Below are 55,665 nucleotides of genomic sequence, written 5' to 3'. Positions count from 1 at the left end.
GTGCCCGGCGTGGCCGACGCACTGCAATCCGCGCGCTGGATCGTGCCCGTGCCGCTGTCGCCCGCGCGGCTGCGCGAACGCGGCTTCAACCAGGCGGCGCTGCTGGCGCGGGCGCTCGCGCGCCTGCAACCCGCACCCTGCGCTGTCGGCCTTCTGCTGGAGCGAATCCACCATGCCCCGGCCCAGAGCGGATTGCAGCGCGCCCAGCGGCTGCGCAACCTGCGCGGCGCCTTTGCCGTGCCCGGCGCGCAGGCAGCACGCCTTGCGGGCCAGCGCGTGGTGCTGGTCGACGACATCATGACCACGGGCGCCACGCTCGATGCCGCCGCGCAGGCGCTGCGGCGCGCCGGCGCCGCCCATATTTGTGCCATGGTAGTGGCGCGAACCGGGCGCCTGCCCTGACAATAGGCGCATGTTTCATATCGTCCTCGTCGAACCCGAAATTCCCCCGAACACGGGCAACGTCATCCGGCTTGCAGCCAACACCGGCTGTACGCTGCACCTGATCGAGCCGCTGGGTTTTTCGATGGAGGACCGGCTCATGCGCCGCGCGGGCCTGGACTACCACGAGTACGCACAGGTCAGGAAGCATGCGGGCTGGACCGTGTTCCTGCGCGACGAGCAGCCCGATCCCGACCGCATGTTCGCCATGACCTCGCACGCCAGCAGCCCGCTGCACGATACGCTGTTCGAGCCCGGCGACTGGCTGATCTTCGGCTCGGAAACGCGCGGCCTGCCCGTGGCGCTGCGCGAGAGCTTTCCGCCGGGCCAGCGCCTGCGTCTGCCGATGCTGCCCGGCCAACGCAGCCTCAACCTGTCCAATGCCGTGGCCGTGAGTGTCTTCGAAGGCTGGCGCCAGCTGGGCTTTCTCGGCGCCAGGAACTCCCAGGAATAGTCCGCCTCAGTGCGCGCAGCCGTAGCTGTGGATCAGTGATTCGGCCACGCAGACCGGCCGGTCGCTGCCTTCGCGCTCGATGCTCACGTTCCAGGTCATCTGCAGGCCGTCGGGCTCGATGCGCTCGGCGTGCTGCAGCACCATGCGCGCGCGCAGCCGGCTGCCCACGGGCACGGGCGCGGGAAAACGCACCCGGTTCAAGCCGTAGTTCACTCCCATGCGCGCGCCCGCAAACGCCAACGCGCCATCGAAGAACTGCGGCAGCAGCGACAGCGTCAGAAAGCCATGCGCGATCGGCGTGCCAAAGGGCCCGGCCTTGGCACGCTCCACATCGACGTGGATCCATTGCTGGTCGCCGGTCGCATCGGCAAACTGCTGGATCTGCTGCTGGGTGACCCTGATCCAGTCGGTCACTGCGACTTCCTGGCCCAGGCAGGCCAGCACTTCGGAATAGGAGTTAAAGGTACGCATGCCGACGACTGTAGTGGCCGCCGCGGCGCGACGATGTCTGGCAGGCGACAAGTCCGATGCGTTCAGGCCGCGGGTGCGCTGCGCTGCACGAAAAACAGTCCCATGCCCACCGCCATGAGCAGGCCGCCAAAGATACGGTTCTGGATGCGCAGCGCGCGCGGGCTGCGCATCAGGCGCCGCAGCGCGCTGGCGCCGGCTGCGTAGCCGTGCATCACCGTGGCGTCGATGGCCAGCATGGTCACGGCCAGTATCAGCAGTTGCGGCGCCAGCGGACGGCTTGGCGCCATGAACTGCGGCAGCACGGCCACCATGAAGATGATGCCCTTGGGGTTGGTGGCATTGGTCAGGAAGCCGGTCAGCAGCCGGTGGCGCACGCTCAGCGCGGCCGCGGGCGCGCTGTCCGCGGCCAGCGGGCCGGCGCTCGAGCGCCACTGCGAGAAACCCAGGTAGATCAGATAGAGTGCGCCCACCACCTTGACGATGTTGAACGCCCAGGCCGATGCCGCGAGCAGCGAGCCCACGCCAACCCCGGCGACGACCAGCACCAGCAGCAGGCCCAGCTGCAGCCCCCAGATCGTCGGGCTGGCCTGGCGCAGGCCGTAGCGCAGCCCATGGCTCATGGACAGCACCGCGCCCGAACCCGGCGACACCGCGATGATCCATGCGGCAAAGAAGAAAGCCAACCAGGTCTGCAGGTCCATGAATCGGGTGTACGCAAAGGAAAACCGGCCATTCTAGTGCTTGCGCGCCGGGCGTGCTGACCCGTGCTACGCTGCGCGCCATCATGTTCAACCCTTCCCAAGCCGACGTCCGGCGCTTCTTCTGCGGGGTGCGCGCCAAGATGCTCGCGAATGCGCCGATGGAGGCCATTGAAACCCTGGCCAGCCTCTGGATCGCCGAGCACCCCGAGTACTTTGCCGACCTCGCCGATGCCGAGGCCGCCGTGGCGCGCAACTACGAAGACCCGCCGGGCCAGACCAATCCCTTCCTGCACCTGTCGATGCACCTGTCGATCAGCGAGCAGTGCAGCATCGACCAGCCGCGCGGCATCCGCCAGGCGGTGGAACTGCTCACGCGCCGGCTGGACTCGCTGCATGACGCGCACCACGCGGCCATGGAATGCCTGGGCCAGATGCTCTGGGAAAGCCAGCGCGCGGGGCGCCCGCCCGATGGGGATGGCTATATCGCTTGCGTGCAGCGTAGAGCGACGAAAGACTGATTTTCAGCTGGAGCGCAGGGCGTTCATCCTTCGACGGGGCCGGCGAGGCAGGCTCAGGACGAACGGGATCTCAGCGGAACTTCGCCTGCGGCACCGTCTTCAGGTCGCCGTCGAGGCGCCCGATGTAGCCGGCCAGCTGCTTGAGTTCCTGGTTGCTGAACTGCTGCGCAATGCCCGCCATGACACCGTTGGTGCGGCCGACCTGGGGGTTCTTGTCGATCTTGTACGACTTGAGCGCGACGTAGAGGTAGTCGGCATGCTGGCCCGCGATCTTCGGGTAGCTCGGGTCGATGGGCTGGGCGAAGTTGTCGCCATGGCACGAGATGCAGGCGCCGCGCTTGAGCAGTTCGGCCACCTGCACGCTGGGTTCGCGCACCGGCTTGGCGGCGCTGGCCGGCACCTGCTTTTCATAGAACGCCGAGACATCGGCGATGTCCTGTTCGCTCAGCGAGTCGGCGATGCTGCGCATGGTCGGGTGCTTGCGCTCGCCTTTCTGGTAGGCCAGCAGCGCGGCGGTGATATAGCCCGCGCCCTGGCCCGAGATCATCGGCACCTTGTGCACTTCGGGGAAGCTCGCCTGGTACCCTTCGATGCCATGGCAGCCGATGCACATTGCAACCTTGGTTGCCCCGGCCTTTGCATCGCCCCGTATCTCCTGCGCCTGGACCGCACCGGTCACGCAGGCGACAGCCAGGGCAAATATCGTGGTCAAATTCTGATTCATTTTGCGCGCACAATCCTTTGGAAGTTCCGACAACTGCCTGCCTCGTGGAGCGAAATGATTATAGGCAGCAACCGCCGCACCACCCCATCAATACTTACGCTGATATACCGCCATGAAATTTGAAGGTTCACAGAATTACGTCGCGACCCAGGATCTGATGCTGGCGGTCAACGCAGCGGCGACCCTGCAGCGCCCGCTGCTGGTCAAGGGCGAGCCCGGCACCGGCAAGACCATGCTGGCCGAGGAAGTGGCGCAGGCACTGGGCATGCCCCTGCTGCAGTGGCACATCAAGTCGACCACCAAGGCCCAGCAGGGACTCTATGAATACGACGCCGTGAGCCGCCTGCGCGACAGCCAGCTCGGTGACGAGCGCGTGAAGGACATTCACAACTACATCATTAAGGGCGTGTTGTGGCAGGCATTTACCGCCGATCAACCCGTGGCATTGCTGATTGACGAAATCGATAAAGCGGATATTGAATTTCCCAACGATTTGCTGCGCGAAATCGACCGCATGGAATTCTATTGCTATGAAACCCGCGAAATGATCCGCGCAAAACACCGGCCGCTGGTTTTCATTACTTCGAACAACGAGAAGGAACTGCCCGACGCCTTCCTGCGCCGCTGCTTCTTCCACTACATCAAGTTCCCCGACGCCGACACCATGCGCCAGATCGTCGCGGTGCACTTCCCCACGCTGCAGGGCGAGCTGCTGGGCGCGGCCATGAAGACCTTCTACGACGTGCGCAACCTGCCCGGCCTGAAGAAGAAGCCCTCGACCAGCGAACTGATCGACTGGCTCAAGCTGCTCGTGGCCGAGGACATTCCGCTCGATGCGCTGCAAAGCGCCGACAACAAGGTCAGCGTGCCGCCGCTGGTGGGCGCGCTGCTGAAGAACGAGCAGGATGTGAGCCTGTTCGAGAAGCTGGTGGCCATGAACCAGCGCAACCGTTGAAGCTGGGTACGCCATGAGCAATGTGCGAAAAATGCTGGTCGAGGGCCTGTCCGATGCCGCGGGCTTCGTGGTCGGCGGCCTGCTGGGCTATGGCCTGGGCCGGCTGTTGAACCTGGATCTGTTTGCCTCGGGTTACGGCCCCTCCACGCTGGCGGCCATCGTGCTGATCGGCCTGTGCGCGGGCGCGGGCCTGCAGGCCGCGCGCATCTGGCGCACCGAACGCGACAAGCCTGGACCGAAATGACCAGCGCCTTTGCCCTTCCCACCGTGCTGCAGGCCCAGGGCGTGCGGCTCGAGCCGCTGACCATGGCGCATGTGCCCGGACTGCGCGCGGCCGCCGCGGACGGCGAGCTGTGGAACCTGCGCGTGACCTCGGTGCCCCGGCCCGAGGACACCGAGGCCTATGTGGCGCAGGCGCTGGAGATGCAGGCCCGCGGCGAGCGCCTGCCCTGGGCCGTGGTCGATGCCGCGAGCAGCCAGGTGCTGGGCTGCACCAGCTACCACGACATCGTGCCGGCCGTGCGCCGCGTCGAGATCGGCTACACCTGGTATGCGCGCAGCGTGCAGCGCAGCCATGTGAACACCAGCGCCAAGCTGCTGCTGATGGCGCATGCGTTCGACACCCTGAACTGCAACGTCGTCGGCTGGCGCACCGACATTCTGAACCTGGCGAGCCAGCGCGCCATCGAGCGGCTGGGCGCGCACAAGGATGGCGTGCTGCGCTGCCATGCGCTGCGCCGCGACGGCAGCATCCGCGACACCGTCATGTACAGCCTGCTGAACGCCGAGTGGCCAGCCGTGCGTGCGCGCCTGCAAGCGCGCCTGCAGCAGCCCGCTGCGCCCCAGCCTGCCGGAGACTGAGCCATGCTGATTGATTTCTTCTACACGCTGCGCGCCGCCAAGCTGCCGGTATCGGTCAAGGAATACCTGAGCCTGCTCGAAGCGCTGCAGGCCGGCGTGGTCGGCCCGAAGAGCGAGGACGGCTGGAGCCTCGACGACTTCTACCACCTGAGCCGCACGGTGCTGATCAAGGACGAGAAGCACTACGACAAGTTCGATCGCGCCTTCGCCGCCTATTTCAAGGGCGTCGAGATGGTTGCCGGCCTGACGCGCGAATTGCCGCAGGAATGGCTGCGCAAGCTGCTCGAACGCGAGCTCAGTCCCGAGGAGAAGGCCGCGATCGAGGCGATGGGCTGGGACGAGTTGATGGAGACGCTGAAGAAGCGCCTGGAGGAGCAAAAGGAGCGCCATCAGGGCGGCAGCAAATGGATAGGCACCGGCGGCACCAGCCCGTTCGGCCATGGCGGCTACAACCCGGCCGGCGTGCGCATCGGCGGGCCGGGGCGCAACCGCAGCGCGGTCAAGGTCTGGGAGCAGCGCGCCTACCGCGACTACGACGACCAGCAGGAGCTGGGCACGCGCAACATCAAGGTCGCGCTGCGCCGGCTGCGCAAGTTCGCGCGCCAGGGCAACGAGCTGGAACTCGACCTGCCCGACACCATCCGCAGCACCGCGGCCAATGCGGGCTATCTCGACATCAAGATGATTCCCGAGCGCCACAACAACGTCAAGGTGCTGCTGCTGATGGATGTGGGCGGCACCATGGACGAGCATGTGCAGCGCGTCGAGGAGCTGTTCTCGGCCGTCAAGAGCGAGTTCAAGCACCTGGAGTTCTACTACTTCCACAACTGCGTCTACGACTACATGTGGAAGAACAACCGCCGCCGCTTCGCCGAGAAGTTCGATACCTGGGACATCATCCGCAAGTACAACAAGGACTACAAGCTGATCTTCGTCGGCGACGCGACCATGAGCCCCTACGAGATCCTGCAGCCCGGCGGCAGCGTGGAATACCAGAACGAGGAGGCCGGCGCCGAGTGGCTGCAGCGGCTCACGCATGCGTTTCCGCGCTTTGCCTGGATCAATCCCGAACCGCAGGGCGTATGGCAATATCGCCAGAGCATTAGCATCATCCAGCAGCTGATGAGTGACCGGATGTACCCTTTGTCACTGAAAGGCCTCGAAGACACCATTCGCCTGCTGTCAAAATAGGCGCCATGCCCTTGCCCTCATCCGCACCGGCGCCGACCCTTGGGTCGGCGTTTTTATTGACTGCCGCCGTGCTGCTGTCCGGCTGCAGCCTGTTGTCCAAGGAAAAATCGCAGGATGCGCGCGCTGCCAGCAGCGTCACCGGCGACCCCAGCTTTGCCCTGCAGATCGAGGCGCCCGACGACGTGCGCGAACTGCTGGAAAAGCACATGGAACTGCAGCGCTTTCGCTACCAGTCCGACCTGCAGCGGCGCGAGCTGTCACGCCTGCTGGGCGCGGCCGACAAGAACATCCGCAATCTGATCGGCACGCTTGGTTACTTCAATCCGACCATCCTACTTGAAGTCCAGGACGCGCCCGAGGACAGCAAGGAGCGTTTCACGGTCATCGTGCGCGTCGACCCCGGCCCGCACGCCGAGATCTCCACCGCCCAGGTCGGGTTTTCCGGCCCCACGGCCAACGACCCCGGCGGCGAGGCGCAGCGCGCGCTGATCAAGGAGACCTGGCCGCTCAAGCCCGGCCAGCGCTTCACCCAGTCGGCCTGGGGCAGCGCCAAGAGCCACGGCCTGCGCGGGCTGCAGCAGCGCCGCTACCCCACGGCCGCCATTGCCAGCAGCCAGGCCGTGATCGATGCCGACACCCAGGAGGCGCAGCTCGATGTGAACTATGCGCCCGGCCCGGCCTATACCTTCGGCCCGTTGCGCATCGAAGGCGGCCAGCGCTACGACACCGAAGGCACGGCCCGCATCGCGCGCCTGCCCGCGGGCCGCGAGTATTCGCAGCAGGAAATGCTCGATGCGCAGCAGCGCCTGGCCAGCAGCGGCTATTACGACTCGGTGTTCCTGACGCTCGACACCAGCGCCGCCACGCCCGACAGCACCGCCGTCACGGCACCCGTCATCGCGCAGGTGCGCGAAGCCCAGCTGCAGAAATGGGTGCTGGGCGTGGGCGTGAGCACCGACACCGGCCCGCGCCTGAGCGTGGACCACACCCACAACCGGTTGCCGGGCATTGGCTGGCGCGCGGTCACCAAGGCCAACATCAACACCAAGAACCCGCTGCTGTCGACCAACTGGACCGCCCTGCCCGATGCCACAGGCTGGGCCTGGTTCACCGGCGCCAAGGCAGAGCGCGAGCCCACGGGCGACTTCGAGACCACCAGCCTGCAGCTGCGCACCGGCCGCAACCGCAGCGAAGACCATATCGACCGCACCTACTACCTGCAGTACGACTACGCGCGGCAAAAGGGCGGCGAAGACCTGCCTTCGAGCACCTCGATCACGGCCAACTACGGCTGGACGGGCCGCTACTTCGACAACCCGACCTTTCCCACCTCGGGCTATGGCTTTGCCTGGGAAGCCGGCGCCGGCACCACGCTCACGCCAGCGCGCGAGCCGTTCGGGCGGATATCGGCGCGCTTTCTCACGCTGCACGAGTTCGGCCAGCGCGACGAGGCCACCCACCGCCGCAGCCGGCTGTCGCTGCGCGCCGCGGGCGGCGCGGTGATCGCGCGCGACGACGTGGACATCCCCGTGACCCAGCTGTTCCTCACCGGCGGCGACACCACGGTGCGCGGCTACAGCTACCAGTCCATCGGTGCGCGCACCGACAACGGCCTGGTCACGGGCGGCCGCTACATGGCCTCGGGCAGCGTCGAGTGGCAGCGCCCGATCACCATGCGCGGCAACACCAGCGACTGGGAAAGCACGCTGTTTCTCGATGCCGGCACGGTGACCGACAACCTCGACGCCATCGCCGTGCGCGTCGGCGTGGGCACCGGCATCCGCTGGCGCAGCCCCATCGGGCCGGTTCAGGCCGATCTGGCCTACGGCGTCCAATCCCAACGCCTGCGCCTGCATTTGCGCCTGGGCTTCACGTTCTGATCCATGGTTGAGCCGACTGCATCCCCTTCCCCCGCTCCTGCTACTGCGCCGGCCCCGGCCGCGCGCCCACCCCGCAGCCGCTGGCGCCGCGCCGGGCGCGCGCTCGCCTGGATTTTCGCCACGCTGCTGCTGGTGCTGGCCGCGGCGCTGGGCGGCGCCTGGTGGTGGGCCGGCCAGGCCGACTCGCTGGCCTCGCTGCTCACGCGTGTCGCGCGCTGGCTGCCCGCGGGCCAGTCGCTCGAGGCGCGCGATGTCTCGGGCACGCTGCGCGACGGCGGCCATATCGGCTGGCTGCGCTGGCGCGGCCCGACACTGACCGTCGAGGTCGAGAAAACCGACCTGGGCTGGCAGCTGCAGCCGCTGCTGCAGCGCGAAGTCAAGGTCGGCAAGCTGCATGCGCAGCGCCTCGAGATCACCAGCACGCCGCCGGCAGAAAAGACGCCGACCGAACCCTTGCAGCAGCTGCGCCTGCCGGTGCGCATCGAGCTGCCGTTCGAGATCGAGCAACTGGTCTGGAACGGCCCGCCGCGCGCCGAGATCCAGCAGCTCAAGGGCCACTACCGCTACGACGGCCAGCACCACCGCCTCGACGTCAACCGGCTCGACTGGGCCGATGGCAGCTACCTCGCCAAGCTGCAATTGCAAGCCGATGCGCCGATGCAGCTCGAAGCCACGCTGTCGGGCCATCTCGAAGCGCCGATCCCCGGGCAGGAGCGCCGCCAGGCGGTCGATGCCGAAGTGAAGATCGACGGCACGCTGGCCAGCGAAGCCGCGCGCCTGCAGATCCATGCCGTCGCCCAGGCCCCTGAGGAAGGTGCGGCGCCTGCCCCCAGCGCCAAGGCCACGGCCGTGGTGCGCCCCTGGCTGGCACAGCCGCTGGAGCAGGCCCAGGCCACGTTCGAGCAGTTCGACGTCGCCAGCTTCTGGCCGCAAGGCCCGCGCACGCTGCTGGCCGGCAAGCTGCAAGCCGGCCCCGAGGCCGATGGCAGCTGGGCGCTGCAGACCGAGTTGCGCAATGCCAAGGCCGGTCCCTGGGACCAGCAGCAGTTGCCGCTCGACCGGCTCCAGGCGCAGGTCCGCTATGCCGACGGCGTCTGGGAGGTAAGCGATTCGCGCGCCGAGATCGGCCAGGGCCATGTCGCGCTGCAAGGCCGCTTCACGCCCGCGACCCAGAGCGTCGAAGGCCGCGCCGAAGTGCACCGGCTCAGCCCGGCCGCGCTCTACAGCACGCTCGAGGCCGCGCCGCTGCAAGGCAAGCTCGAAGCCACGACACGCGAGGACCATAGCGTAGCCTTCGTTGCCGCGCTGCAGGCCGACGGCGCGCGCGCGCGCCGCGCGGGCCGGAGCACGGCGCTGGCCATCGAGCGCCTCAACGCCACCGGTGTCTGGCAAGCGCCGCTGCTGAAAATCAGCGAACTCGACCTGCAGGCCTTGCAGGCCCGGGTGCGCAGCAGCCGCGTCGAAGTCGACACCCAGACCCTGCTGGTCACGGCGCGCGCGCAGGCCGAGGTGCCCGGCGGCAAACTCGACATCGACGGCCAGATGGGCCGCGACAGCGGCGCGGGCAAGGCCAATCTGGCTATCGCCTCGGCGCCCAGCCTGGTGCAGTGGCTGCGCAGCCTGCCGGGCGTGGGCGATCCGCTGGCGGGTTCCAGCCTCGAAGGCCAGGCCCAGCTGGCGCTGCAGTGGCAAGGCGGCTGGGGCAAGCTGCAGCAGCGCCTGCAGGCGCCCGCGGGCCAGTTGCCCGCCGCCGCGTCGGGGCTGACGCTGCAGGCCAAGCTGGATGTTCCGAGCCTGCGCTATCAACGCCCCGGTGCCGATGCGCTGGCCGTGCAAAGGCTCACGCTCAACGCCCGCGGCACGCCCGAACAGGCCCAGCTCGACCTGCTGGGCACGGCGCAGATGGGCGAGCGCAGCCTGCAGCTCAACACCGCGCTCGAAGGCGGCCTGCTGAATCTGCGCAACGCGGCCGCGGCCGACTGGCAGGCGCGCATCACGCGGCTGCAGGCCGGTGTCGCGCTGGGCAAGGAGTTTCCCGGCACCTGGGGCGTGCAGCTGCAGTCGCCGCTGGTGCTGCGCCAGACCAGCCCCGGCCAGACGGTGCGCAGCACGCAGATCGACGCCGGAGCAAGCGCGCTGGTCGTGACGCCGCCGGCGCCGCTGCAGGGCCAGTCGCGCATCGAGTGGCAGGACACCGTGGCGCGCTCCCAGGCGCAAGGCGGCTGGGCCGTCAAGACCCAGGGCCGGCTGCTGGGCGTGCCCATGGCCTGGGCCGATGCCTTCGGCGTGCAAGGCGGCGAAGGCCCGCTCACGCGCGCCGGCCTCAGCGGCGACCTGCGCCTCAACGGTGACTGGAACATCGACACCACCGGGCCCCAGCTCCAGGCCAACGCCACGCTTGAGCGCGCCGATGGCGACATCCGCCTGGCGCTCGATGACGAAAGCACTTCGGCCGTGGTGCGCAGCAGCGGCCCGTCGGCCGACGCCAACAGCGAAGGCGGCACCGTGAGCGCGGCCAACCGCCCGCGCGCATTGACCATCCAGAGCACGCGCATGCGCGCGCGCATCCAGCAGGCGCGGCTGAACCTGCAGGCGCGCGGCGACGACGTCGTGGCGCAGCTCGACTGGGCCAGCGAACGCGCGGGCAACGCCAAGGCACAAATCAGCACCCGCCTGGCACGCAGCGCCGACGGCTGGACCTGGCCCGAAGACGCGCCGCTGGCCGGCAAGGTCACGGCGCAGATGCCCGATGTCGGCATCTGGTCGATCTTCGCGCCGCCGGGCTGGCGCGCATCGGGCTCGTTCGGCGCCGATGCCACGCTGTCGGGCTCGCGCCTCGATCCGCGCTGGCAGGGCACGCTGCAGGCCAGCGGCCTGGGCATCACCTCGCTGCTCGATGGCGTGGACCTGCGCAACGGCAGCATCCAGGGCAGCTTTGCCGGCAATCAGCTCAACATCACGCAGTTGCGCTTCGAGGGCGGGCAAGGCAGCAGCGCGCGCATCCTGGGCTACAGCGGCAACCTCACGGCAGCCCCGGTCAGCGGCGGCGAACTGGTCGGCCAGGGCAGCGTGCGCTGGGACAAGCAGGGCGAAACCAACGGTTCGGGCCTGCGCATGCAGCTCAACGCCGAGGCGCGCAAGCTGCAGGTGCTGGTGCGCGCCGACCGCCAGCTCAGCGTTTCGGGCAATCTGTCGGCCCAGCTCGACCAGGGCCTGTGGACGCTGCGCGGCAAGCTCACCGCCGACCGCGCCGCGATCCTGCTGGCCGAAGAATCGGCACCCTCGCTTGACTCCGACGTGATCGTGCGCTCCGCCGCTTCGCGCCAGGCGGAGCAGCAGGCCAAGGCGCGCCAGACCCGCGCCCAGGCCGAAACCGCCAAGCCACCGGACATCGCCGTGAGCGTGGACCTGGGCCGCGACTTCGCGCTGCAGGGTTTCGGCATCACCACGCGCCTGGTCGGCCAGCTTGACGTGGTCGGCCCGACCCAGCCCGGCGGCCCGCCGCGCATCACCGGCGAAGTGCGCACCGAACAGGGCCGCTACCGCGCCTGGGGCCAGTCGCTCGATGTCGAGACCGGCATCGTGCGCTTCAACGGCAGCTACGACAATCCGTCGCTGGACATCCTTGCCATCCGCCCGAACATCGCGGTGCGCGCCGGCGTGCAGGTCACGGGCTCGGCGCGCGACCCGCGCGTGCGCCTGTACTCCGACCCCGACCTGCCCGACGCCGAAAAGCTGTCCTGGGTGGTCATGGGCCGCGATCCCTCCGAGGGTGGCGCCGAGGGTGCGCTGCTGCAGCAGGCGGCGCTGGCGCTGCTCAGCGGCGGCGGCTCGGGCGAGAACTTCGCGGGCCGCGTCGGCCTCGACGAGATCGGCTTCAAGGGCCCGGGCAGCAACGCCGCCGGCGAAGACAGCCCGGCGCTGACGCTGGGCAAGCGCCTGTCGCAGAACCTCTACATCACCTACGAGCAGAGCCTCTCGGGTGCGATGGGCACGCTCTACGTCTTCTACGACCTCTCGCGCCGCCTCACGCTGCGCGGGCAGACCGGCGAGAAGAGCGCCATCGATCTGATCTATACGGTGCGCAAGGATTGAGGCGGCTCACCCTAGTGCCGGCCACCGCCGGCACCGGGGCTGCATACGCTTACAATAGCCGCGCGTCTCCTCATAGTTCAATGGATAGAACGAGTGCCTCCTAAGCGCTAGATGCAGGTTCGATTCCTGCTGAGGGGACCAATGAACACCCCCAGATAGTCTCAAAACCTCTCAAAACCCGCATGCTTCCTAGCATCGCGGGTTTTTTGTTGCCTCAAGTGGTCTCAGTGCATCTCTGGACATACCAACAATTTGTTGGTACTTTCGTTGGTAGTTCGACATACCAACAAACAGAGATACCAACAAAGGCCCGCATGGCACTCACAGACACCTTTGTCCGGACGGTCAAGCCAGACCCAGCGAAGCCCGCGGGAAGCAAGCACTCCGATGCCTATGGCCTTTACCTGCACGTCACCAAGGCGGGCAAGTACTGGCGCATGGCCTACCGCTTCGCCGGCAAGCAAAAGACCTTGGCGCTGGGCGTCTACCCCGATGTGACCCTGGCCCAGGCGCGCAAGCGCCGGGATGACGCCAAGGCGCAGATTGCAGACGGCATCGACCCCAGCACCTCCAAGCGGGCCGAGAAGCTGGCGCAAAAGAGTGCCGCGGGCAACACCTTCCAGAAAGTGGCGGACGACTGGCTCAAGGCCACCGCAGCCGACCGCAAGGCCATCACCCAGCAGAAGGTCAGCAACTGGCTGGAGAAGGACATTTTCCCGAGCCTGGGCCGGCTGCCCATCACCACCATCGGCCCGCGCGAGGTCCTGGCGATGGCTCGCAAGATGGAGGAACGCGGCGCCTACGACAGCGCAAAACGGCTGGTGCAGATATGCGGCCAGGTCTTCCGCTATGCCGTAGCCGAAGGCAGCGCCGAGCGCGATGTGACCGCCGACCTCAAGGGCGCAATGCAGAAGGCAGAGAAGCGCCACTATGCGGCCATCACCGACCCTGCCCTGCTGGCCCCCCTGCTGCGCGCCATGGAGGGCCACAACGGCCATATCTACTGCCGCGCAGCCCTGCGCCTTACCCCGCTGGTTTTCGTGCGTCCTGGCGAGCTGCGCACGGCGGAATGGGCCGAGATGGATCTGGACAAAGCCGAATGGCGCATTCCCGGCAGCAAGATGAAGATGGCCAACGACCATATCGTGCCCCTGTCGAGCCAGGCCCTGGCCATCCTGCAGGAGCTGCAGCCGATAACTGGCCATGGGCAATACGTGTTCCCCAGCATTCGAACGGGCGAGCGACCCATGAGCGAGAACACCGTGAGCGCCGCCTTGCGCGCCCTGGGCTACGACAGCACCATGCAGACGGCCCACGGCTTCCGCGCCACTGCCCGCACCATCATGGATGAGGTGCTGGGCGAGCGCGTGGACCTCATCGAGCACCAGCTGGCCCATGCAGTCAAGGACGCCAATGGACGGGCCTACAACCGCACAGCGCACCTGCCAGCACGCCGGGAAATGATGCAGCGCTGGAGCGACTACCTCGACAAGCTCAAGCGCGGCGCCGAGGTCATCCAGCTACCCACCAAGGCGGCATAGGTGGGAGTGCGCCCGGCCGAAAACTGTTGCACGCGACTTGTATTTGTAGAGGTTTCAGAGGTTTCAGGGGTGCAGCCCAATGAACATGCGGGTTTGCGCTGAAACCCCTTGTTTTTTGATGAGGTTTCAGAGGTTTCAGCAGTGGTGTCTGGGCAAAGCAGACTTGCTATAGCGCCACACAATTTTTGCCAGCCCTACCGCGACGGCGGGAAGACCTGTTTCCCTGACAGGCTGGGCTGGTAGTTTTTTCAGGGTGCATTGAGGGGGCGTATGTCTGGTTTTGAGCAACAAGAAATATCCGTCTACTGGCGGCTGTGCGACGAACTATCTGTGAAGAATGCTGCCCTTCTTGCTGTGGGAGTTGACCCAGCAAGCCAGGAAGGCTCTATGTGTGAGGGCTGGAAGGTTCACGAACGCCCTGCTGGCTATGAGGCTGCAAAGCACGCGATTGGTAATGCGCTACGCAAGGAGTTGATAAAGGGCGAACACCGCTGTCAGCCAGACTACGACATGAATGGCAATGAAATTGGTGAGATCCCTGGCACTACAGATATCAGCCTTTCGCTAGTTGACCGTGATTCCTTGGTGCTTTGGTTGAAGTCGCGTGGGGTCCGCGATGGATTCTTCTTTCCCGCTTTGGAGGAGGTCAGTGGGCCCGAGTACTTGAATCCGCAGCATCCTCGGTTTTCAAAAAAATTGGCTGCTGCTGTCACTGCTTGGCTGTCCTTCAACGATGCGCCAAGGAAAACGCCCAAGCAGGTCATGACCGCGTGGCTCAAAGCCCACGCTGGGGAATATGACCTGTGCGATGAGGAAGGAAACCACATATCGCAGGCGATTGATGAGGTTGCCAAGGTTGCGAACTGGCTGCCTGGTGGGGGTGCTCCCAAAACGCCAGGCTAACTCACCCACCTCTTCAGGTGGCCAACCCACCTACTCAAAACCATATTTGATGAGCTTTGTTTGCTATCAAAATTGAACCTCAAGAGAAAGACCACGCACCCTCCCGTGGTAGGGTTCCCCGACTTCAGTGGGTCTGTTTTCTAAACCTGCCTAGCTATTCGCCAGCGTCTGAAATCACGAAAGTTCACTCCATCGAAACAAGACGCATGGAGTGAATCGTGAATCCCATCACACACCAATCGGCCCGCCCTAAGGACGCAGCAAGTTTTCTGGGCGTGGGGGTCTCCACTTTCTGGCGCTGGGCGAAGGAGCGCCCCGGCTTCCCCAAAGGTCGCAAGCTGTCCCACCGATGCACTGTCTTTGATCTGTCCGAGCTAGTGGCCTGGCGCGATGCGCAAATCGGAGGCAAGTGATGTCCCTCCCCATTACAAAAGCTGCGACCCAACAAAAAAGCGCCCAGCCCCGCAAAAATGCAGAACTGGGCGCATCCGCCACAACCAGGAGCCTTGATGCTACGTACGCGCCGAGCAGCACCGCCGGCGGCGCGTTGGCGGTTACACGGGCGGGCAGCATCACCATGAGCAGCCGTGAGATTGCGGAGCTCACTTGCAAGCGCCACGCAGACGTAATGCGCGATATCCGCGTCATGATGGACGCTCTCAGCCAAAACGCAGATTTGCGTTCTGTTTGTATTTCAAGCACTTATGCGGGCGAGAACGATCAACGCTACCCGCAGTACGAGCTGGACAAAGACACCAGCCTGACGCTGCTGCTGGGCTATGACGTGGTGGCGCGCATGAAGGTGGTCAAGCGCTGGCAAGAGCTGGAGGCGCAGCAGGCTCCAGCTCCCGCAATCCCCCAGACCTGGGCCCAGGCCCTGCGCCTGGCTGCTGAACAGGCCGAGCAACTCGAGCAGCAGCAGGCCGCGCTGGCACTCGCCGCGCCCAAGGTGGAGTTTGTCGATCGATACGTCGAAGCCGACACGGGATCTATGGGGTTTCGCCAGGTCTGCAAGCTCCTGGGGGCGAATGAGGCCCGCTTCCGCGACTTCCTCACATCTGCAAAGGTCATGTACCTGCTGGGCGGCGTGTGGACTCCCCACGCGCAGCACATGAACACCGGTCGCTTTGTCGTCAAGACAGGCCATTCCAAGCAGAACGACCATGCATTCACGCAGGCGAAGTTCACAAGCAAGGGCGTGGAATGGGTCTCCAGCTTGTGGAGGCAGGAGTGCCAACGCCTGGAAAAAACGGGGGTGAAATGATGCGAACCCCCTTCACAGCAGCCATGCGCCCGTGCTACATTCATCCTCAGGTGCTTGAAAACACCTTGATTGAATCAGCGGTATTGGCCCCCACCGCAAGCGGGGCTTCGTCACGTCCAGAATTTATTGCGACAGCATTGCGCTGCGCGGTCGGTTACGGGCGGGGTGCGGCTGTCCGTAAGGCAGTCGGCATGGCTGATTCCATGTTTTCAACACCCCGTCCACCTGTCTTGCTTGAAAACATGGCCGGTGGTCTTCAGACTCAATCAGGAGCCAGGACCATGACAGCATCCCTGCAGGCCAGCCGTCGCGCTGCCAATGCCACGCCCGCCACGGGCACCCTCGATTCCATCGCCTCCCCTATCGTTCGCGGCCTTTCGCTGATCGACCCGCGCTGTGCAGCGGTTCTCAATGCGCTGCCCGGTATGGCTGCCCCTGCGCCGGCCACCACTGCCGCCCTTGACCCCATCCAGCTGCACGCCGACGCGCACAACGCGCTGAACATGGCCGTGTTCTACCTGCGTCAGCCTTGCCCTGACGCCGCCGCCGCACGCCGCAAGGCCATCCAAGCCCTGGCCGCTCTGCGCAGCCTGTCCGTCGCTCTGGAGGACTAAGCCATGAACGCAAAGAACAACGCTGCCCGGGTGGCAGTGAAGGCGAAGCCTTGCCAAAAACAGGCTGCAAGCCCCTGCGCCGCCTCGCTTCCGACTTGGCAGCAGGCCATGGTCACGGCGCTTTCCTTTGCTCAGTATTCCCTTGAAGGGCTGGTCCGAACTCGTTGTGCAGACAAAGACTGGGATGACAGAGACGTGGACATTGATATGTCCGTGGACCTGGCATTGCTGCAAATCAAGAGCATGCGCGCCAGCCCTCCGAATGAGCGTAGTGAATTTGAAACCGGCTGGTATATGGCTGCCGCCGCCATCAATCTGTGCGTGCGCACTTTTAGCCGGCCTGACACCGGCTATTTCCGCAGCCTCGATGCGCTCAAGAAAAAGTTTGAAGTGCTTGCGGCCACCGTTGAATTTGTCGACGAGGAGGAGCGCTATGGTTCTTGACCAGTTCGCCCAGGCCATGGCCAGCGCCGGCCTGACGCCGCCCGACGCCATCCACGCGAACGGCCTGCTGCACCGCTTCAGCCCCACGGGAAAGCGCGGCGACCTGGCCGCCTGGTACGTGCTACATGAGGACGGCGTGGCCGCGGGCGTGTTCGGCTGCTGGCGAACCGGGCTGCAGGAAACGTGGTGCAGCCGGGAAGACAACACCATGACTCCGGCCGAGCGCCAGGCGCTGCGCGAGCGGGTGCGTGCCGCGCAGCAGCAGCGCAACGCTGAGCAGGCGCGCAGCCACCAGCAGGCCGGCGCCATTGCGCTGCTGCGCTGGCGTGCTGCTGGGCCTGCTGGCCAGCACCCGTACCTAGCGGCCAAGGGCGTGCAGGCCCATGGGCTGCGCGCGGACGTTGACCGGCTGCTGGTGCCGTTGCGCGATACCTCTGGGGCGCTGACGAGCCTGCAGACCATCTACCCCGATGGCGCCAAGCGCTTTTTGTCGGGCGGGCGCATGAGCGGCTGTTACCACGCCATAGGCACGCTGGGCAGCGCTCTGGTGGTGGCCGAGGGCTATGCCACCGGGGCAAGCATCCATGAGGCGACCGGCCTGCCGGTGGCCGTGGCCTTCAACGCCGGCAACCTGCTGGCCGTGGCTCGCGCGCTGCGCCGCAAGCATCGCGCGCTTGAGCTGCTGCTGGCCGCCGACGACGACTGGCGCACCGAGGGAAACCCGGGCCTGACTGCTGCCCGGCATGCCGCCCTGGCCGTGGGCGCGGTGGTGGTGGAGCCGCACTTTCCTGCCGAACGCCCGCCCAAGGCTACCGACTTCAACGACCTGGCCGCGCTGGCCGGGCTGGGCGCCGTGCGCGCCTGCTTTGCCGAATCCCTGGAGGAAAAACAATGTTGACCGATACCAACCCGCCCGCGGACGCACTCCAGACCGCGGGCGCCGCCACCGACGCCGGGCCCGCGCCCGTGGTGTCGGCCAATGGCATCCCCGGCGAGCTGGGCCGCCCTGCCTTTGTCGTGCTGGATGAATTCATCGAGGAAGGCGCCAGCAAGTACCGGCCGGGTGTGTGGCACTTCGGTATCAAACAGGGGCGCGGCGACGGCCCGCCCACGCTGACTCAGCGGTGGATCTGCAGCCCGCTGCACATCGACGCCGTGACCCATGACCCGCACAAAGGCAACTTCGGGCGCCTGTTGCGCTTCCAGACCACGCTGGGCGAGTGGGTGACCTGGGCCATGCCCATGGAGATGCTGCGCGGCGACGGTGCCGATGTGCGGGGCGTGCTGCTGAGCATGGGCGTGCAGATTGACCCGTTCGCCCGCAACATGCTTGGTGTCTACCTGCAAGACCGGGCGCCCAAGCGGCGCATTGAGTGCGCACTGCAAACAGGCTGGGCTGGGACTGAGTTCCAAGCGTTTGTGCTACCTGACCGCGTGATTGGTCCCAAGGCATCGAGCGTGGCCTACCAATCCGACCATCGCTCATTCGACGAGTACACCCAGCGTGGCACGCTCCATGGCTGGCAGGAGGGCACCGCGGCCATGGCGGTCGACAACCCGCTGCTGGCCCTGGCACTGTGCGCGGCCTTTGCTGGGCCGGTGCTGGCCCGCGTGAACATGGAGAGCGGCGGGCTGCACCTGATTGGCGACAGCTCCACTGGCAAGACCACCGCGCTCGAGGCGGCCTGCAGCGTCTGGGGCGGGTCGAACTATCGGCGCAGCTGGCGCACCACCTCCAACGGCCTGGAGGGCGCCGCAGCGCTTTTCAACGACAGCCTGCTGGCACTGGATGAAATCAGCGAATGTGACCCCCGCGCCGTGGGCGAAGTGGTCTACATGCTGGGCAACGGCCGCGGCAAGCAGCGCGCCGGCCGGACCGGTGGCGCGCGCACCGTGACCCGTTGGCGCAGCAGCGTGCTGTCGACCGGCGAGCGCTCCATTGCGACCACCATGATTGAAGGCGGGCACCGGGTCAAAGCCGGCCAGGCCGTGCGCGTGCTGGACATTCCCGCGCAGCGCACCCACGGCGCATGGGACAACCTGCACGACCACGCCAGCGGCACAGCGTTCTCCGACGCCCTCAAGCGCGAGGCTGCGCGGCACTATGGGCACGCGGGCCGGGCTTTTCTGGAAAGGCTCACGCGCGACACGCAAAACTTCAGCGAAGCGCTGGACGCCCTCAAGGCGCTGCCCGGCCTGCAGGCGCCAGGCGGCGAGGGCCAAGCATCGCGCGCAGCTGCCCGCCTGGCCGTGCTGGCCTTGGCCGGCGAGCTGGCAACCGCCTATGGCGTCACAGGCTGGACCCAGGGCGAAGCCACGCGCGCCGCCGAGGTCGGTTTTGCGGCCTGGTTGTCGCTGCGCGGTTCCGCGACAGGCAACGCCGAGCATGACCAGATTGCCGAGCGCGTGCTTAGCTTTATCGAGCGGCATGGCGACAGCCGGTTTTCCGATGTGGACGGCACCGACGACCTACGCGCTGGCATGGTGCGCGACCGTGCGGGCTGGTGGGAGGACCGCCGCGGCATCCGGGTTTTCTTGTTTACTGGCGATGGGCTGCGAGAAGCTCTCCGAGGCTTTGACTTTCATCGAGCCTTGGATGCGTTGCAGCTGGCGAGACTGATTCCTGCGCCCGGGGCCGATGGAAAAAAAGCGCGCACCAAGCGCATCAGCGGGCGTGCCGTGAAGGTCTACGCAGTCCATCCTGAAGGCATCCCCAGCGATACAGCAGGGCTGCCTCCGTTTCAGAAGGGAGCCTGACATGGGCGTGAACGAAGTAACCGCATGGGCGCGCAGGCGGCTGGCAGAGCAGGCGCACGCCGCCGGCCCTGCGCCCGCCAGCGCACCGGCACCGGCCGCGGCTCCAGCGCCGGCGCCTGCCCCGGCCCTTGCCGCCAGCCAGCTTCGGCCCGCGACCGACAGCGACGGCCCCCGCGTTATGGCCATGCCCGGCGCTAAGGACGAAGGCCCGGCACCCGACTGGCGCATGCTGGACAAAGCCTACCTGCTGCACCATATGGCATGCGCTGTATGCCAAGCCGCAGGCCGCGGCAAGCACTACGGCCCGCGCTGCGGAACCGGCGCAAGCCTTTGGAGCGCCTACAGTGCTGCGCATGGCCCGCGCCCGCGGGAGGGCGGCGCGTGAGCCCCGGCGACTACAGCCGCGCAGAGCGCGCGTACCGCCAAGTCTCCAGCACCTGGGCAATCGAGCTGCTGGCGCGCCAGCACGGCCCCGAGCAGGCAAAGCGCCTATTGGATGCGGTCGGCCGCCCGGAGGCAATCGCGGCCTTCACCCGCATCATGGCTGCGCAGCAGGCCCAGCAACTGCACGATGCCGGCGTGACGCCGCGCGCGGCCAGCTACTTGATTGCCGAGCGCCATCGCATGAGCGTGCGCAACGCCCGCCGTTATGCCGACGCCGTGACAAAGCCAGGGGGTTTTTGACATTGCGCCTCCCCAGCATTGAATTTCTACCAACAACCGGAGAAATTCAATGAAGAAACCCACACCGCTGGACCAGGCCAAGAGCCAATGGAAAGAGGCCAGCGACGCCCATGTGAACAGCACCGCGGGCGTACGCGAAGCCCAGGAAGCGCTCGGGCGCCTGAAGGGCTTGATTGCCACGGAACAGGCCAGCCTGGCCAGCGCCAAGACCGAGCAGCGCGCCGGCATCCTGGCGGCCTTTGGCTTCCGCGCCAGCGCTCCTGAGCAGGCAGAGAGCGTGGCCGACGTGCAAGCCCGCATCGACGCGCTGGAATCGGTGGTGCCCGAGCATGAGGCCACCGTCCAGCTGGCCCAGGCCGTGCACGCAGCCACCGATGCCGCGGTGCGCCATGCCGAAAAGGCCATTCTGCTTGCTAAGGCAAAGCAGGCTGTCGATGTTGAAACCAAGGCATTTGAGGCTTTCAAGGCAGCGCACCTGCACCGCCTGGCAGTCGGCGCTGCGCTCAACGACCGCGACCTGGCCGCAATGCAGCCAAGAGGCGGCTACTGGGGCGAGCGCCTGTATGGCGACCGCCACCACATCGAATACACCGCGCCCGGCCTCGATGCCGCGACCGCCGACCTTATTGCCCAAGCTGAACAAGGAAAGTAATCATGATTTTCACCAACAACCTGGCCAACAACGCCTCCCCGTCTTCCAACGAACGACCCAAGCCTATCGACCGGCGCTATGAGCCCGAGGAGATCATTGATGCGGCAGTGCGCCGGGTTCTTGGCAACAGTTCCGCCAAGCCCACGGCCACGCCCGGCACTGACTCCATCCGCGACATGGTGGTGAACACGCTTCAAGTGGGGGGCATCAGCACCGAGGGCAAAAGCGATAGCCAGATGCTGGACGAATACATGGACTTAGTGCGCAAAGGCGCCCAGGCAGCCCAGGCCACGGCCGCCAACAGCCATGCCGCTGGCGACTTCGCAGGCTATGACTTGAACCAGCCCGCAGGCAACGCCCCTGCCGCGCCGGTAGTGGCGGGCAACAGCGGCCAGAAGGCGGCGGCCGGAGAATTCGACGGCTACGACCTCAACAAACTCTAAGGGGCCGACATGGCGAATCGCATTTCCGCACCGGCAGCACTACCCCGCGCCCTCGCACTATTTCCGACAAGACCCTGGCCGCAGCGCTGCTGCCCGGCACCTTTGTTCTGGTCGGCGCCACCCAGTTGACCCAGGCCGCGGCGGTCGACGGCGGCCGGCTGGCCGTGCTGGGCGACCGGGACTATTACAGCTCGCTGGGCATCAGCGGCGCCACCGACCCGCTGCTGACGTCCTACAAGGCGGGCGAGATCGGCGTAGCCTATCTGCCCAAGCCCGACGACGAGTTCCTGTGCGCCATGGCTGCGGGCACCTACGCCTATGGCCAGGAACTGACCGTGGGCGCGGCCGGTCGCCTCACTACTGCGGTGGCCGGGGACATTGTGGTGGCGCACTTCGACCAGGCTGGAAAAACCACGGCCGCCGGCGAGCTGGCCGACGTGGTGATTGCCAACTTCTACACGCTGTAGGGCTCTCGCACTCTTGATCGACAAGCGGCTTCGGCCGCTTTTTTCGTGCCCTGCTTCCTAGCATGGGGTGTTGGTTCAACTACGCCAATAACACCCATGTGCGAGCCCATCACCGCAGTTCTGAGAGAGGTACTCATCGAGCTGCAGCTGGATACCTGCAATGCAAAAATCGAGGCGCGCGAAGCGGCCACGCAGACTAAGCAGGAGGCCGCCGAGGAAGCCCGCTTCGGGGCGGTGCTGGTCGAGACTTTCCGCGTCATCCCAGCCAACGAAGCGCCACCGCTTGCCCTCGACCTGCCGTCCCCAATATCGGTGTTCAACCTGGCGCAAATGGGGCTCACGGTCGACAGCTTCGCCAAGGCGAGCAGCCCGCCGCGCAAGGAGTGCTATGCGAAGCGCATGCAGCCCCAGGACGGCCGGCTGCGCATTGATGGCGCGGCATACCCAGCGCGCTGGACCGCAGCCGATTACAAGCGCGAGGTCCAGCGCCGCGCCCGCCAGGTTATCCCACGCCCACCCAAGGGAGCGCGCACCAAGAGCGAGAAGCTGCGCGCCTTGGTGGGTGCCGGCTAGACAGAGACACCATGCCAGCACTGACAGAGCCCGTCAAAATCGCCATTGTTCAGGGTCTGGCGTGCTTCGACACCCCGACCCAGGTAGCCGCCCCTGAAGAATGAATTCGGCTTGGTGGTGCCGCGCCAGCAGGTGGCAAGCTACGACCCGACGAAAGCCACGGGCGCGAAGCTGAGCCAGAAGCTGCGGGCCATCTTTGAGGCCACGCGCGCGCAGTTCCTGGCCGATGTTGGAAGTATCCCGATTGCCCAGCAGGCGTACCGCCTGCGCGTGCTACAGCGGATAGAGCGTGCCGAGCAGCGGGGCAATGCGGCCTTGGCCTGGCCAAACTGACGCATGGCGGACTCGGCTTCTTGGCCCTTGGCACCGGAGGCTGCAATACCCTTGCCAAGCAGCTCGGTCAGCCGCAGCGTGTCCTTTTGAGTGCCCCCCATTTGCAGAAGGGACTGGTTCAGGCGGGAGAACACATCCGCATTGGCTGCCACGCTCGAGCGCGTGCGGGTGGAGATTGCTTCCAGCTCGCGCATTGCTTCTGCACCGGCTTGCAAGCTGCCAGCTGCGACTTGAACGCGCGCCCCCAGCATGCGCACTTCGTCAGCGACCTTGGCCATCTGCAGCACCTTGGTGGCGATGACTACCAAGCCGACAGCGGAAGCAACCGCCGTCAGCTTTGCGCCGAGGTCCGCGAAGCTGGTGGAAGTCTTTCCCACCTGGGCTTCAACCTTCCGCGCCTGTTTCAGCATCTCTGCCGTTTCGAGCGTTACGTCGAAATAAATCTCACCTACTTTTTCAGCCATGCCAATTTCCTCCCGGTTTACGGAGGCATGCTAGGAAGTCAGGCAGTGCGAATAGGTCGAAAAATCCCAGCCAACCAGTTGCAAGGACCAAATGCTTGGCCAGTCAGGTGTAGAAGGCTAATTGGTCGAGCGTCAGTATCACCTGAAGTGCGCGCGACATCGTATAGCTGCCCTGTGCCGCAGCTCCGTGACCAACAGCATGGCGAGATGCTGCTGTCCCTGTTGCCTTAACTGGATCGAAGTTGGCGAAAGTATTCTCGGTGAGATAACGACCAAATGCCTCGGGAAGCAACAGTGTATTGGAGCCACCTGCGCGCTGTGTTGCCGCGGCCTTAGCAAAGGCTAGCAGGCCCGTAACCTTAGCCCCTTGACCGCAATGCGTAGCACGGTGAGCATCATTGAGGATGCCCTCGATTTCTGTGAGCAGAATCTTTATAACTGTCACCGGTCTTCGGGATACAAAAGCCTCAATTGCTTCTCTAAGCAGGTCGCTTTTAACCGCAAAATGGGGCTTCGCGACCCAACGTTTCAGCATATGTTGGAGGCGGGTGTCGTCGAACTTTTCGACAATAGTTGGCTCAACATCGGTTAGATCGAAATCTGCTTCTGCGTAACGAAGCAACTCCTTGAATTCGCTAGTGATTATTTCGACAAATGGAAACCAGCCAGAGCTGACTAAACGTGCAAAGAGAGCTTCATCGGCAATCGCCTGATACAGGTGCCTATAACGCAACTCACGGTGTAGGGTGCCAAGTGTCGTCGTAAAACTTTCCAGATCGAGAATTCCATCCGGGTTCATATCGAAGGCAAATCCGAAACTCCATGCCTCTCGGAAAATGCACAGAACCTTGTCTTTTTCTCCAAACTCCACGCATGGAAAACCCATGCCTGTAATGTCAGCGATGTCGTGTTCGCAGATGATTGAGCCCATCGCCACAGCCCGCTTCACCATGCAACGGATTGTGACCGCTGCCGTATCAACCCAGAGATCGGCAGTGTTATCCGGCTTTAAGACCAGTAACACAGTGCCGGCACGGCGCAAATTAACCGCCACCCCTGCCTTCTGTGCCATGTTGTAAATCACATCTGCGAGCCCATCGACGACGCGGTGGAAAAAAGGGTCGTCTGATGTAAGAGCGAGCTTGGTCCATAGAGTAGCCTTTTCGCCGGGTTTTGCAGCTTTTGCCGAGATACCTATAAACTGTTCCACATCTTCAAAGCGCAGCGGTTCGCCTTGATTACGAATTGATCCAGCAACAGGCAGTAGTGATTCTGGGGCAGTTTTGGAATGGTGCTGTGTCATAGTTTTTCTAAGTAGGCGGATAGACTGTGGTTGTGGCTAAGAGAGCAATGGCACGCTAGTTCCGCTTTGTGAAAAATAGCTAAGAAGGACTATTTAAGGCAAGCAAATCACCTTCGGCTATAAACCTCATCAATTTCCCCGCCGAAAACGTCCCTGAAATTAGCGTGAGCATCGACTACAATCTCCTCGATCATGAATTTCAATTCACGGAAGTTCGTTGCACGGCCCCACGGAAATTGGGGCCAATTGGTTAGTAGGGTGTTCTTGTAGTCGTCAAGGGTGTTCGGCGTCGTACATACCGGGAATTCACTTTTTCCCCATTCCTTTAAGTTTACATACCGGCCTATGTTGAGGTGAGTCATAACTAGACAGAACGTACCAAAGACCCCGAGTAGGCCATTAAAAATTCCTATTTTTTCTTGACTCATATCTGCTACAAGTTCATCGCGGCGAGGGTTATACGGCTCCACGAAATCCATCATTTCGTCGGCCAGGTTTCCAATATGGCGGCAAAAGCACTTCTCCCACCAAAGGTCGAAATATCGCAACTGCAGATCAAGGTATGTCATGCCGATGATGTTTGTGTTAGCCGTGTATTTCTCAGCTCCACGCTGTAAGCCCTGTTGAGAAACAAGGAAGCCGATGTTTGCCCCAGTCTCGGCCATCACTGTGGTAAACGAATGCACCACGGATTGTGGAATTGCTGCCGACCAGTTTTTACATTCAACGATGTACTTAATCTTGTCTACAGACCCCTGATCAACTGCGTAGACATCCACTTTGACCTCGCCCCGTGGGGTCGTCAGCTTTTTTTCTGTCTCCGCTGTCAATCCGATTTCGTTCAACAGGCGGCAAACACTGGTTTGGAGATCCCGCCAATCTTTTGGGTTCGGATCATCGATCATTGAAACTCCTACTGCGTTGGTAGACCCGCGAGAACATGGCTCTTAAGCTTGAGCTGGCAGCTATCGACATCATCTTTAATTGCTTCCACTCGTGCCCGGAAAATTTTTGCCGGAATAGCAAAAATTAGGACTGTCCATGGTCGGATTCTCGCATCCCAAAGCGGACCATGGTGAGGGTTTGACGACGGTATCTGGACCATAAACTCCTGGTCTTATGGCGCTCATCTGGGACGTTCTACAGCACACGTTGCCACTTTGTGCTGATAGCCCGATACCTAGCGCAAAAACGCCTAGGCATCAGCGCAAATCCAGCATTGGCGCGGGTTGCACCCCTGATACCCCTGATACCTGCGGAAAAGTAGGAGGGAAGTGCGGCGCAGGGAAAAGCCATAAAAGTGGGCGGTTGCCTTGACAGGGCTTAGACGGAATCGCGGCTTGACCGAGCAGCCCGGAGCGGCAAATGCTTTGCGGCGCGGGCACTTGCATGCGCTGACATCCTGTAGCAGTCACCAACCCCGTCAAGGATGGATGCGGGCCTGGATGCCGGCAAAGCATTCGTTTCGGCCTTGGGCTGAAACCCCTGTTACCTCATGAAAAAGGCCAGGGTTTCAGCGCAAACCCAATGCCCATGCGGGTTGCACCCCTGAACCCCCTGAAACCTCCCGAAAAGTGGGAGCGAAAGTGCAGAACAGGAAAAAGGCCAGGAAATGGGGCAGTTACCTTGACCCAGGGGTTACGGATCTGGCACGGGCTTTTTAGGGCTACCAGAGGGTAACGGGCCAGGATCCGCGGATTGCACGTAAAGCAAGGCCAGGGCTGCGACAGGGCACATACCGGGTCGGCGCTACGTTACCCTGCGGCCGCCGTTCTCACGCTGCGCACCGCCCTGCCGCATCCACTGCCAGAGGCCGGACAGGTATGTGCGCGGCCCCACATTTCCGCGCAGGGTTTCTGAACACTTTGGCGGGCCTTTTTCCAATGGAGCACCAACCGCAGGCCTGGGAGTTTCGGAACGAATTTCTGCGCACTTGGCCGCGCACTAAACGATAGGTACGCAAAGTTCGCAAGTGCACCTAGGGCATCGGCACTGCGTCGCCAGCGACCTCGTGAAGCGCGAGGGCACGCCATTGCGCCAGCAGGATGTCGACTATCCCAACACTATCGACCAGCCGGCGCCTGGAACGTTACTGGTAACGCACCTGCAACGACCGTGCAACGTTGCAGCTGTGTGCTGGTCAAGCCTGGCGCACGGGCGCGAGCCATCAGCAAAAGAAGGACGCTTTTCTTTTTGTTGGTACTTTTGTTGGTACTTTTTTCAAGGCAACCATACAATCCCAGCATCCACGCGGCTTTTAAGCAACTTTTCCATTCCTGCTGAGGGACCATAGTTAAGGCCGTAAGCGTTCATAAGCTTCCGGCCTTTTTCTTTTTCCCCTCTGTAGCCTGCAAAACGTAGTGCATCGAGGTCCATTGAAGTGTGCCGCAATCCGGGGGTATGTGGGGGTACAAATGGGGGTAGATTTTTGAAAATTGGGGGTACATGCAAAAACCCCACCTCTAGAGCCACACAGCCTCTATGACGGGCCCAGCCTTGCAAACCTCCCCGGCCCTTCACTTAACCCCCTTAGGAACGCTGCAGAACAGCGCGGGGGTGCGGTTCGAATTACCCGCACTCAGAACACCTAGGAAGGACCCGACATGGGGGGGTAACCCAATGCGGCCTTCACGATCCATTCCCAAATGGCATAGCACGGCACCAGTCGATCGCGTCACATCGCGCACCTTCTTTCGGGTATTGACCTTTTTTCTTGGGAACACTGGGAACAAACTCAAAAAACCCACGTAAGCCATTGTCACCATTAACTAAATTTGTTCCCAAAAGCACTTTGGGAACAGTCTTTTTTCTTGGGAACACTGGGAACAAAACAGCGATTTCATGCATAAATTGCATCGGATTGCTCGCGAATTCAAGCAATCAGACAGGTGACGGTCTGATTCGCTAAGTTTTCACGATCAGAGCGGCAAAAATCACAGCCGCCTATGCAACGCGCAGTTATTCCAATCCGGCATAACAAACTAGAGCGCATTCAAAGCGCGGCAACCAAGCCATAGACTCTGGGACTTTGTGCCGGCCCAGGCACGAACTACGTTCAGCTTGCACCCCCAAGATACCCCCAGTGCAGGGGGTACATAGTCCTTCGAGCGATCCAGCCATAGGCAGATCACCAGCACTGCATCATCCGCACTGTGTGGCCCTGTCCAGGCCCAGACTTCACAATACAACCCCCTTTGAACCACTCCCAGAACAGCGCGCCAAAGCGGCTCGAATTACCCGCACTCAAGGCACACGGCAAGGACCCACGCTGGCGCCCTGGCAGATAGCAGGGGGCCAGGGCCAGGGCCAGGGCTGACAATATCTCTTTTGGTGCTGGCTGTTTAGGCTCAACACGATCACAAAGCACGGTGAATTTCAGCGCAGAACAGACTCCCCGCCGCGCCCCCTCCGGCGCGCCCGGACGCAGCACTAACGCAGGCATTCAGCCACGGTGCAGCACACGGCAAAAAGCCCAGGGCTGTGACACCGTGGGCTATAGCAAGGAGGGCAATGTGCCCCATTTGCAGGGGGGCATCTTTGGCGACTGGCTACACGTCCAGCTCCATGATGGCGGGGGTGACGTGATAGCACCAGGACAGACCCAGGCCAGGGAGCCGGTGCTTTGCGTCGTACTCCCGGTCCTTGCTGGGCTTGAGGCAGCCATGGGCCAGCAGCACCTTACAGACGGCCTTGTAATCAAAGCCCCGGCATACCTCCGTGCGAAACACTTCGGGCAGCAAAAAATACTCCAGGCACACGCGCTCACCCTCTGTCGGCGGCATACGTTCGCCATACTCCCGCTGGTGCTCTGCATCGTTCTTGATGGGCTTGCCATCCTCGCCCACCATGCGCCGAAAGCCTGCCCGCTGCAGTGTCTTGGCGTTATGGTCATCGGCCGCACGATGCCACCAGGTGAAGCGCCCTTCCCCATGCGCCTCAAAGAAGCCGCGCACCTGGCGCAGCATGGCCGCTACCTCACCATTGCCAGCGCCGCCACGGGCCGCCAGCCAGGCATCAAAGCAGGCTTTCGCCCCGGCTTCGCTCTCGCCCTCATCCCAGCCCGTTAGACCTGCCTCAGTAGCCAGAGCACCTGCAACGCCCACCAGCGCGAAACGGGCCGCCACGCGGGCCACCTGGCCGCTCGCACCGTTGGGTATCCACGTGCTGGACAGGATGCTTACTGCGTTGCGCACCCGTTTCGCCAGCGTATCGAAATTGGCCGTGGCCCACTCCATGAAAGCCCGCCCTACCGCACCATGGCAATGCTGTGCCTCGCGGGCCAAGTGAGTGGAGAAGGCCGCACCATCGGGCAAGCCATGCAGGCGCTCAAACGCCCCCATGCCCGCGCCGGCATCGGCCGGAATGTCGGCCATGCGAACCTCTTGCCCGGTGCGCGTGCGCTTGCCGCCTTCGGCCATATGGTCAGCCAAGCCTAGCTCCCCTGCACTCAGGAACAGCAAGCGCCAGGACAGGCGCGCACGTGCAGCGCCGTTACGGGTAGCGCGCGCCTTGCTCTGTTCATTCGCCAGCATGTAGGCGCACTCTCCCGCCACCTTGCCCTCTACTTGGGCCAGCTCATCAAGAATCAGCAGGCTGTCGCAGTGCTGGGCCGCTATCGCCTCCAAGGCGTTGTCCGTGGTGCGCCACCGCTGCATAAAGCTGGGACCACCGTAAACGCTGGCCGCCAGGCGCAGCGCCGTGGTCTTGCCGCTTGAACTGTCGCCCCGAAAATGGAACCCACCACTCTCCATGCCTGCAGGCCGCAACAGCGGCCCTGCAAAGGCGCTGGAGACAGCGAACACCAGACGGCTATTTCCAGCGCAAAGAAGGCCCACGCGGTTGCGCCATTCATCCGCATCGCGCTTGATGCGGAAGGTGTTCTCCATCTGGTTATCCGACTGAAAAACGATGCGCTCGGCCTCGTCGCCAATGGTTTCATGGGGCAACACGAAAGCCCTGCCGTGCCAGCCAATGCGATCAGTGCAACTGGCGAACTCGGGCGGCTTGCGCGTCTGGATGTACTCGGTCAGCCGGTTGCGGGCTGCTGGTGCGGTGGCGATGCGCAGGCCCATATTCAACAGCAGGCCGCGATATTCGCCCCCGTCGCCGCTCAACATGCGCGCCGGCATGGCCCATTGCTTGGGGATGCCCAACGGATCAGCAAAGGTCAGCAGGTAGCCCCAGCCTGCGCCCTCTTGGTTGCGCGTGAGTGCTTCGACCTGCAGCGGCGAGCACAACCACATGGGCCTTGCCGGATTGCCATCGCGGTCGCGGCCATGAAACCACACGCCGCCGTCATCCAACATGAATGGGTCATCCCATTCCGCTACATCATCCGGCCCATTGGCGCTGCCCCTGCTGCGGCCATTGCCACCATTTCCGTTACCGCTGCCACTCAGGCTACCGGAACTATCTGCAGGCGTGCCGCCAGCGCCCGCGATATCGCTCGAATCGGGATCTGTCGCCGGCACGTTCGCATGGCGGGCCTCGGCTGGCGCTGCCTGCAGCCCCTCAGTGGCCTGCTGCACGCACATTTGCACGGCCTCAAGGCCGTGAGCCTGGTGCATGTCGTTGAAGTCGCTGGCACCCTCGGGCAGCGCAGTGGGGAACACCGCCGCCCCCTTCACAGCACGCGCTGCAGCCTCGGCTTTCATGCGCCCAGGATTGCGGCCCGTGCGCGCCTGCGTGGCCGCGTCATCATCGCCGCACACCACCAGCGCGGCAGGCGGCAGCAACTGGCGCAAAGCCTTTGCAACGCCCAGCAGGTTGCCCGCATCAAAGGCCACGGCCACCGGCAGACCCGTTGCCATGTGCAGGCTGGCGGCCGTGGCGTAGCCCTCGGCAATCAGCACCAGGGGTGCGGCTTCCAGACTACCCAGCACATGCCACAGCCCGGACTTGCGCCCGCCCTTCAAAAACAGTTTGGACGGCCCGCCATTCGCAGCCGCAGTAGGCGCAATGCGCTGCACGTTCCACAAGCGCCCGGTCTCATCGCGCACCGGGACCAGCAGCCAGCCATCGACGGTATAGCGCACCCCGATGCCTTGCACGCCCTTGCGCTGCAGGTAAAGAGATTCGCCCGTGTCGCTGGCGTTTTCCCACAAGGCCACAGCCTCGCCGGCCGCCGCTTCATGGTCGGCTTGCATACGGGCCGCTTCGGCTATTTGCGCTTGCTGGCGCTGTTCGCGTTGTTCGGCCTGCTGCTGCAGTTCGGCCGCACTGGGCTTGTGGGCTGCGCTACCCTGGCGGGGCAGCTTGAAGCCATGCTGTTTTGCCAGATACAGCAGCGTGGACACCCCTACTCCACCGCCCTCCCGAATGCTGCGCCAGGTGCTGCGCGCAGCGCCCGCATCAAAGGTGCCGCCGCCGCTCGCGCTCCAGTCGCTGAAAAGCTGCAGCCCCGTATCGTCGGGATACTCGCTCTTGATAGCCATACCCACGCGCGCCCACTCATCACGGGGCAAATTGGACGGCACAAAGCTCAAGGCATTGCGCAGCAGCTCGGGGGTAATGGTGGTCTTGGTCATTGAATACGAGGCTCCAGGTCACGCCGATGCAACGGGCAAAAGCCCGCCTGCAGCACCGCAGGGCGGCCAGGCTGGGACCTGGCCAGAACCTCACCTGTCTTGCAATTGGAAATGGTCAGCACACCCCAGGCGTCGAACACCAGCCGGCACGGCGCGCCTTGTGGCGGCACGAACCGCATCGCCCGCAACGAAGCGGGATTGCCAGCGGACTGCAGGAATGCTGTTTCATTCGGCATGGAATGCGCCATGCAACTGGCGCGCGCTTGCTTCACTACATGGCCTGTTTTGGCGTCCTGCAGCATGAGCACGCCAGGCCACGCGAACAGCACGTACATGGTGGGCTGGCCTGCCCGGCACCACCGTTTGCGAAAGATCACGCCATCAGGCGGAATGTGATGCGCCTGCATATGTTCCGCACCTCGACGCAAGCGCAACTGCGCCGCCTCGGCTGCTGCATGCCTCGCTTTGTCAGCGGGCTGCAGATCCGCTTGAATGGAGTGTTCACGCATGGCTATACCTCCCTGCTTCATCGCTTCAATCACTACCGATTGCGCAGCCCCTGGCGCATCACCCAGGCCATGACGCATCGCCTTGATGCCCTTGGCAGCGCTGCTCATGCCAGCGCACCGCCGATGCGCTGCTGCACCCATGTCAAGACGGCCGATTCCGGCCAGGCAACCATGCGACTGGTGATCCGAACGCATGCCGGAAATTTCCCTTCTTTCATGAGCTTGTAGACCGTGCTTTTCTTGCAGCCCGTGACCGCCTCCACATCGGCCAAACGCAACAGGCGATCACGAGGTACAGCAGAACGGGCGGAATGAACAACTTGCATGGGTAATTTCCTTTGAGGGACGCCAACGCATCCAACGTGGTGCGCTTGTGGCGTTGAGGAAATATTCGTAGTCGAGGGGGGTTGCCGTCGCCTTGCAGTAGTCCGCAAACGCTCGCGCAGAGCGCAAGCGGTGCGAGCAAGAAGCGAAGCCCGCAAGGCACTGCAAGGCAAACGGCAAGCCATTTATGCGGCCCCTCCATTGGCTCGACGGCCAAGCCCATCAAATGCGGTTGCTTGGGCGCGTTCGACATGCTTATCCAACACCGATTGCAGGCCCTGGCGCGTCATGCCCATATCGCCTGCCAGCCGCCCCACCGCACCTCGGTCACGGCCCGCCTCTTGCTCCTGCCGCAGCCAGGCTCGGACCAACACCACATGCGGGGCCGTCCACTGGGGCCTCTGCTGTGCGGGCTTGCCGGCGAATTGCAGGCGATACCGCACCAGAGTCGGCAGGTCTTGCACCTCCTCTGCACTCAACGCGGCGGCCGCGTCAGCGCTGGCGGCCTGCGCTTTCCCACACGCTTTAAACCAGGCTGCAATGTGCTTACTGGGTCCCATGTCTTGCGCGGCAAGCCATGCGGCAAATGCGGCAGGCCCAATGTAATGACGCGTGTTTTTTTCTTCAACAAGAACAGGCGGCACACCAGCACCGGCATCAATTTCGTCAAGCCCTGCATACACGCCTGCAATGATTCCACCCCTGGCAATTTCCGAAGCGAGCCACGCCTGTGACTTGGCGCGCGCGGCCTCCCTAGCCCTGGCTGTTGCCTCTGGATCGACAACCTCTCGCACCTCCACCACCCTTTCAGAAACTTCAAGGCTTCCACCTTCAGCGGCATCCCATATAGCCTCAAACAGCACATCTGCAGCCTCCTCACCCTGCTCATCGCCGGGCCGAAAAGGCATCTGCAAAACGGCCAATTGCCACGGAACAAGGACGGCGGGCCAACCCTGACGCCTGACGCTGGGCCGCGCGGTTTCAAAAAAAGCAGGAATCGCCAGCGCAAAGCGCCAGCTCACATCAACATTCATCTGCATCCCCAAATGCAACCCCGGCAGAAAGCCCCAGCAGGGCAACCGGGGGCTTGCCTTTTCAGTCGGATTGCGGCCCGACCTAGCTGGGGTTTAAACACATGTATGCAAATACAGTATTTAACCTGAGAAATCTCAGCATCCATCCAGGACACCCTGCATCTCTGCGATGCATCGACAGTCGTCGTCATCCAGGACGGACATAACCACGCTATTGAGGTCGAACAGGCGCACGACCAAGGCCCTCAGATGCTGATATTCGGGATGCCGTATAGGCAAACTGGCATTCAGATGGCGTGCTATCGCCTCTGCCTCATATGTCGCGTGGCGCGCGATGCGCAACCGCTGGGCCTGCATTGTCTTGAGGGAATTCTTATGTGCCACAACGTCCCTCCCGGTCCACGAAAACCACCGCATCCGCGAACACCTCGAACAGCTTTTTCACGGACTCCAGGCAGCGGAAATAGTAGGTATCGGTGCGACTGAAAACGCGTACACACAGGTTCACGATCGAAGCAGACTCATACCATTCACGCTCAAACAACGCCACCTCAGCAGGAGGATTGGCGCGCATCTCTTTGATTCGCTCCAGGACCAGATCCATCGACAGACACACGTCTGCCTCAACGTCCGAATCCCCCCAATCCTTGTCCGTAGCGATTGCAGAACTCAGTCGCTCCAACGAGTCCTGAGCAAAGGCCAAGGCCATCAATATCGTCTGCTGCCATGTGGGCGGTACGATGGATACGGCCTGTTTTTGGCAAGGCTTCGCCTTCACTGCCACGCGGGCAATGTTGTTTCTGGTTGCCATGGTTCACCCCCGCTGGCTAGGTTTAACGGTGCGCAAAGCGTCACGCGCATCGGCGCATGCAAGCAACTCAGTTGCAATAGCTCGGGCCTGCTCTGCCGTGAAAATCATTTGGCTGCTGTGCGCGTCATCTGCCATCGAAAACGCTATGCGGTCCCGCTTAATGTCCGCGCTGATGAACACACTGCGCTGCTCGCTCAGAACGGCTTGGGAGTCACGCGCGAGCGTCTTGGAATCGGTGTATTGGGTGAAGGTGGTGCCGGCCATGACTCAGCCCTCTTGAGCCAACGACAGCCCACGCAGGGCGGCCAGGGCTTGGATGGCCTTGCGCTTGGCAGCAGCGGTATTTGCCTGCGGCTGGCGTAGGTAGAACACGGCCATGCTCAGCGCATTATGAGCATCGGCGTGAAGTTGAATAGGGTCGAGGGTGCCCATGACGGGCGATGTAGGGGCAGCGCGGAGGCGGGCCTGAGCGAAAGCGGTCACGTGTGACCTCCAAGTGGTTCGGTTTGCTAAAACCACCACCTCCCACGCCAATGGAAGGCGGCAGCTCGGACAGGTTGGCGTACCGGGAACCACTTGCGTGAACCGGCAGAGCTTGCGCTCTCCCATCCGAGCCGCCATAAACTGAAGGCACGAATTCAAAAGCCGCAGGTACTGCGCGTGTACTGCGGCTTATTTCGCAGTGGTTCGTCGGGACGCCAATCCCGTTCACGCTTTTTTGGCGTGATGACTGCACTATATCACGGACGCTTGAGCGATGAACAGCTTCCACACCAAATAGCTCAGTGGTCCAGAGATGATCTATAAAGATTCCTCTTGGATTTTCTATGCTCAAGCGAAGACTCTAGGAGAATGTTGCAGACTACGAATCGGCCAAGGTCTAACCCGCCCCAGCAACGGCGCGCACCTGTAAGTATGCGTCGGCAAGCGCATTGCAAACCATTAAAAATCCACTTCACATAGGATATTAAGCGACCAACTTTAACCATTTCAAGCTCGCTTTGGGTCCTATTGGGTAGTTCGACTCATCAATAGACGATAGGTAATTTTAATAAAGCAGCGCATCTTAGGACGCCTTCTTCTACACTCTACCTATAGCCAATACCTCATGGAGCTCGGTGTGCAAAACTCCATCACCTTCAAACTTCAAACGATCAAAATCTTCTAATTTAAAGCAAAAATTTCTTTCTATACAACTCTAGAGGCTTGAAGCTCAAGAGATGCAGCAGGCATATCGGAGGCAAGCTGAATACTCCTCGTCATAAAATAAAGAAGTTTTCTATCAGCATTGAGAACACCCGAGCCAACCTGCTTCCCTACTACAGGCAATAGTTTCTCAACGTATTTACTTTCTACTTTCATCTGCCCACGAAGACGCCAAATCAAAGAGCTATGACGAAATAGATGCAGCAGATTTTCACCATCACCATTCGCAAGAAATGAATCCCACAAAACACCATGGCAGATACCAAAAAGATTATCTATTCTCTGGTTGTAAAGATATTCATATGCACGAGTGCAGTCTGATATCTGCTCCGCCGTCAGCACTCCCGACTCGTTTAAACCGATTCTTGCAAGCTTCAGAGAAGCACGGACAAGATTGTATGAATCACCTTCTCTTCGAGCAGTTTGTATCACATTTTTCAAGAGCAGCTTTTTGGATTCTGCATCGACCATGGTCTCTGCTCTATCAATCATCAAGTTATTAGACAAGATGAAAGCCTTACGCTTCACCGCATCCTCTTGCACTTTCTTTAATTGATTATCACGATCCAACTGATAACTATCATCATTACGGATAATTATACTTTTCGCCTGAAGGCCATGGTTTGATTTTGGATCAACCCTCTCTGCCCTTCTCGCTAGATCAACCGTCTCTGCCGAATCTTCATCCTGCGACTCGCTAATGAATGCGAGATTCAAAAGTACATCCTGCTTCTGAGCCTTTGTTGTAACAGAGCCTTCGCACTGTCGCAACAAATCACGCGCACGCGCATACTCCCCGATCATTCTAAGGGCTTTAGCATACTGAATACGAGCCGGATTTAAATCCAGACCGCTGCCTGCACTTTCATGCATTTGTAAAAGGTCTTCATAGAGGCCGGCAACACTGCGAAAGTGGTCACCTGCTCTTAGCTGAGCAGCAAAGGAAGTCGCAAGCGCCAGAGCAGAGCGAATATTTTCAATTTTCCCTGTTTCTGTGGCTGCTCTTGTTGCCCGAAGAACCATCGTGCATGCATTCCCAATTTCACGCATATCACACTGGGAATCTTTAAATTTCAGGTATGTCGGCGGCCGGATTCCTCGCAACTCCCAGTCATCCCCGAAATAAAGAGCAAGAGCCTTAGCGCTTAGCGTCCGATGTTCAACGCTGGAAAGCGATTGAACTACGAACTCCCGTGCCGCACGGCGAACCACCAACGCACTCCCCTGCTCGCTAAAAGTATATTTTTCCTCAAGCGATTTAATCGTCACCACATCAACAAGATTAAGCTCTAAAAGCCTAGATGCATGAACTGGGTAAAACGCTCGAGCTCCAAAAAACCTCTTCACGCGGAATAGCTGCTCACCCTGCGGGAACATTGAAAGCACTTTGAGCAACGAAAATGATCGCGAATCTGTATCCTCTCGAGAGGCCGCGAGCGCTTGAATCGTGCGTACCAATGCGGGTGAAGCTTCACGGCTCTCAGCATGCTTTCCGGCCACATCAGAGTCAAGTTCAAAAAGCCCTTTGAGGCCGACGATTTGCAGATCTCGCAAAATCGAATCTATCCGCGACGGAATACCATCCGTGTGGCGGTGCAGACGCAGTACAGCATCATGACTCGCAAGGTGGACGCTCCCTTTCTGATGTAGTGAGACGTATTGCGCTGTGTCTGCTTCGTCGAGCGCACCCAACTCAACAACTCGCATCGACGAAGCGTTCGAGGCTAATCGTGATCGAACGACGACAGAAAGTTCTGGGCAAAAATCCAAAATAACTTGAACAAGGCCATCTATTTGCTGTGCAAGCGAGAGTGTGCCACCAGTTAGGCTTGATCCAGCATCCAGACTAAGATCAATTTCATCCAGCACTAAAATGGCTTCGCCTTCTTCAGATAGACCGCTGCACAACGCCGCAAATCCGCAACCAATTCTTTCTGGAAGTCCTTGCAGTACCTCTTCCTGATTTCGGTAATTATGCAGATCAAGGTAGTAAATAGATCCTCTGCGGCCAAGCATTTGCTGCTGAACGCATTGAATAAATTCATCACCTCCTAGCCCCCAATCCGCGACAAGCCAGGCTTTTCGCGTTTCCCTTAATGCTGCCAAGAATAAAGTTTGCTCGGACTTTCTTACGGCTGCGTGAGCTTCGCTAACAGCACCTGGACGCACCAATCGCATGAGCACTTCCTTAATTCCGGAAGTCAAGTCGAGTGAATCACTCCCTGAGGATTCAAATTCAGCTTCAACTATTGCGCCGGCCTGGAAGGTAATATCACAGTAGGTATCGTCAACAAGTGTCCAGTTTTGATCCGCCCCCAATCGACGCGAGCCATCGGCTCGCATATTGACAGTTCGGGGCCATATTCGGATTCCACGCACGCCTTGCTTTACAGGAACTTGGATTACCGAGTAGCCGTGATTTCGATCTACTTTATCTGAGCCGAAGTGCTCCAGACCAAAAAGCGATGCCGCCTGCACCGAAATGCGGCTTTGGCCTCCCGATATCGACTCGGTTATCGACCGTCCCTCGTGCATGTGTCCATATAGATGCGCATCGAATCTCCCAGGAGTATAGATTTCCGCCGCCCAATCCTTTCGAGCTTCAGGGTGTAGCCAGTCCACCGGATGGTGCGTGACCAACAAGCAAGAGTCGTGCTTTTTGCCCCATGCATCAGGGTCATCACCCGTAACTTCCATCAACTGTCGCGGATGTACACATAGACGACCTTGAAAATCGCCCCCCGCGTTCTGTAACCAAGCCGAATTCAGACCGACGATACCCAGGCGTTGCGAGCCTTTTTCTATCGTCACCGCGATATCACCAGGAAGAAGACCCCTGGTAAAGGGTGCCATCGGTATCACTTCTGAAAGCCTTTCATGCCAGCTCTCGAAATTCTTGAACCATTCCGACACCGCGATCCTGTAAACGGAGGAATTCGACTTCCAAAAATCATCCCTCACAGCAGCGTCATTCCACCACTGAGCCATAACTCGCCCAGTAGGGTCCATTTCTTTTGGGCGCTCGAGATCGTGATTACCGGGCACAACCACTAATTTAGGATCGGAGCCAAGAATTTTGAATTGTGACCACAGTCCCGAAAGCAACTCGGTTAATTTTTCAAACTCAGCAGCACTACCACGTTGCGTAAGGTCCCCAGAGAAGATAACAACATCCCAAGGCCCCGCTCGCCTATGCAGACTTACAAGATCCTCATAGAACTGCGATCTGAAGGTGGGCCACATCCAGTCTTGCTGTTCTAAGCCGAGATGAAGATCACTCAGATGCAGCAGCTTGATACTTGCTGGTGTTGCAACGCCATCCATACCCATTCCTTCGCTTTGTTGTTACTTCTAAAGCAGTTAATAAATATAACGGTCTATTGGCCTCTCCTACCTATGACAACTGCCATGAGATGTGAGCACTTAATTTTGCGCGTGCGTCACAGCTAAGAACTTGCCAACCGCAAAAATCTCTTAGCGTCAATGTTGTCCGACATGGATAGACCTGTGCCCAATCCTCGAGTGTAGACGCGTATACAGCCGCATCCTCAAGCCCGCTGCAAGCACACCATGGACCATAGGATAGGGCACCAGGGGAACGCCCACCGCGCTGTTTTCCGGCAATGTGCGTCACGGCCCACGCTGCCTAGCGGCAGCCAAGCGCACTACGACACGCAGGACCCATACCCGCACCACGGCAAGCGCCCAGACACCGAGCCCCGCTACCGCATTCACATGGAGCAACAACCGCCCCACCCACCAGCGAATCAAGACAAAACAACATAGAGAAAGAACACTAAATTTTTCATATTAAGAAATATTCTTTATTTGTTCCCACTTTGTTCCCGCTTTGTTCCCAATTTGTTCCCAAACAATTCGATAGCAACAAACTCTCACCTATCAACGCTTTCCAGGCATAGAAGCTCTCAAAAAACAGCGTGTTCCCACGTTCCCAAGAAAAATAATGTCCTACGCCGTTCGCCCTCATCGACCGCGCTATCCTTCTCAGGACACGGGCACAAAAAGGCCGCCTCATTGGGCGGCCTGGCGGGCTGGCGTTGGCAGGTCTGCGGATAACTCAGGTGATACGCTGAGGTTGGCGTACTACCTTCCAGCCTTTCTGCGCCGACACAGAGCCCGGCACTGGGTTCGGTTCCTTGTGCGTCTCATCGAGCGGCCTGGTGAACTTGAGCTGGCAGGTTTGCTGATAACTCAGGCGGTGCGCTGGTGCAGGTGTACCACCTTCCCGGTCTTGCGGCCATCGAGGTAATCGGCCCACCACTGCAGCAGCTTGGCGCGTTCGTCCATGTAGGTACTGCGGTGGTAGGCGGCCCGCACTTGGTTCGGTTCCTTGTGGGCGAGCTGGCGCTCGATCACATCGGGCCTCCAGCCGGCTTCATTGGCTACGGTCGAGAACAGCGCACGAAAGCCGTGGGCTGTAGCTAGATTCTTGTAGCCCATGCGCGCCATGGCCGAATTGAACGTGTTTTCACTCAGTGGCTTGCTGGGGTAATACGGGCTCGGGAAGATCAGTTCACGCCCGCCACTCATGGACTGCATGGACTGCAGCAGCTCCAGGGCTTGGCTGGACAGAGGCACACGGTGTTCCTGGCGCATCTTCATGCGCTCGGCGGGAATGATCCACAGGGCGGCGTCCAGATCCACCTCGGCCCACAGCGCGCCGCGAACCTCGCCGGGGCGGGCTGCGGTCAGCATCAGCAGGCGCAATGCATGGACCGTGTGCGGATCACCGTCATAGGCGTCGAGCTGGGCAAGGAAGGCGGGTAAATCCTTGGCGTCCAACGCCGCCCGGTGTTTGACTTCACGCGGCTTGAGTATCTCGGACTGCACCAGGTCGAGCATGGGATTGCTGTCGATCTTTCGATGGATTACGGCCCAGCGGAAGATAGCCTTGACCCGCTGCAGCACGCGGCCCGCCTGATCGCCCGCCCCCCGCGCCTCGATGCGCTTGACCGCAGTCATCACCTCCAAAGGCTTGACGCTTGCCAGCGGCCGTTCACCCATCGTTTTGAGAATGTCGGCCTCCAGCGATGCCCGGATGCGCTCCCGCGTTACAGGCGTCCAGCGGGCCGACTGGTGCTCGAGCCACTCACCCGCCGCCGCCCGGAAAGTGTTCACGGCTTCATGCGCAGCTTGGACCTTGGCAGCCTTGCGCTGCTCGGCAGGGTCTTCGCCGACCTGAAGCGCCTGCTTCGCCTGTGCTGCCAGCTCGCGGGCATCCCGAAGGCTTACCCCCGGGTACACGCCCAACGCCAGCAGCTTTTCCTTACCGCCATACCGGTATTTCATGCGCCAGTACCGCCCACCCGCTTTGGTCAGGTCAAGGAACAGGCCGGTACCATCAAAGTACTTGCCTGGCTCTTTCAGCGTGCGTAGTTTGGCGTCAGTCAGCTTCATGGCCGGGGGGTATCCTTTGCATTCTGGGGGTACATTTGGGGGTACATTTTGCACACCCAAAAAAGAAACCCAGCATTCATGCGGGATTCAAGGCAGAGTGCGAGTGCTGCTGAGGGACCAATTCCAAGGCTGCACATGTCCACAGACGTGCGGCCTTTTTCTTTTCTGCGCTGTGGATCGCGTGCCCGTGCAAGCGCTGACCCGGGTTGTCCGATTCAGCCTTCAAACCACAGCGTCACCAGCGCCAGCGCCGCGGGCAAGGCCTGTATCATCAGGATCTTGCGGCTGGCCCTGAAGCCGCCGTAGACACCGGCCACCAGCACGCAGAGCAGGAAGAACCACTGGAACTCCAGGCCCGCGCTGCCGCGCGCCAGGCCATAGACGAGGCCGGCGGCGAGGAAGCCGTTGTACAGGCCCTGGTTCGCGGCCAGGGTGCGGGTCTGGACGGCGAACTCCGGCGTGAGGCCGAAGGCACGCCGGCCCGCGGGCTTCTGCCAGAGGAACATTTCCAGCACCAGGATGTAGCAATGGATGGCTGCTACCAGGCCAATGAGAACGCTCGCGATCATCGGTTTCCTCCGCTGGTGAAAGACTGCAGCCGGGTGATCAAGGGCGCAGCAGCACCTTGCCCTTGCGCCCCGGCGTCAGGCTGGTGGCCACGGCCTTGGAGATGTCGGCCAGGTCGTAGATGGCCTCGACCGGCAGCTTGAGCGCGCCGCTGGCGGCCAGGCCCAGCAGTTCGCCCAGCAGGCGGCGCTTGTCTTCGACGGACATGGCTGCGCTGAGCTTGCTGCCCCAGAAGCCCTTGACGACCGCCTGCTTGAAGATCAAGTCGCCCGAGGCAATCTGCATGGGCTCGCCGGCCATGCTGCCGAAGGACACCAGCAGGCCGCCTTCGCCCAGCAGCGCCAGCAGTTCGCCGCTGGCCTTGCCGCCAATCGAGTCCACCGCGGCGCGCGGCTTGGCGTCGCCGATGATGGCATGCACCTGCGCCTGCCAGTCCGGCTGCGCGGTGGAGACCGCATTGCCGATGCCCAGCGCCGCGAGCTCCTCGACGCCGGCATTGCGCCGCACCAGATTGACGGTGTGCACGCCGCGCGCCGCGGCCAGCATCGCCAGCGTCTTGCCGACGGCGCCGTTGGCGGTGTTCTGCACGATCCAGTCGCCGCTGTCGACTTCGAGGAATTCGAGCAGCATCAGCGCGCTCAGCGGCATGGCGATCAGCTGCGCCGCGGCTTCGTCGGCAATGGCCTCAGGCAGCGGCACCAGTTGCGGCGCCGGGGCGATGAAATACTCGGCCCAGCTGCCATGCACGCCGGCCACGGCCACGCGCTGGCCCGGCGCCACGCCCTGCACGCCCTCGCCCAGCGCGTCGACCAGGCCCACGGCTTCGCTGCCGCCGATCGCCGGCAGCGTGGGCTTGTAGCCGTATTGCCCGCGCACCGTCCAGAGGTCGTGGTTGTGGATTGGCGACAGCAGCATCTTGATGCGCACTTCGCCCGGGCCGGGCTGCGGCACGGGGTTGTCGGCCAGGGCAAGGACGTCGGCGGGATCGCCAAAGAGGGTGTGGACGGCACTGCGCATGCGGGCTCCTTTGGGTGCAATGAGGGATGCGGCCACTCAGGCCAGTTGTTTGAGCAATGCCTGGGCGCAGGCGGCCGAGCTGCCCGGGTTCTGGCCGGTGACCAGATGGCCGTCGGTGACCACGTACGACTGCCAGTCCGGGCCTTTCTCATACTGGCCGCCCAGGCGCTTGAGCTCGTCTTCAAGCAGGAAGGGCACGACCTGGGTCAGGCCCACGGCCGCCTCCTCGCTGTTGGAAAAACCCGTGACGCGGCGGCCGGCCACCCAGGGTTTGCCATCGGCGCCGCGCACCTTGATCAACGCGCCGGGCGCATGGCAGACCAGGGCCGCGGGCTTGCCCGAACGCGCAAAGGATTCGAGCAAGGCAATCGACGCGGCGTCGTTGGCGAGATCCCAGAGCGGGCCGTGGCCGCCAGGGTAGAACACGGCATCGAATTCGGCGGGATCGATCTGCGCCAGCGGCACGGTCGTGGCCAGCAGCTGTTGCGCCGCCGGGTCCTGGCGAAAGCGTTCGGTGGTTTCGGTCTGGGCGTCGGGCGCGTCGCTTTTCGGATCGAGCGGCGGCTGCCCCCCGGCGGGCGAGGCCAGCGTGACCTGCGCGCCGGCGTCCTTGAAGACATAGTAGGGAGCGGTGAACTCCTCCAGCCAGAAGCCGGTTTTCTTGCCGGTATCCCCGAGCTGGTCGTGCGAAGTCAGTACCAGAAGAATCTTCATTTCCAAGTCCTTTCAGCAAGTGGGCGACGCCGCGGCGGGCGCACGGTGGTGGCAGTCAGGCAATCAAAGCCTGGCGGCCATCTCCAGCAGCATAAAACACACCCGGCGCGGGCTGCGGTGTCGCGGCCTTCCTGCGCTCAGGGCGACGGTCAGCTCCAGACCGCGAATTCGTTGCCGCTGGGTTCGGTGAAATGAAAGCGCCGCCCGCCCGGGAAGGAAAAGATCGGCTTGATGATCTCGCCGCCCGCGGCACTGACCTTGGCCAGGGTGTCCTCGAGGCGCTCGCTGTAGAAGATGAGCAGCGCGCTGCCCCGCTCGCTGCGGGCCGCAAGGTCGGCGCGGTAGAAGCCGCCGTCAAGGCCTTCGCCCGAAAAGGCCATGTAGTCGGGGCCGTAATGCGTGAATGTCCAGCCGAACGCGGCCTCGAAGAAGGCTGCGGTCGCGGCGAGATCGCGCGCGGCGAACTCGACATAGTTGATCTTTTCATGGGCCGGCATGGGCGCTCCTGGCAAATCGTTGAGCGCCCATTGTCGCGCGCCGCGCGGATGCCCCCGCCGCGGCGCACAGCGCCGGCGCAAGGCACAATCGGCCGCTGCGGTTCCAATCACGGCCGCGCCGCCTCCACCTTTTTCACGGACTCCTCTTTCCATGCCCGCCACCGAAATCACCGTCACTTCCGCAGGCAAGGTCGCGGGCCAGGAACTGCTGGTGCCCACCGGCCAGGAAGGCGAACACTACGCGCATATCCAGGACTGGCTCACGGCCCAGCTCAAGGCGAAGAAAACGGTGCGCGACATCAGCCAGAAGGTGCTGGTCAAGGGCATCAAGCAGTGGGCGGTCTACGAAGGCAAAGCCGGCGGCAAGACCCAGCGCTGGGCCTTCAAGATCACCTGAGATCAGCGCGCCGGCGCGAAATGCCTGGCGCCGGCGACGCACCCGATCACGGCCAGCGTCACGCCCACCATGCCCGGGCTCACGGCCTCGTGCAGCAGGCCCGCGGCCAGCGCCAGCCCGAAGAAGGGCTGCAGCAATTGCAGCTGGCCGACGGCGGCGATGCCGCCCTGCGCCAGCCCGCGGTACCAGAACACGAAGCCGATCAGCATGCTGAACACCGACACATAGGCCAGCCCGAGCCAGGCCGCGGCGCCGACATTGCCCAGGTTTGCGGGCCAGCGCAGCCCGGCCAGCAACAGCATCGCCGGCAGCGACAGCACCAGCGCCCAGCAGATCACCTGCCAGCCGCCCAGCTCGCGCGACAGCCTGGCGCCTTCGGCGTAGCCCAGGCCGCAGACCGCGATCGCCAGCAGCATCAGCAGGTCGCCACGCCATGCCGCGCCCAGGCCTTGCGACAGCGCAAACGCCATCACCAGCGCGCTGCCCAGCAGCGAGAAGCACCAGAACGACGCCTGCGGGCGCTCGCCGCCGCGCAGCACGCCGAACACTGCGGTGGACAGCGGCAGCATGCCCATGAACACCATCGCGTGCGCCGATGTCATCTGCTGCAGCGCGAGCGCCGTGAGCAACGGAAAGCCCAGCACCACGCCCAGCGCGACCAGCGCCAGCGAATGCCACTGGCGGCGCGTGGGACGCTGCTGGCGCATGAGTACCAGCGCGCACAGCGCCAGCAGGCCCGCGAGGGCGCCGCGCGCGCCGGTGAGAAACAGCGGCTCCAGCTCCAGCACCGCGATGCGCGTGGCCGGCAGGGAGCCGCTGAAGATCAGCATGCCAATGAAGCCATTGCGCCAGCCGTTGGATGTCCTGCCCATGGGGTTTCCTGTGTGAAAGACACGGATGCTAGGCAGCGCAACCAATACAATCAAATTATTGTCATGGATACATTCCACTATGCCGCAAGCCCGCTACAAACCGCTGGTCGATCGCCTGGCCGCGGATATCCGCAGCGGCCGGCTGCTGCCCGGCACGCGCCTGCCCACGCACCGGCAGCTCGCGGCGCGCGAGCATCTGGCGCTGGTCACGGCGACGCGGGTGTATGCCGAACTCGAAGCGATGGGCCTGGTCAGCGGCGAGCAGGGCCGCGGCACCTTCGTCAAGGAAACCGCGCTGTATGGCGGGCGGGAAGTCGATCTGCAAAGCGCGGCCGCGGACACCGTCGACCTGAGCTTCAACTACCCGGCCCTGCCCGGCCAGGCCGAGCTGCTGCGCGCCGGGCTGCGCCAGCTGGCCACGGCGGGCGATCTCGAAGCGCTGCTGCGTTACCAGCCGCATGCGGGCCGACTGCAAGACCGCGCCGCCGTCGCGCGCCACCTGCTGCGCCGCGGCCTTGCCGTGCCCGCGGCGCAGGTGCTGCTGGTCGACGGCGCGCAGCACGGCCTGGCCACCGCGCTGATGGCGCTGCTGCAGCCCGGCGATGTCGTGGCCGTCGATGCGCTGACCTACCCGGGCTTCAAGCTGATCGCCCAGACCCAGCACCTCGAACTGGCGCCAGTGCCGGCCGCGGGCAACGGCACCGATCTGGACGTCCTGGAAAAGCTCTGCCAACGCCGCAAGGTGCGCGCCATCTACACCATGCCGACGCTCAACAACCCGCTGGGCTGGGTCACGGACGCGGCGCACCGCCAGGCGCTGGTGGCGATCGCGCGCAAGCATGGATTGCTCATCATCGAGGACGGCGCCTATGCCTTCCTGGCCGAGGCCGCGCCGCCTCCGCTGGCCATGCTCGCGCCCGAATGCACGGTCTACATCTCGGGCTTCTCGAAGAACGTGGCCGCCGGCCTGCGCGTGGGCTTCATGGCGGTGCCCGCGTCCTGGGTGGACAGGATGGAGCGCGTGATCCGCGCGACGATCTGGAACACCGCGGGCGTGATGACGGCGCTGGCCTGCGGCTGGGTCGATGACGGCACGGTGGCGCGGCTCGAACAGGAAAAGCGCCGCGACGCGCGCCAGCGCCAGCGGCTGGCCGCCGAGGTGCTCGGGCCGCTGCCGCGCGTGGGCCATCCCGGCTCCTATTTCGTCTGGCTGCCCCTGGCCGATGAGGTGCGCGCCGACCAGGTGGCCATGGCGCTGGTGCGCGAGCGCGTATCGGTCTCCACGGCCCAGCCGTTTGCCACCTCGGCGCAGGTGCCGCATGCGATCCGGCTGGCGCTGGGTTCGGTGGCGCCCGATACGCTGCGCCTGGCGCTGGGCAAGGTGCGCCAGGCCATCGAACACCACACCGGCCGTTGACGGCGCACAATGCACGCTGGCCCCCGTGCCGAATTCCTGCCTGACCCATGCGCCTGTTTGCCCCGTTCTCGAATTTCTTCCGCGACAACTACCCTTCCGCCGAACGCCTGGGCGTGCCCGTGGCGCGCTGGCGCGCGAGCCTCTACCGCACGGTGTTCGAGACCAACACCCAGGTGGGCAAGGCCTTCGAGCGCTACCTGACGCTGGCCATCGTGCTGAGCCTGGGCGTGGTGATCGCGCACAGCGTGCCGGCGATTTCGGCGGGCTGGCGCGGCAGCGCGCTGCGCGGCCTGGAGTGGGTGTTCACGCTGGCGTTCACGGTGGAGTACCTGCTGCGGCTGGTCTCGGTGCGCAAGCCCTGGCGCTATGCGCTGAGCTTCTATGGCATCGTCGATCTGCTGGCGATCATTCCCGCCTACCTGGCGATCTTCTTTCCCGATGCGCAATACCTGGCGGCAGTGCGCGCGCTGCGGCTGGTGCGCACCTTCCACATCTTTCCGGCACTGCGCGGCTTTCTCGACGAGTACCTGATGCTGGGGCGCGCGCTGCAGGCCAGCGTGCGCAAGATCTTCGTGTTCCTGAGCGTCGTGGCGGTGCTGGTGTTCGTCATGGGCACGCTGATGTTCGTCATCGAAGGACCGGAAAACGGCTTCACCAGCGTGCCGACGGGCATCTACTGGGCGATCTCGACCGTCACCACCGTCGGCTATGGCGACCTGACGCCGGCCACGTCGGTGGGCCGCTTCTTTGCGTCGGTGATGATGCTGCTGGGCTGGGGGGTGCTGGCCGTGCCCACGGGTATCGTCGGCGCGGAAATCTCGCGCAGCGCCGGCACGCGGGCGCGCCTCAAGGGGGTCGATTGCCGGATGTGCGGCGAGGACCGGCATGAAGGCGACGCGCGCTTTTGCCGCCGCTGCGGCACCCGGCTGCTGCCGCTGGCCGCGCCTGCAGCGCGCCCGCCAGCCGCGCCGGCGCAGCAGCCGGCCGGCATGCACCAGCCTGCGGCCGAAGTCGAGTGAGCGCCGCGCGGCGCCGCCGCGTTGACCGTGCCCAGACGCGGCCCACTACAATCGATTCCAGACAGCCTGCCGTCGCAGCGCTGCCTCCATTCAACATCGACAAGGGAGTTTCACATGTCCAGCAATTCCGACGATGACAGCCAGCAACGGTTTGCGCTCGGGTTCCTGTTTGCGCTGATCGCGCTGATCGTGTCCGCGGTGATCGGCACCGTGGTGTACCAGCGCGTGCTCAAGGCGCCCGAGACCGAGGTGGTCGCCGTGGCAGTGGTGCCGGCCACCGTGGAAATCGACGAAGCGCTGGTGCGCGTCGACAACGGGGTCGTCAAGTTCTACTTCGCGACGGGCAAGGCCGATGTCGCCATCGGTGGCAACGAGGCGCTGGCCGATGTCGTGCGCGGCGTCACCAACGGCAAGCGCGCGCGCATCTCGGGCTTCCACGATGCGACCGGCGATGCCGCGGCCAACGCCGAACTGGCCAAGCAGCGCGCGCAGGCGGTGCAGGCGACGCTGCTGTCGCTGGGCGTGAAGGAGGAAGTGATCGAGCTGCGCAAGCCGGAGCAGACCCTGGCCGGCGGCAGCAACGCCGAGGCGCGCCGCGTCGAGGTGGTGCTGATCGACTGAGGGCAGCCGCGCACCTCAGAGCTGGAAGCCGACGGTGCGCACCATGCCTTCGAAGATATCGCGGGGCCACGAAGGCCGGCGGCTGACATAGGGTTCGGCGCCGGCCTGCAGTTTTTCATGCCAGGCCTGCAGCCACTGCACCTCGGTTTGGCCGTAGAACGCCGCCATGGCTTCGTAGTTGAGAAACAGGCTGCGCGCATCGAGGTTCAACGAACCGCTGAGCGCCCACTCGCCATCGACGATCACGCACTTGGCATGCAGCATGCCCGGCAGCAGCTGGATTTCGGCGCCGGCCTGGGCCAGCTGGCGCAAGGCGCGCTCGCGCGCCCAGTCGGCCAGCCGGTGGTTGGAGCGCCGCGGCAGCAGCAGCCGCAGGCGCACGCCGCGCCGGCAGGCCAGGGTCCAGGCCGCGAGCAAGGCATCGTCGGGCACGAAGTACGGCGTCACCGCGACGATGCTCTCGCGCGCCTGGAACGCCGCCGACAGCAGCAGCGCATGCAGCGTGTCGTCGGCATGGTCCGGCCCACTGGGAATCCACTGCGCCCACATCTGCCCCGGGCCGGGCGCGAGCGCCTCGGGCTGGACCACGGCCGGGGCGCGGTGCTTCTTGCGGTGGATGCGGCCGGGCGCGGCGCGCCAGTCGGCATCGAACTGCGCCAGCGCCTGCGCGGCCAGCGGGCCCTCGATGACAAAGCCCAGATCGACCCAGGGCGCCGCACCGTTCTTGCCGATGAAATACTCGTCGGCCACGTTGCGCCCCCCGCTCCACAGCCGCCGGGCATCGGCCACCACCAGTTTGCGGTGGTTGCGCAGATTGAGGCGTCCATACAGCGGGTTGTGCAGCAGCGGCATGAAGCGCCGCACGGCAATGCCCATGCCGCGCCAGTCGCGCAGCAGCGTGCGCGGAGTCTGCAGGCTGCCGATGGCGTCGATCAGCACGCGCACGCGCACGCCGCGCGCGACGCAGCGCTGCAGCGCCTGCGCCACCTGCTCGCCCGTGGCATCGGCCGCCAGCACGTAGGTGCTCAGCGCCAGCTGCTCGCGCGCGCTGTCGATGGTGGCCAGCAGCGCGGCCAGCGCATCCTCGCCGCTGGCCTGGAATTGCACGCTGGAATTGCGCATGGCCTCGGGCAGGTCCAGCGCGCGCAGCAGGCGCGCTACCCAGGGCGGCGGCGTGGTGCCCGCCTCCTCCGCGAGCAGCTCCTCGGCCTCGCCCCAGGGCGGCGGCGCCGGCACCAGCGCGGCATGGCGCTGCACCGGCCGCAGGAATTTGCGGCTGCCGATCAGCAGGAACAGCGGCAACGCGGCATAGGGAAACGTCACCATCGCCACGACCCAGGCCAGGGCCGCCGACGGGTGGCGGCGCTGGTGGCCGATGCGCGTGGAAACCATGTACACCAGCAGGCTGGCAATGACCACGATGGTGTGACCCAGGCCGGACAGCAGCGCGATCATCGTCATGGGCAGGGTGCTCGCAGCAAAAGATTCATGCTGCGAGGATAGCGGCAGCCACACGGCGACCTCGTGCGACGGGTCCTACGGCAGATTTCCTGCACTGTGGGCCAGTCCGAACCGGCCAAGCCAGGGCCGCGCTGCGTCGGCCACCTGCGCAGGTGGCGCGGCGCGCGCCAGCAGCCACCAGCGGGTTTCATTGTGCGGGCCCTGTTCGATGCCCGACTGCAGCACATGCAGTCCATGCAATGCCGCCGCGAGCGCCGGGCCGAGGCAGGCCAGCCTTTCATCGCGCGCCGCGGCCACGGCCTGCGCCGCCGCGCCCGCCGACGCGCAACGGCGCTGCGGCAAGCCTGGCAGGTGCTGGCGCAGCCAGGGCGCGGCCTCCTGCAGCGCCACGGGATGGGCACAGACCGCCTGCAGCTGCGCCAGCGCCACGCCGGGGCGCGCCATCAGGCTGTAGCCCAGCTGCAGCCGGCACTCACCCACCACCTGCAGCGCATCGGGCGCGTCATTCGCATGGCTCTGTTGCAGCAGCGCCAGCACCGGCGAAAGATAGGGCGTGGCACCCACCACCCGCGTGCTCACCGGCAGGCACACCGCATCGACGCAGCGCTGCGCCAGCGCCTGCAGCGCCGTGTCGGCATCCATGGGCAGAAGTTCGGGACCGGGCCGCAGGCCTGCATCGGCGCCCCATTGCAGGCACGCCTGATGGCTCCAGGTGCCGGCCGGGCCCAGGCAGGCCACGCGCTGGCCCGGACCACGCAGCGCGTCGGGCCAGTGTGAGTAGCTCCCCGGTACCGCACCAGGAATCATTGCGGCAGCAGCGCCAGCACCTTTTCCGGCGGCCGGCACAGCGCCGCGCCCCGCGGCGTGACGACAATCGGCCGGTTCAGCAGCACCGGGTGGGCGGCCACGGCGTCAATGAGTTCGGCATCGCCGATCGCGGGGTCATCGAGCTGCAGTTCGGCGTAGATCGCCTCCTTGCTGCGCAGCAGCTCGCGCACCGGAACGCCCAGCTGGCGCACCAGCGCCGTGAGCGCCGCCGCATCGAGCGGCTCGGCAATGTAGTCGACGATGGTGGGCTCGATGCCGCGCTCGCGGATCAGCGCCAGCGCGCCGCGCGAATTGCTGCAGCGGCTGTTATGGTAGATCGTGACCGGGAAATCGGATGAAGAAGTTGTCTGGCTCATGGGAGCGCAGTGTACTCAGCGCGAGCGCAAAGTCCGGCTCAGCATGATCACCGGCACCAGCCCCACCGCCACCAGCGCCAGCGAAGGCAGCGCGGCTTCGCCCAGGCGTTCGTCGCGCGCCAGCTGGTAGGCCACCACGGCCAGCGTGTCGCTGTTGAACGGCCGCAGCACCATGGTCGCGGGCAGTTCCTTCATCACGTCGACAAACACTAGCAGCGCGGCCGCGGTCGTCGAGCGCTTGAGCAGCGGCCAGTGCACGCGCGCCATCAGCCCCCAGCTGTGCGTGCCCAGCATGCGCGCCGAATCATCGAAGCTCACGGGAATGCGCGCGTAACCGCTTTGCATGGACTGCAGCGCCACCGCGCAAAAACGCACCAGGTACGCCCAGACGATGCCCACCGCCGTGGCCGTGATCAGCGAGGCCAGGCCCCAGTCGGGCGCGGCCGCCTGCAGCCAGCCCACGGGCAGCAGCAGGCCCACGACGATCACCGCGCCGGGCACGGCATAGCCCAGGCTGGCCAGCTGGGCCACGCCGCGCGTGAGCGCATCGGGGCGGCGGCGCACGGCAAACGCCAGCGCCAGCGCGATGGCCACGGCCAGCACCGAGGTGATCGCGCCCAGGCGCACGCTGTTCCAGGCCCATTCGAGAAAACGCGACCAGGGCAACACCGACCAGTCGGCCGCGAGCGGGCGCAGCATGAAGAACACCGGCGCGGCAAACCCCATCAGCACCGGCAGCAGGCAGATCAGCCAGGCCATGCCCACCTGCGCGCCGCGCAGGCGCAGCGGCTGGGCCTCGGCCGAACCCGCGCGGCCCACGCCGTTGGTGACGAAGCGCATGCGCCGCTGGGCGCGGATCTCGATCTGCAGCAGCAGCACGACCAGCACCAGCAGGAAGGTCGCGAGCTGGGCCGCGGCAATGCGGTTGTCCATCGACAGCCAGGCCTTGTAGATGCCGGTGGTGAAGGTCTGGATGCCGAAGTAGCTGGAGACGCCGAAATCGGCCAGCGTCTCCATGACCACCAGCGCCACGCCCGCGGCGACGGCCGGGCGCGCGAGCGGCAGCGCAATCGTGGCGATGCGCCGGGACAGCGGCGCGCCCAGCAGCCGCGCGGCCTCCATCAGGTGCGCGGCGCGCTCGCCCAGCGCGGTGCGCGCCAGCAGATAGACATACGGATAAAGCGAGAAGATGAACACCCAGACCGCGCCGCCCAGGCTGCGCACTTCAGGCAGCAGCCGGCCCTCGAGGCCATAGGTCTCGCGCAGCCAGACCTGCAGCGGCCCGCTGAACTGCAGGAAGTCGGTATACGCATAGGCCGTGACATACGCCGGCATGGCCAGCGGCAGCAGCAGCAGCCATTCGAGCGTGCGCCGCCCGGCGAAATCGAACAGCGTCACCGTGGCCGCGGCCACCGTGCCGACGACGGCCGCGCCCAGCGCCACCAGCAGGCCCAGCCAGACCGTGGTCAAGGCATAGCCCGGCAGCACCGTCGAAGCCATCTCGCGCAGGATGGGCCCGGCCAGCGCATCGCCGCCCCAGGGCAGCCAGGCGGCAAACACCGCCAGCACCGGCAATGTCAGCAGCAGCGCCAGCAGTATCAGTGGCAGGGAACGGAAGGCAAGAGTGATGCGGCGCAAGATGGGACTCGGCTGGAGGAGGAAGGCACGGGTGGCCGGGGCCTTTCGCGCAAACGCGAATTCTAAGCATTTGCACCACCCTACAATCGCGGAATGTTTCTCAAGGTCTCCCAACTCGAGGTGCGCTATGCCGGCCGCCCGCAGGCCGCCGTCAACGGCGTTTCACTGAATCTGAATGCTGGTGACATCGGCGTGCTGATCGGCCCCTCGGGCTGCGGCAAGACCACCTTGCTGCGCGCCGTGGCCGGGCTCGAACCCGTGAGTTCCGGCGAGATCCGGCTGCAAAACCAGGTCGTGGGCAGCGCCAGCGTATCGCTGCCGCCCGAGCAGCGGCGCATCGGCATGGTGTTCCAGGACTACGCGCTGTTCCCGCATTTGAGCGTGGGCGCGAATGTCGCTTTCGGCATCCACGCGCTGCGCAAGAGCGAACAGGCGGCGCGCGTCGCCGAGGTGCTGGCGCTGGTCGGCCTCGAAGGCAGCGCGGCGCGTTTCCCGCACGAGCTGTCGGGCGGCCAGCAGCAGCGCGTGGCACTCGCGCGCGCGCTGGCGCCGCGGCCGCAGCTGATGCTGCTCGACGAGCCTTTCTCCAATCTCGATGTCGATCTGCGCGAACGCCTGGCGCACGAGGTGCGCAGCATTCTCAAGGCTGCCGGAGCCACGGCGCTGTTCGTCACGCATGACCAGCTCGAAGCGTTTGCGATCGGCGATGTGATCGGCGTGATGAACCACGGCGAACTGCACCAGTGGGACAACGCATACACGCTGTACCACCGTCCCGCCACGCGTTTCGTGGCCGACTTCATCGGCCATGGCGTCTTCCTGCCCGCGCGCCTGGTGATGCGCGAGGACGGCGTGGTGGCCGAAACCCCGCTGGGCGAACTCAGCGACGTTGCCGAATGCCCGCTGCCGTCCAGCTACCCGAACGGCGAATGCGACGTGCTGCTGCGCGCCGACGACGTGATCCACGACGACAGCGCCGAAGTCAAGGCGCAGATCGTGCGCAAGTCGTTTCGCGGCTCGGAGTTCCTCTACACCATGCGCCTGGCCAGCGGCCAGACGGTGATGGCCCACGTGCCCAGCCACCACAACCATGAGGTCGGGGAATGGGTGGGCATGAAGCTCGCGGTGGAGCATGTGGTGGCGTTTCCCAGGGAGAAGTAGCCCCCACGCTCCCTCACTGCGTGTGGTCGCGCTGGGGGGCAAGGCCCCCCACATGCGGCGCCGGCGGGGTTCGCCCTGAGCATGCGCCCTGCCCGATCTAACGGCGCCCTTCGCTCGCGTTGCGCAGGAGCCCTACTTCCGCCCCAGCAACTTATCCAGAAACTGCCTGGCGCGCTCGCTGCGCGGATTGGAAAAGAACGCCTCGGGCGCGGCCTGTTCGATGATCTGGCCCTGGTCCATGAACACCACGCGGTCGGCGACCGAGCGGGCGAACTCCATTTCGTGGGTCACGCAGACCATGGTGATGCCCTGCCCGGCCAGCTCCACCATGACGTCCAGCACCTCGTGCACCATTTCCGGGTCGAGCGCCGAGGTGGGCTCGTCGAACAGCAGGATCTGCGGCGCCAGGCACAGCGCGCGCGCGATCGCCACGCGCTGCTGCTGGCCGCCCGAGAGCTGCAGCGGGAACTTGTGCGCCTGGTCGGCGATGTGCACGCGCTCGAGCTGGGCCAGGGCCTGGGCCTCGGCCTCGGCGCGCGGGACCTTGCCGACGTTGCGCGGCGCGAGCGTCAGGTTGTCGAGCACCGTGAGGTGCGGGAACAGGTTGAACTGCTGGAACACCATGCCCACGCTGCGCCGCACCTGCTGCACCGCGCGCAGGTCTTCGCGGCCCTCGACGGCCAGCGCCACGCCGTTCACCGTCAGGCGGCCTTCCTGGAAAGGTTCGAGCGCATTGATGCAGCGGATCAGCGTCGACTTGCCCGAGCCCGAGGGGCCGCAGACCACGAGGCGCTCGCCGCGCGCGATGTCGAGATCGATGTCGCGCAGCACGTGGAAGTCACGCCCGAACCATTTGTTCAGTTGCTCGAAGCGGACCATGGGGGTGTCAGGCATGCAGCATTTCCTTCAACGGGCCTGGCCGCGCGCGTGCCGCTGCTCGACCCAGAGGCTGTAGCGCGACATGGCCGCGCAGACCACAAAATAAATCGCGGTGATGAACAGGTAGCCCTCCACCATGAACGGGCGCCATTCGGGGTCGCCGCTGAGCGCCAGCCCCAGCGAGCCGGTCAGCTCGTAGAGGCTCACGATGGTGATCAGCGAGCTGTCCTTGAAGATCGAGATGAAGCTGTTCATCAGCCCCGGCACCACCGCGCCCAGGGCCTGCGGCAGCACCACCAGGCGCTGCGTCTGCCACCAGCCCAGCCCGATGCTGTCCGCGGCTTCAAGCTGCCCTTGCGGCACGGACTGCAGGCCGGCGCGCACGGTCTCGGCCAGGTACGCCGCGGCAAACAGCGCGATGCCCAGCAGCACGCGCACCAGCACGTCGGGCGTCGCGCCCACGGGCAGGAACAGCGGGAACAGGAAGCTGGCCATGAACAGCACCGAGATCAGCGGCACGCCGCGCACCAGCTCGATGAAACCCGCGCACAGCGTGCGGATGGCCGGCATGTGCGAGCGCCGGCCCAGCGCCAGCAGCACCGCCAGCGGGCAGGCCAGCACGATGGACAGCGTGGTGAGCATCAGCGTCAGCGGCAGGCCGCCCCAGCGCTCGGTGGGCACGGGCGCCAGGCCCAGCACGCCGCCGCCCATCAGTGTGAAGACCACGGCCCAGACCAGCACCCAGGCCAGCACCAGCCAGCGGGTCCAGAAAAGCCGGATGCCGCTGGCAATCACCAGCGCCAGCAGCAGCGCCGTGGCCAGCACCGGGCGCCATTGTTCTTCCAGCGGATAGCGGCCCAGCAGGATCAGCCGGTGCTTTTCGGTGATCACGCCCCAGCACGCGCCCACGCCGCGCGCGGCCTGGCAGGCGTCGGCATCGGCCTGCCACACGGCGCGCCACAGCAGCCAGTCGAGCGCGCCCGGCAGCGCCCAGAGCGCCCAGCCCAGCAGCGCCAGCGTGGTCAGTGCGCTGACCCAACTGCCAAACAGTTCGCGCCGCACCCAGGCACGCAGGCCGCCCACGCGCAGCGGCGCGGGGCGCGCGGGAATGATTTCGGTGGAATGCGGGCTCATGCTTGCTGGCGCGCGCGATCGCGCCGGTCGAGACGTCCCATCAGCAGCGCCGTGGCCAGCGACAGCGTCAGATAGACCGCCATCACGATGGCAATGCATTCGAGCGCACGGCCGGTCTGGTTCAGGCTGGTGTTGGCGATCGACACCAGGTCGGGGTAGCCCACGGCCACGGCGAGCGAGGAATTCTTGGTGAGATTGAGGTACTGGTTGGTCAGCGGCGGCGCCATCACGCGCAGCGCCTGCGGCCCGGTGACCAGGCGCAGCGTCTGCCAGCGGCCCAGCGCAATGCTTTGCGCGGCCTCGATCTGGCCGCGCGGCACCGATGCGATGCCGGCGCGCACGGCTTCGGCGACGAAGGCCGCGGTATAGAACGTCAGGCCCGCCAGCACCGCGAGGAATTCGGGCGACAGCGCGGCGCCGCCCTCGATGGCGAAACCGTCGAGCACCGGCATGCTCCAGTGCCAGCCGTCCGCGCCATGCTGCGGAAACGGCAGCACCAGCCCCGACTTGCTCAGGAACACGCTG

Annotated in this window: 56 protein-coding genes, 1 tRNA gene and 1 pseudogene (2 of these 58 only partly in view); 30 read left to right on the top strand and 28 right to left on the bottom strand. The window is 63.9% G+C overall.

Annotation, left to right across the window (positions count from 1 at the left end):
* Window positions 1-402, top strand: partial view of a ComF family protein gene (locus tag HUK68_RS03575; protein WP_175502953.1) — the 3' portion only. The gene continues 324 nt to the left of window position 1, outside the view; only the last 402 of its 726 coding nucleotides appear in the window; its start codon lies beyond the left edge, outside the window; the stop codon is at window positions 400-402.
* Window positions 403-412: 10 nt separating this feature from the next.
* A complete protein-coding gene (locus tag HUK68_RS03570) occupies window positions 413-895 on the top strand; it encodes a tRNA (cytidine(34)-2'-O)-methyltransferase (RefSeq protein WP_175502952.1) in 483 nt (160 codons plus the stop codon).
* A 6-nt stretch (window positions 896-901) separates the two neighbouring features.
* Here the strand turns inward: HUK68_RS03570 and HUK68_RS03565 are convergent, their stop codons facing one another.
* The gene (locus HUK68_RS03565; protein WP_175502951.1) at window positions 902-1,366 is read right to left on the bottom strand and encodes a MaoC family dehydratase; all 465 of its coding nucleotides are present in this window, start codon (window positions 1,364-1,366) and stop codon (window positions 902-904) included.
* Between the two features lie 62 nt (window positions 1,367-1,428).
* A complete protein-coding gene (locus tag HUK68_RS03560; RefSeq protein ID WP_175502950.1) occupies window positions 1,429-2,067 on the bottom strand; it encodes a LysE family transporter in 639 nt (212 codons plus the stop codon).
* A gap of 83 nt (window positions 2,068-2,150) precedes the next feature.
* Here HUK68_RS03560 and HUK68_RS03555 point away from each other — a divergent pair, with 83 nt between their 5' ends.
* Window positions 2,151-2,585, top strand: coding sequence for a DUF1841 family protein (locus HUK68_RS03555; protein WP_175505722.1), 435 nt, complete (start codon window positions 2,151-2,153; stop codon window positions 2,583-2,585).
* Window positions 2,586-2,655: 70 nt separating this feature from the next.
* Here HUK68_RS03555 and HUK68_RS03550 read toward each other — a convergent pair whose 3' ends face one another.
* On the bottom strand, window positions 2,656-3,309 hold the full coding sequence (locus HUK68_RS03550; RefSeq protein WP_175502949.1) for a c-type cytochrome: 654 nt from the start codon (window positions 3,307-3,309) through the stop codon (window positions 2,656-2,658).
* A gap of 112 nt (window positions 3,310-3,421) precedes the next feature.
* On the opposite strand from HUK68_RS03550, the gene HUK68_RS03545 reads away from it, so the two are divergent.
* The 22 genes from HUK68_RS03545 (at window position 3,422) to HUK68_RS23395 (ending at window position 22,966) form a co-directional block, all read left to right on the top strand.
* Window positions 3,422-4,264 (top strand): AAA family ATPase, encoded by an 843-nt coding sequence (locus HUK68_RS03545; protein ID WP_175502948.1) that lies wholly within the window; start codon window positions 3,422-3,424, stop codon window positions 4,262-4,264.
* 13 nt (window positions 4,265-4,277) lie between these two features.
* Window positions 4,278-4,508: a hypothetical protein gene (locus HUK68_RS03540; protein WP_175502947.1), complete on the top strand. Its 231-nt coding sequence runs from the start codon at window positions 4,278-4,280 to the stop codon at window positions 4,506-4,508.
* On the top strand, window positions 4,505-5,125 hold the full coding sequence (locus tag HUK68_RS03535; protein WP_175502946.1) for a GNAT family N-acetyltransferase: 621 nt from the start codon (window positions 4,505-4,507) through the stop codon (window positions 5,123-5,125). The genes HUK68_RS03540 and HUK68_RS03535 overlap by 4 nt, the downstream gene beginning before the upstream one ends.
* A 3-nt stretch (window positions 5,126-5,128) precedes the next feature.
* Window positions 5,129-6,316: a vWA domain-containing protein gene (locus HUK68_RS03530; protein WP_175502945.1), complete on the top strand. Its 1,188-nt coding sequence runs from the start codon at window positions 5,129-5,131 to the stop codon at window positions 6,314-6,316.
* Between the two features lie 5 nt (window positions 6,317-6,321).
* On the top strand, window positions 6,322-8,196 hold the full coding sequence (locus HUK68_RS03525) for an autotransporter assembly complex protein TamA (protein ID WP_175502944.1): 1,875 nt from the start codon (window positions 6,322-6,324) through the stop codon (window positions 8,194-8,196).
* Window positions 8,197-8,199: 3 nt separating this feature from the next.
* Window positions 8,200-12,291: a translocation/assembly module TamB domain-containing protein gene (locus HUK68_RS03520; RefSeq protein WP_175502943.1), complete on the top strand. Its 4,092-nt coding sequence runs from the start codon at window positions 8,200-8,202 to the stop codon at window positions 12,289-12,291.
* 66 nt (window positions 12,292-12,357) lie between these two features.
* A tRNA-Arg gene (locus HUK68_RS03515) sits at window positions 12,358-12,432 on the top strand.
* A 173-nt stretch (window positions 12,433-12,605) separates the two neighbouring features.
* Window positions 12,606-13,832, top strand: coding sequence for a tyrosine-type recombinase/integrase (locus HUK68_RS03510; protein ID WP_175502942.1), 1,227 nt, complete (start codon window positions 12,606-12,608; stop codon window positions 13,830-13,832).
* A gap of 270 nt (window positions 13,833-14,102) precedes the next feature.
* On the top strand, window positions 14,103-14,735 hold the full coding sequence (locus HUK68_RS03505) for a hypothetical protein (RefSeq protein ID WP_175502941.1): 633 nt from the start codon (window positions 14,103-14,105) through the stop codon (window positions 14,733-14,735).
* Window positions 14,736-14,953: 218 nt separating this feature from the next.
* Entirely contained in the window at window positions 14,954-15,148 is a 195-nt protein-coding gene (locus HUK68_RS03500; protein ID WP_279614235.1) for a helix-turn-helix transcriptional regulator, read from the top strand.
* Window positions 15,148-15,999 carry a phage antirepressor KilAC domain-containing protein gene (locus tag HUK68_RS03495; RefSeq protein ID WP_244146243.1) on the top strand — a complete coding sequence of 284 codons (852 nt, stop codon included), beginning with the start codon at window positions 15,148-15,150 and terminating at the stop codon, window positions 15,997-15,999. The genes HUK68_RS03500 and HUK68_RS03495 overlap by 1 nt, the downstream gene beginning before the upstream one ends.
* A 281-nt stretch (window positions 16,000-16,280) precedes the next feature.
* Complete coding sequence (locus HUK68_RS23200) at window positions 16,281-16,613, top strand: hypothetical protein (RefSeq protein WP_244146242.1); 333 nt, start codon at window positions 16,281-16,283, stop codon at window positions 16,611-16,613.
* A gap of 3 nt (window positions 16,614-16,616) precedes the next feature.
* A complete protein-coding gene (locus HUK68_RS03485) occupies window positions 16,617-17,057 on the top strand; it encodes a hypothetical protein (protein WP_175502940.1) in 441 nt (146 codons plus the stop codon).
* The gene (locus HUK68_RS03480) at window positions 17,047-17,955 is read left to right on the top strand and encodes a toprim domain-containing protein (RefSeq protein ID WP_175502939.1); all 909 of its coding nucleotides are present in this window, start codon (window positions 17,047-17,049) and stop codon (window positions 17,953-17,955) included. The genes HUK68_RS03485 and HUK68_RS03480 overlap by 11 nt, the downstream gene beginning before the upstream one ends.
* Window positions 17,949-19,814 carry a DUF927 domain-containing protein gene (locus tag HUK68_RS03475; RefSeq protein WP_175502938.1) on the top strand — a complete coding sequence of 622 codons (1,866 nt, stop codon included), beginning with the start codon at window positions 17,949-17,951 and terminating at the stop codon, window positions 19,812-19,814. Before HUK68_RS03480 ends, HUK68_RS03475 begins: the two co-directional genes overlap by 7 nt.
* A gap of 381 nt (window positions 19,815-20,195) precedes the next feature.
* A complete protein-coding gene (locus tag HUK68_RS03470; RefSeq protein ID WP_175502937.1) occupies window positions 20,196-20,498 on the top strand; it encodes a hypothetical protein in 303 nt (100 codons plus the stop codon).
* Between the two features lie 49 nt (window positions 20,499-20,547).
* Window positions 20,548-21,150 (top strand): hypothetical protein, encoded by a 603-nt coding sequence (locus HUK68_RS03465; protein WP_175502936.1) that lies wholly within the window; start codon window positions 20,548-20,550, stop codon window positions 21,148-21,150.
* A gap of 2 nt (window positions 21,151-21,152) precedes the next feature.
* Entirely contained in the window at window positions 21,153-21,593 is a 441-nt protein-coding gene (locus HUK68_RS03460; RefSeq protein ID WP_175502935.1) for a hypothetical protein, read from the top strand.
* Window positions 21,594-21,718: 125 nt separating this feature from the next.
* The gene (locus HUK68_RS03455; RefSeq protein WP_244146241.1) at window positions 21,719-22,060 is read left to right on the top strand and encodes a hypothetical protein; all 342 of its coding nucleotides are present in this window, start codon (window positions 21,719-21,721) and stop codon (window positions 22,058-22,060) included.
* 96 nt (window positions 22,061-22,156) lie between these two features.
* Window positions 22,157-22,633, top strand: a complete 477-nt coding sequence (locus HUK68_RS03450) for a hypothetical protein (RefSeq protein WP_175502934.1) — start codon at window positions 22,157-22,159, stop codon at window positions 22,631-22,633.
* 11 nt (window positions 22,634-22,644) lie between these two features.
* Window positions 22,645-22,737 (top strand): DUF2280 domain-containing protein, encoded by a 93-nt coding sequence (locus HUK68_RS23400; protein ID WP_279614234.1) that lies wholly within the window; start codon window positions 22,645-22,647, stop codon window positions 22,735-22,737.
* Window positions 22,738-22,747: 10 nt separating this feature from the next.
* Entirely contained in the window at window positions 22,748-22,966 is a 219-nt protein-coding gene (locus HUK68_RS23395; RefSeq protein ID WP_350355234.1) for a DUF2280 domain-containing protein, read from the top strand.
* A gap of 38 nt (window positions 22,967-23,004) precedes the next feature.
* Here HUK68_RS23395 and HUK68_RS23390 read toward each other — a convergent pair.
* The 17 genes and pseudogenes from HUK68_RS23390 to HUK68_RS03365 all read right to left on the bottom strand — a co-directional run.
* Window positions 23,005-23,217, bottom strand: a pseudogene (locus tag HUK68_RS23390) (tape measure protein); the annotation flags it as partial.
* Between the two features lie 316 nt (window positions 23,218-23,533).
* Window positions 23,534-24,733 carry a hypothetical protein gene (locus HUK68_RS23140; protein ID WP_208458679.1) on the bottom strand — a complete coding sequence of 400 codons (1,200 nt, stop codon included), beginning with the start codon at window positions 24,731-24,733 and terminating at the stop codon, window positions 23,534-23,536.
* A 107-nt stretch (window positions 24,734-24,840) separates the two neighbouring features.
* Window positions 24,841-25,638, bottom strand: coding sequence for a restriction endonuclease (locus HUK68_RS03435; protein ID WP_175502933.1), 798 nt, complete (start codon window positions 25,636-25,638; stop codon window positions 24,841-24,843).
* A 1,723-nt stretch (window positions 25,639-27,361) separates the two neighbouring features.
* Entirely contained in the window at window positions 27,362-27,589 is a 228-nt protein-coding gene (locus HUK68_RS03430; protein ID WP_175502932.1) for a hypothetical protein, read from the bottom strand.
* Between the two features lie 692 nt (window positions 27,590-28,281).
* Window positions 28,282-31,260, bottom strand: coding sequence for a DUF927 domain-containing protein (locus HUK68_RS03425; RefSeq protein WP_175502931.1), 2,979 nt, complete (start codon window positions 31,258-31,260; stop codon window positions 28,282-28,284).
* Window positions 31,257-31,877 (bottom strand): hypothetical protein, encoded by a 621-nt coding sequence (locus HUK68_RS03420; protein WP_175502930.1) that lies wholly within the window; start codon window positions 31,875-31,877, stop codon window positions 31,257-31,259. Before HUK68_RS03420 ends, HUK68_RS03425 begins: the two co-directional genes overlap by 4 nt.
* The gene (locus tag HUK68_RS03415; RefSeq protein ID WP_175502929.1) at window positions 31,874-32,095 is read right to left on the bottom strand and encodes a helix-turn-helix transcriptional regulator; all 222 of its coding nucleotides are present in this window, start codon (window positions 32,093-32,095) and stop codon (window positions 31,874-31,876) included. The genes HUK68_RS03420 and HUK68_RS03415 overlap by 4 nt, the downstream gene beginning before the upstream one ends.
* A gap of 183 nt (window positions 32,096-32,278) precedes the next feature.
* Window positions 32,279-33,133, bottom strand: a complete 855-nt coding sequence (locus tag HUK68_RS03410; protein WP_175502928.1) for a hypothetical protein — start codon at window positions 33,131-33,133, stop codon at window positions 32,279-32,281.
* A 367-nt stretch (window positions 33,134-33,500) separates the two neighbouring features.
* Complete coding sequence (locus tag HUK68_RS03405) at window positions 33,501-33,938, bottom strand: hypothetical protein (protein ID WP_175502927.1); 438 nt, start codon at window positions 33,936-33,938, stop codon at window positions 33,501-33,503.
* A 3-nt stretch (window positions 33,939-33,941) separates the two neighbouring features.
* Window positions 33,942-34,202: a hypothetical protein gene (locus HUK68_RS03400; RefSeq protein ID WP_175502926.1), complete on the bottom strand. Its 261-nt coding sequence runs from the start codon at window positions 34,200-34,202 to the stop codon at window positions 33,942-33,944.
* A 3-nt stretch (window positions 34,203-34,205) separates the two neighbouring features.
* Window positions 34,206-34,370 carry a hypothetical protein gene (locus tag HUK68_RS03395; RefSeq protein ID WP_175502925.1) on the bottom strand — a complete coding sequence of 55 codons (165 nt, stop codon included), beginning with the start codon at window positions 34,368-34,370 and terminating at the stop codon, window positions 34,206-34,208.
* Between the two features lie 756 nt (window positions 34,371-35,126).
* Window positions 35,127-38,468 carry a metallophosphoesterase gene (locus HUK68_RS03390; protein ID WP_175502924.1) on the bottom strand — a complete coding sequence of 1,114 codons (3,342 nt, stop codon included), beginning with the start codon at window positions 38,466-38,468 and terminating at the stop codon, window positions 35,127-35,129.
* Between the two features lie 888 nt (window positions 38,469-39,356).
* Window positions 39,357-40,562, bottom strand: coding sequence for a tyrosine-type recombinase/integrase (locus HUK68_RS03385; protein ID WP_175502923.1), 1,206 nt, complete (start codon window positions 40,560-40,562; stop codon window positions 39,357-39,359).
* 215 nt (window positions 40,563-40,777) lie between these two features.
* Entirely contained in the window at window positions 40,778-41,131 is a 354-nt protein-coding gene (locus HUK68_RS03380; protein WP_175502922.1) for a DUF1304 domain-containing protein, read from the bottom strand.
* 37 nt (window positions 41,132-41,168) lie between these two features.
* Window positions 41,169-42,146, bottom strand: coding sequence for a zinc-binding dehydrogenase (locus HUK68_RS03375; RefSeq protein WP_175502921.1), 978 nt, complete (start codon window positions 42,144-42,146; stop codon window positions 41,169-41,171).
* Between the two features lie 36 nt (window positions 42,147-42,182).
* Window positions 42,183-42,860: a type 1 glutamine amidotransferase domain-containing protein gene (locus tag HUK68_RS03370; protein WP_175502920.1), complete on the bottom strand. Its 678-nt coding sequence runs from the start codon at window positions 42,858-42,860 to the stop codon at window positions 42,183-42,185.
* A 149-nt stretch (window positions 42,861-43,009) separates the two neighbouring features.
* Entirely contained in the window at window positions 43,010-43,357 is a 348-nt protein-coding gene (locus HUK68_RS03365) for a VOC family protein (protein WP_175502919.1), read from the bottom strand.
* Between the two features lie 151 nt (window positions 43,358-43,508).
* Between HUK68_RS03365 and HUK68_RS03360 the strand changes: the two genes are divergently transcribed.
* A complete protein-coding gene (locus HUK68_RS03360) occupies window positions 43,509-43,754 on the top strand; it encodes a hypothetical protein (protein ID WP_175502918.1) in 246 nt (81 codons plus the stop codon).
* Between the two features lie 2 nt (window positions 43,755-43,756).
* Here HUK68_RS03360 and HUK68_RS03355 read toward each other — a convergent pair whose 3' ends face one another.
* Window positions 43,757-44,626, bottom strand: coding sequence for a DMT family transporter (locus HUK68_RS03355; RefSeq protein ID WP_175502917.1), 870 nt, complete (start codon window positions 44,624-44,626; stop codon window positions 43,757-43,759).
* A gap of 79 nt (window positions 44,627-44,705) precedes the next feature.
* Between HUK68_RS03355 and HUK68_RS03350 the strand changes: the two genes are divergently transcribed.
* From HUK68_RS03350 to HUK68_RS03340, 3 genes are all read left to right on the top strand, one after another.
* Window positions 44,706-46,043 carry an aminotransferase-like domain-containing protein gene (locus HUK68_RS03350; RefSeq protein WP_175502916.1) on the top strand — a complete coding sequence of 446 codons (1,338 nt, stop codon included), beginning with the start codon at window positions 44,706-44,708 and terminating at the stop codon, window positions 46,041-46,043.
* Window positions 46,044-46,090: 47 nt separating this feature from the next.
* Window positions 46,091-47,062 (top strand): ion transporter, encoded by a 972-nt coding sequence (locus HUK68_RS03345; RefSeq protein WP_175502915.1) that lies wholly within the window; start codon window positions 46,091-46,093, stop codon window positions 47,060-47,062.
* A gap of 114 nt (window positions 47,063-47,176) precedes the next feature.
* Window positions 47,177-47,683 carry an OmpA family protein gene (locus HUK68_RS03340; protein ID WP_175502914.1) on the top strand — a complete coding sequence of 169 codons (507 nt, stop codon included), beginning with the start codon at window positions 47,177-47,179 and terminating at the stop codon, window positions 47,681-47,683.
* Between the two features lie 15 nt (window positions 47,684-47,698).
* Here HUK68_RS03340 and HUK68_RS03335 read toward each other — a convergent pair whose 3' ends face one another.
* The 4 genes from HUK68_RS03335 to HUK68_RS03320 all read right to left on the bottom strand — a co-directional run bounded on the left by HUK68_RS03335 (window position 47,699) and on the right by HUK68_RS03320 (window position 51,966).
* Window positions 47,699-49,144: a phospholipase D-like domain-containing protein gene (locus HUK68_RS03335; RefSeq protein WP_175502913.1), complete on the bottom strand. Its 1,446-nt coding sequence runs from the start codon at window positions 49,142-49,144 to the stop codon at window positions 47,699-47,701.
* A gap of 75 nt (window positions 49,145-49,219) precedes the next feature.
* Window positions 49,220-49,951, bottom strand: a complete 732-nt coding sequence (locus HUK68_RS03330) for a prephenate dehydratase domain-containing protein (protein ID WP_175502912.1) — start codon at window positions 49,949-49,951, stop codon at window positions 49,220-49,222.
* Window positions 49,948-50,328 carry an arsenate reductase (glutaredoxin) gene (gene arsC, locus HUK68_RS03325; protein WP_175502911.1) on the bottom strand — a complete coding sequence of 127 codons (381 nt, stop codon included), beginning with the start codon at window positions 50,326-50,328 and terminating at the stop codon, window positions 49,948-49,950. Before arsC ends, HUK68_RS03330 begins: the two co-directional genes overlap by 4 nt.
* Window positions 50,329-50,343: 15 nt before the next feature.
* Window positions 50,344-51,966 carry an ABC transporter permease gene (locus HUK68_RS03320; protein ID WP_175502910.1) on the bottom strand — a complete coding sequence of 541 codons (1,623 nt, stop codon included), beginning with the start codon at window positions 51,964-51,966 and terminating at the stop codon, window positions 50,344-50,346.
* A 93-nt stretch (window positions 51,967-52,059) separates the two neighbouring features.
* On the opposite strand from HUK68_RS03320, the gene HUK68_RS03315 reads away from it, so the two are divergent.
* Window positions 52,060-53,127, top strand: coding sequence for an ABC transporter ATP-binding protein (locus HUK68_RS03315; protein ID WP_175502909.1), 1,068 nt, complete (start codon window positions 52,060-52,062; stop codon window positions 53,125-53,127).
* Between the two features lie 132 nt (window positions 53,128-53,259).
* Here HUK68_RS03315 and HUK68_RS03310 read toward each other — a convergent pair whose 3' ends face one another.
* The 3 genes in view from HUK68_RS03310 to HUK68_RS03300 are tightly spaced (at most 12 nt apart) and all read right to left on the bottom strand, a layout consistent with a single transcriptional unit that may run on beyond the window.
* Window positions 53,260-54,021, bottom strand: coding sequence for an amino acid ABC transporter ATP-binding protein (locus HUK68_RS03310; RefSeq protein WP_279614233.1), 762 nt, complete (start codon window positions 54,019-54,021; stop codon window positions 53,260-53,262).
* A gap of 12 nt (window positions 54,022-54,033) precedes the next feature.
* Window positions 54,034-55,140 (bottom strand): amino acid ABC transporter permease, encoded by a 1,107-nt coding sequence (locus HUK68_RS03305; RefSeq protein WP_175502908.1) that lies wholly within the window; start codon window positions 55,138-55,140, stop codon window positions 54,034-54,036.
* On the bottom strand, window positions 55,137-55,665 hold the 3' portion of the coding sequence (locus HUK68_RS03300) for an amino acid ABC transporter permease (RefSeq protein WP_175502907.1). It continues 518 nt past the right edge of the window; only the last 529 of its 1,047 coding nucleotides appear in the window; its start codon lies beyond the right edge, outside the window — the gene reads right to left on this strand; its stop codon occupies window positions 55,137-55,139. The genes HUK68_RS03305 and HUK68_RS03300 overlap by 4 nt, the downstream gene beginning before the upstream one ends.

The organism is Comamonas antarctica, assembly GCF_013363755.1.
Classification (GTDB): domain Bacteria; phylum Pseudomonadota; class Gammaproteobacteria; order Burkholderiales; family Burkholderiaceae_C; genus Comamonas; species Comamonas antarctica.
The sequence above is the reverse complement of the archived record's forward strand: the minus strand, read 5'-3'. Positions and strand labels throughout refer to the sequence as shown.

Excerpts from the sequence above, each read along its gene's own strand:
- HUK68_RS03570 (WP_175502952.1), top strand. The coding sequence starts at position 413 with ATGTTTCATATCGTCCTCGTCGAACCCGAAATTCCCCCGAACACGGGC.
- HUK68_RS03565 (WP_175502951.1), bottom strand. The coding sequence starts at position 1,366 with ATGCGTACCTTTAACTCCTATTCCGAAGTGCTGGCCTGCCTGGGCCAG.
- HUK68_RS03560 (WP_175502950.1), bottom strand. The coding sequence starts at position 2,067 with ATGGACCTGCAGACCTGGTTGGCTTTCTTCTTTGCCGCATGGATCATC.
- HUK68_RS03555 (WP_175505722.1), top strand. The coding sequence starts at position 2,151 with ATGTTCAACCCTTCCCAAGCCGACGTCCGGCGCTTCTTCTGCGGGGTG.
- HUK68_RS03550 (WP_175502949.1), bottom strand. The coding sequence starts at position 3,309 with ATGAATCAGAATTTGACCACGATATTTGCCCTGGCTGTCGCCTGCGTG.
- HUK68_RS03545 (WP_175502948.1), top strand. The coding sequence starts at position 3,422 with ATGAAATTTGAAGGTTCACAGAATTACGTCGCGACCCAGGATCTGATG.
- HUK68_RS03540 (WP_175502947.1), top strand. The coding sequence starts at position 4,278 with ATGAGCAATGTGCGAAAAATGCTGGTCGAGGGCCTGTCCGATGCCGCG.
- HUK68_RS03535 (WP_175502946.1), top strand. The coding sequence starts at position 4,505 with ATGACCAGCGCCTTTGCCCTTCCCACCGTGCTGCAGGCCCAGGGCGTG.
- HUK68_RS03530 (WP_175502945.1), top strand. The coding sequence starts at position 5,129 with ATGCTGATTGATTTCTTCTACACGCTGCGCGCCGCCAAGCTGCCGGTA.
- HUK68_RS03525 (WP_175502944.1), top strand. The coding sequence starts at position 6,322 with ATGCCCTTGCCCTCATCCGCACCGGCGCCGACCCTTGGGTCGGCGTTT.
- HUK68_RS03520 (WP_175502943.1), top strand. The coding sequence starts at position 8,200 with ATGGTTGAGCCGACTGCATCCCCTTCCCCCGCTCCTGCTACTGCGCCG.
- HUK68_RS03510 (WP_175502942.1), top strand. The coding sequence starts at position 12,606 with ATGGCACTCACAGACACCTTTGTCCGGACGGTCAAGCCAGACCCAGCG.
- HUK68_RS03505 (WP_175502941.1), top strand. The coding sequence starts at position 14,103 with ATGTCTGGTTTTGAGCAACAAGAAATATCCGTCTACTGGCGGCTGTGC.
- HUK68_RS03495 (WP_244146243.1), top strand. The coding sequence starts at position 15,148 with ATGTCCCTCCCCATTACAAAAGCTGCGACCCAACAAAAAAGCGCCCAG.
- HUK68_RS23200 (WP_244146242.1), top strand. The coding sequence starts at position 16,281 with ATGACAGCATCCCTGCAGGCCAGCCGTCGCGCTGCCAATGCCACGCCC.
- HUK68_RS03485 (WP_175502940.1), top strand. The coding sequence starts at position 16,617 with ATGAACGCAAAGAACAACGCTGCCCGGGTGGCAGTGAAGGCGAAGCCT.
- HUK68_RS03480 (WP_175502939.1), top strand. The coding sequence starts at position 17,047 with ATGGTTCTTGACCAGTTCGCCCAGGCCATGGCCAGCGCCGGCCTGACG.
- HUK68_RS03475 (WP_175502938.1), top strand. The coding sequence starts at position 17,949 with ATGTTGACCGATACCAACCCGCCCGCGGACGCACTCCAGACCGCGGGC.
- HUK68_RS03465 (WP_175502936.1), top strand. The coding sequence starts at position 20,548 with ATGAAGAAACCCACACCGCTGGACCAGGCCAAGAGCCAATGGAAAGAG.
- HUK68_RS03460 (WP_175502935.1), top strand. The coding sequence starts at position 21,153 with ATGATTTTCACCAACAACCTGGCCAACAACGCCTCCCCGTCTTCCAAC.
- HUK68_RS03450 (WP_175502934.1), top strand. The coding sequence starts at position 22,157 with ATGTGCGAGCCCATCACCGCAGTTCTGAGAGAGGTACTCATCGAGCTG.
- HUK68_RS23400 (WP_279614234.1), top strand. The coding sequence starts at position 22,645 with ATGCCAGCACTGACAGAGCCCGTCAAAATCGCCATTGTTCAGGGTCTG.
- HUK68_RS23140 (WP_208458679.1), bottom strand. The coding sequence starts at position 24,733 with ATGACACAGCACCATTCCAAAACTGCCCCAGAATCACTACTGCCTGTT.
- HUK68_RS03435 (WP_175502933.1), bottom strand. The coding sequence starts at position 25,638 with ATGATCGATGATCCGAACCCAAAAGATTGGCGGGATCTCCAAACCAGT.
- HUK68_RS03430 (WP_175502932.1), bottom strand. The coding sequence starts at position 27,589 with ATGCAATTTATGCATGAAATCGCTGTTTTGTTCCCAGTGTTCCCAAGA.
- HUK68_RS03425 (WP_175502931.1), bottom strand. The coding sequence starts at position 31,260 with ATGACCAAGACCACCATTACCCCCGAGCTGCTGCGCAATGCCTTGAGC.
- HUK68_RS03420 (WP_175502930.1), bottom strand. The coding sequence starts at position 31,877 with ATGAGCAGCGCTGCCAAGGGCATCAAGGCGATGCGTCATGGCCTGGGT.
- HUK68_RS03415 (WP_175502929.1), bottom strand. The coding sequence starts at position 32,095 with ATGCAAGTTGTTCATTCCGCCCGTTCTGCTGTACCTCGTGATCGCCTG.
- HUK68_RS03410 (WP_175502928.1), bottom strand. The coding sequence starts at position 33,133 with ATGCAGATGAATGTTGATGTGAGCTGGCGCTTTGCGCTGGCGATTCCT.
- HUK68_RS03405 (WP_175502927.1), bottom strand. The coding sequence starts at position 33,938 with ATGGCAACCAGAAACAACATTGCCCGCGTGGCAGTGAAGGCGAAGCCT.
- HUK68_RS03400 (WP_175502926.1), bottom strand. The coding sequence starts at position 34,202 with ATGGCCGGCACCACCTTCACCCAATACACCGATTCCAAGACGCTCGCG.
- HUK68_RS03395 (WP_175502925.1), bottom strand. The coding sequence starts at position 34,370 with ATGGGCACCCTCGACCCTATTCAACTTCACGCCGATGCTCATAATGCG.
- HUK68_RS03390 (WP_175502924.1), bottom strand. The coding sequence starts at position 38,468 with ATGGATGGCGTTGCAACACCAGCAAGTATCAAGCTGCTGCATCTGAGT.
- HUK68_RS03385 (WP_175502923.1), bottom strand. The coding sequence starts at position 40,562 with ATGAAGCTGACTGACGCCAAACTACGCACGCTGAAAGAGCCAGGCAAG.
- HUK68_RS03380 (WP_175502922.1), bottom strand. The coding sequence starts at position 41,131 with ATGATCGCGAGCGTTCTCATTGGCCTGGTAGCAGCCATCCATTGCTAC.
- HUK68_RS03375 (WP_175502921.1), bottom strand. The coding sequence starts at position 42,146 with ATGCGCAGTGCCGTCCACACCCTCTTTGGCGATCCCGCCGACGTCCTT.
- HUK68_RS03370 (WP_175502920.1), bottom strand. The coding sequence starts at position 42,860 with ATGAAGATTCTTCTGGTACTGACTTCGCACGACCAGCTCGGGGATACC.
- HUK68_RS03365 (WP_175502919.1), bottom strand. The coding sequence starts at position 43,357 with ATGCCGGCCCATGAAAAGATCAACTATGTCGAGTTCGCCGCGCGCGAT.
- HUK68_RS03360 (WP_175502918.1), top strand. The coding sequence starts at position 43,509 with ATGCCCGCCACCGAAATCACCGTCACTTCCGCAGGCAAGGTCGCGGGC.
- HUK68_RS03355 (WP_175502917.1), bottom strand. The coding sequence starts at position 44,626 with ATGGGCAGGACATCCAACGGCTGGCGCAATGGCTTCATTGGCATGCTG.
- HUK68_RS03350 (WP_175502916.1), top strand. The coding sequence starts at position 44,706 with ATGCCGCAAGCCCGCTACAAACCGCTGGTCGATCGCCTGGCCGCGGAT.
- HUK68_RS03345 (WP_175502915.1), top strand. The coding sequence starts at position 46,091 with ATGCGCCTGTTTGCCCCGTTCTCGAATTTCTTCCGCGACAACTACCCT.
- HUK68_RS03340 (WP_175502914.1), top strand. The coding sequence starts at position 47,177 with ATGTCCAGCAATTCCGACGATGACAGCCAGCAACGGTTTGCGCTCGGG.
- HUK68_RS03335 (WP_175502913.1), bottom strand. The coding sequence starts at position 49,144 with ATGACGATGATCGCGCTGCTGTCCGGCCTGGGTCACACCATCGTGGTC.
- HUK68_RS03330 (WP_175502912.1), bottom strand. The coding sequence starts at position 49,951 with ATGATTCCTGGTGCGGTACCGGGGAGCTACTCACACTGGCCCGACGCG.
- arsC (WP_175502911.1), bottom strand. The coding sequence starts at position 50,328 with ATGAGCCAGACAACTTCTTCATCCGATTTCCCGGTCACGATCTACCAT.
- HUK68_RS03315 (WP_175502909.1), top strand. The coding sequence starts at position 52,060 with ATGTTTCTCAAGGTCTCCCAACTCGAGGTGCGCTATGCCGGCCGCCCG.
- HUK68_RS03310 (WP_279614233.1), bottom strand. The coding sequence starts at position 54,021 with ATGCCTGACACCCCCATGGTCCGCTTCGAGCAACTGAACAAATGGTTC.
- HUK68_RS03305 (WP_175502908.1), bottom strand. The coding sequence starts at position 55,140 with ATGAGCCCGCATTCCACCGAAATCATTCCCGCGCGCCCCGCGCCGCTG.